This window comes from Rhizobium bangladeshense, from assembly GCF_001662075.1.
Lineage (GTDB): Bacteria > Pseudomonadota > Alphaproteobacteria > Rhizobiales > Rhizobiaceae > Rhizobium > Rhizobium bangladeshense_B.
Window position 1 is genome coordinate 166,825 of sequence record NZ_LYPL01000003.1, and the last position, 54,961, is coordinate 221,785.

58 protein-coding genes and 6 pseudogenes (2 of these 64 running past the window's edge) are annotated in these 54,961 nt (G+C 62.0%); 32 read left to right on the forward strand and 32 right to left on the reverse strand.

Translation table 11 applies throughout. The annotated features are described in order from the left end of the window. Positions 1–112, forward strand: a pseudogene (locus tag A7X77_RS08375) (dihydrofolate reductase family protein); it begins 529 nt to the left of the window's first position. A 58-nt stretch (positions 113–170) separates the two neighbouring features. Here A7X77_RS08375 and A7X77_RS08380 read toward each other — a convergent pair. Next, positions 171–1,616: an adenylate/guanylate cyclase domain-containing protein gene (locus A7X77_RS08380; protein ID WP_064682494.1), complete on the reverse strand. Its 1,446-nt coding sequence runs from the start codon at positions 1,614–1,616 to the stop codon at positions 171–173. A 262-nt stretch (positions 1,617–1,878) separates the two neighbouring features. Here A7X77_RS08380 and A7X77_RS08390 point away from each other — a divergent pair, with 262 nt between their 5' ends. Beyond that, positions 1,879–2,088: a hypothetical protein gene (locus tag A7X77_RS08390; protein WP_064682496.1), complete on the forward strand. Its 210-nt coding sequence runs from the start codon at positions 1,879–1,881 to the stop codon at positions 2,086–2,088. Between the two features lie 151 nt (positions 2,089–2,239). On the opposite strand, the gene A7X77_RS08395 is transcribed toward A7X77_RS08390, so the two are convergent. Then, entirely contained in the window at positions 2,240–2,866 is a 627-nt protein-coding gene (locus tag A7X77_RS08395) for a TetR family transcriptional regulator (protein WP_064682497.1), read from the reverse strand. A 96-nt stretch (positions 2,867–2,962) separates the two neighbouring features. Between A7X77_RS08395 and A7X77_RS08400 the strand changes: the two genes are divergently transcribed. From A7X77_RS08400 to A7X77_RS08420, 7 genes and pseudogenes are all read left to right on the forward strand, one after another. Continuing rightward, the gene (locus A7X77_RS08400; protein WP_064682498.1) at positions 2,963–3,616 is read left to right on the forward strand and encodes an O-methyltransferase; all 654 of its coding nucleotides are present in this window, start codon (positions 2,963–2,965) and stop codon (positions 3,614–3,616) included. Between the two features lie 149 nt (positions 3,617–3,765). Beyond that, positions 3,766–4,575, forward strand: a pseudogene (locus A7X77_RS08405) (hypothetical protein). A gap of 118 nt (positions 4,576–4,693) precedes the next feature. Further along, positions 4,694–5,170: a hypothetical protein gene (locus A7X77_RS08410; protein ID WP_156668093.1), complete on the forward strand. Its 477-nt coding sequence runs from the start codon at positions 4,694–4,696 to the stop codon at positions 5,168–5,170. Between the two features lie 162 nt (positions 5,171–5,332). Continuing rightward, entirely contained in the window at positions 5,333–6,331 is a 999-nt protein-coding gene (locus tag A7X77_RS08415; protein WP_064682500.1) for a DUF808 domain-containing protein, read from the forward strand. A 153-nt stretch (positions 6,332–6,484) separates the two neighbouring features. Next, a pseudogene (locus A7X77_RS32080) lies at positions 6,485–6,726 on the forward strand (SDR family NAD(P)-dependent oxidoreductase); the annotation flags it as partial. Between the two features lie 435 nt (positions 6,727–7,161). After that, on the forward strand, positions 7,162–7,335 hold the full coding sequence (locus tag A7X77_RS33425) for a hypothetical protein (protein WP_016733396.1): 174 nt from the start codon (positions 7,162–7,164) through the stop codon (positions 7,333–7,335). 278 nt (positions 7,336–7,613) lie between these two features. Then, positions 7,614–8,387, forward strand: a complete 774-nt coding sequence (locus A7X77_RS08420) for a phosphodiester glycosidase family protein (protein ID WP_064682501.1) — start codon at positions 7,614–7,616, stop codon at positions 8,385–8,387. Between the two features lie 152 nt (positions 8,388–8,539). On the opposite strand, the gene A7X77_RS08425 is transcribed toward A7X77_RS08420, so the two are convergent. Beyond that, entirely contained in the window at positions 8,540–10,393 is a 1,854-nt protein-coding gene (locus A7X77_RS08425; protein ID WP_064682502.1) for an ABC transporter ATP-binding protein, read from the reverse strand. A gap of 218 nt (positions 10,394–10,611) precedes the next feature. Here A7X77_RS08425 and A7X77_RS08430 point away from each other — a divergent pair, with 218 nt between their 5' ends. After that, complete coding sequence (locus tag A7X77_RS08430) at positions 10,612–11,013, forward strand: GFA family protein (protein WP_064682503.1); 402 nt, start codon at positions 10,612–10,614, stop codon at positions 11,011–11,013. Between the two features lie 55 nt (positions 11,014–11,068). Here A7X77_RS08430 and A7X77_RS08435 read toward each other — a convergent pair whose 3' ends face one another. Continuing rightward, positions 11,069–11,542: a VOC family protein gene (locus A7X77_RS08435; RefSeq protein WP_064682504.1), complete on the reverse strand. Its 474-nt coding sequence runs from the start codon at positions 11,540–11,542 to the stop codon at positions 11,069–11,071. A gap of 298 nt (positions 11,543–11,840) precedes the next feature. On the opposite strand from A7X77_RS08435, the gene A7X77_RS08440 reads away from it, so the two are divergent. After that, positions 11,841–12,056: a hypothetical protein gene (locus A7X77_RS08440; RefSeq protein WP_064682505.1), complete on the forward strand. Its 216-nt coding sequence runs from the start codon at positions 11,841–11,843 to the stop codon at positions 12,054–12,056. Positions 12,057–12,080: 24 nt separating this feature from the next. Here A7X77_RS08440 and A7X77_RS32995 read toward each other — a convergent pair whose 3' ends face one another. Then, positions 12,081–12,395 (reverse strand): hypothetical protein, encoded by a 315-nt coding sequence (locus tag A7X77_RS32995; protein ID WP_156668094.1) that lies wholly within the window; start codon positions 12,393–12,395, stop codon positions 12,081–12,083. A gap of 86 nt (positions 12,396–12,481) precedes the next feature. Between A7X77_RS32995 and dapB the strand changes: the two genes are divergently transcribed. Continuing rightward, positions 12,482–13,252, forward strand: a complete 771-nt coding sequence (gene dapB / locus A7X77_RS08450; RefSeq protein ID WP_064682506.1) for a 4-hydroxy-tetrahydrodipicolinate reductase — start codon at positions 12,482–12,484, stop codon at positions 13,250–13,252. Positions 13,253–13,390: 138 nt separating this feature from the next. Here the strand turns inward: dapB and A7X77_RS08455 are convergent, their stop codons facing one another. After that, complete coding sequence (locus tag A7X77_RS08455) at positions 13,391–13,897, reverse strand: GNAT family N-acetyltransferase (protein WP_064682507.1); 507 nt, start codon at positions 13,895–13,897, stop codon at positions 13,391–13,393. 715 nt (positions 13,898–14,612) lie between these two features. On the opposite strand from A7X77_RS08455, the gene A7X77_RS34370 reads away from it, so the two are divergent. From A7X77_RS34370 to A7X77_RS08470, 3 genes are all read left to right on the forward strand, one after another. Beyond that, positions 14,613–14,930 (forward strand): hypothetical protein, encoded by a 318-nt coding sequence (locus A7X77_RS34370; RefSeq protein ID WP_064682508.1) that lies wholly within the window; start codon positions 14,613–14,615, stop codon positions 14,928–14,930. A gap of 161 nt (positions 14,931–15,091) precedes the next feature. Then, positions 15,092–16,495 carry a pyridoxal phosphate-dependent decarboxylase family protein gene (locus A7X77_RS08465; RefSeq protein ID WP_064682509.1) on the forward strand — a complete coding sequence of 468 codons (1,404 nt, stop codon included), beginning with the start codon at positions 15,092–15,094 and terminating at the stop codon, positions 16,493–16,495. 103 nt (positions 16,496–16,598) lie between these two features. Next, positions 16,599–17,384 (forward strand): class I SAM-dependent methyltransferase, encoded by a 786-nt coding sequence (locus A7X77_RS08470; protein ID WP_064682510.1) that lies wholly within the window; start codon positions 16,599–16,601, stop codon positions 17,382–17,384. A gap of 72 nt (positions 17,385–17,456) precedes the next feature. Here A7X77_RS08470 and A7X77_RS08475 read toward each other — a convergent pair whose 3' ends face one another. Further along, the gene (locus A7X77_RS08475) at positions 17,457–17,879 is read right to left on the reverse strand and encodes a TIGR02594 family protein (RefSeq protein WP_064682511.1); all 423 of its coding nucleotides are present in this window, start codon (positions 17,877–17,879) and stop codon (positions 17,457–17,459) included. A gap of 608 nt (positions 17,880–18,487) precedes the next feature. Here A7X77_RS08475 and A7X77_RS08480 point away from each other — a divergent pair. The 3 genes from A7X77_RS08480 to A7X77_RS08490 all read left to right on the forward strand — a co-directional run bounded on the left by A7X77_RS08480 (position 18,488) and on the right by A7X77_RS08490 (position 21,660). Further along, positions 18,488–20,389, forward strand: coding sequence for a potassium transporter Kup (locus A7X77_RS08480; RefSeq protein WP_064682742.1), 1,902 nt, complete (start codon positions 18,488–18,490; stop codon positions 20,387–20,389). A 100-nt stretch (positions 20,390–20,489) separates the two neighbouring features. After that, positions 20,490–21,266, forward strand: a complete 777-nt coding sequence (locus A7X77_RS08485) for a protocatechuate 3,4-dioxygenase (RefSeq protein ID WP_064682512.1) — start codon at positions 20,490–20,492, stop codon at positions 21,264–21,266. 112 nt (positions 21,267–21,378) lie between these two features. Beyond that, on the forward strand, positions 21,379–21,660 hold the full coding sequence (locus A7X77_RS08490) for a hypothetical protein (RefSeq protein ID WP_064682513.1): 282 nt from the start codon (positions 21,379–21,381) through the stop codon (positions 21,658–21,660). Between the two features lie 164 nt (positions 21,661–21,824). On the opposite strand, the gene A7X77_RS08495 is transcribed toward A7X77_RS08490, so the two are convergent. From A7X77_RS08495 to A7X77_RS08570, 16 genes are all read right to left on the reverse strand, one after another. Continuing rightward, positions 21,825–23,294 carry a right-handed parallel beta-helix repeat-containing protein gene (locus A7X77_RS08495; protein ID WP_197486812.1) on the reverse strand — a complete coding sequence of 490 codons (1,470 nt, stop codon included), beginning with the start codon at positions 23,292–23,294 and terminating at the stop codon, positions 21,825–21,827. A gap of 391 nt (positions 23,295–23,685) precedes the next feature. Continuing rightward, positions 23,686–25,179, reverse strand: coding sequence for a right-handed parallel beta-helix repeat-containing protein (locus A7X77_RS08500; protein WP_064682515.1), 1,494 nt, complete (start codon positions 25,177–25,179; stop codon positions 23,686–23,688). Between the two features lie 310 nt (positions 25,180–25,489). Continuing rightward, positions 25,490–26,737, reverse strand: coding sequence for an ABC transporter permease (locus A7X77_RS08505; protein ID WP_064682516.1), 1,248 nt, complete (start codon positions 26,735–26,737; stop codon positions 25,490–25,492). A gap of 4 nt (positions 26,738–26,741) precedes the next feature. Continuing rightward, positions 26,742–27,881, reverse strand: coding sequence for an ABC transporter permease (locus tag A7X77_RS08510; protein ID WP_064682517.1), 1,140 nt, complete (start codon positions 27,879–27,881; stop codon positions 26,742–26,744). Beyond that, the gene (locus A7X77_RS08515; RefSeq protein ID WP_064682518.1) at positions 27,878–28,582 is read right to left on the reverse strand and encodes an ABC transporter ATP-binding protein; all 705 of its coding nucleotides are present in this window, start codon (positions 28,580–28,582) and stop codon (positions 27,878–27,880) included. The genes A7X77_RS08510 and A7X77_RS08515 overlap by 4 nt, the downstream gene beginning before the upstream one ends. Before the next feature lie 73 nt (positions 28,583–28,655). Beyond that, positions 28,656–29,825: an efflux RND transporter periplasmic adaptor subunit gene (locus A7X77_RS08520; RefSeq protein WP_064682519.1), complete on the reverse strand. Its 1,170-nt coding sequence runs from the start codon at positions 29,823–29,825 to the stop codon at positions 28,656–28,658. A gap of 228 nt (positions 29,826–30,053) precedes the next feature. Further along, entirely contained in the window at positions 30,054–31,088 is a 1,035-nt protein-coding gene (locus A7X77_RS08525) for a helix-turn-helix domain-containing protein (RefSeq protein WP_064682520.1), read from the reverse strand. 148 nt (positions 31,089–31,236) lie between these two features. Beyond that, complete coding sequence (locus A7X77_RS08530) at positions 31,237–31,818, reverse strand: dienelactone hydrolase family protein (protein WP_064682521.1); 582 nt, start codon at positions 31,816–31,818, stop codon at positions 31,237–31,239. Positions 31,819–31,926: 108 nt separating this feature from the next. Then, positions 31,927–32,292, reverse strand: coding sequence for a cytochrome C oxidase subunit IV family protein (locus A7X77_RS08535; RefSeq protein WP_039620571.1), 366 nt, complete (start codon positions 32,290–32,292; stop codon positions 31,927–31,929). Between the two features lie 7 nt (positions 32,293–32,299). Further along, positions 32,300–33,019 (reverse strand): heme-copper oxidase subunit III family protein, encoded by a 720-nt coding sequence (locus A7X77_RS08540; protein ID WP_064682522.1) that lies wholly within the window; start codon positions 33,017–33,019, stop codon positions 32,300–32,302. A gap of 23 nt (positions 33,020–33,042) precedes the next feature. Beyond that, entirely contained in the window at positions 33,043–33,762 is a 720-nt protein-coding gene (locus tag A7X77_RS08545) for a cytochrome c oxidase subunit 3 (RefSeq protein WP_064682523.1), read from the reverse strand. Beyond that, positions 33,759–35,528: a cytochrome c oxidase subunit I gene (ctaD, locus tag A7X77_RS08550; RefSeq protein WP_064682524.1), complete on the reverse strand. Its 1,770-nt coding sequence runs from the start codon at positions 35,526–35,528 to the stop codon at positions 33,759–33,761. The genes A7X77_RS08545 and ctaD overlap by 4 nt, the downstream gene beginning before the upstream one ends. A 91-nt stretch (positions 35,529–35,619) precedes the next feature. Then, a complete protein-coding gene (locus A7X77_RS08555; protein WP_064682525.1) occupies positions 35,620–36,429 on the reverse strand; it encodes a cytochrome c oxidase subunit II in 810 nt (269 codons plus the stop codon). Positions 36,430–36,591: 162 nt separating this feature from the next. Further along, on the reverse strand, positions 36,592–36,981 hold the full coding sequence (locus A7X77_RS08560) for a c-type cytochrome (RefSeq protein WP_064682526.1): 390 nt from the start codon (positions 36,979–36,981) through the stop codon (positions 36,592–36,594). 179 nt (positions 36,982–37,160) lie between these two features. After that, on the reverse strand, positions 37,161–38,084 hold the full coding sequence (locus tag A7X77_RS08565) for an MYG1 family protein (RefSeq protein WP_064682743.1): 924 nt from the start codon (positions 38,082–38,084) through the stop codon (positions 37,161–37,163). Positions 38,085–38,252: 168 nt separating this feature from the next. Next, entirely contained in the window at positions 38,253–38,816 is a 564-nt protein-coding gene (locus A7X77_RS08570) for a hypothetical protein (protein ID WP_064682527.1), read from the reverse strand. 406 nt (positions 38,817–39,222) lie between these two features. Between A7X77_RS08570 and A7X77_RS08575 the strand changes: the two genes are divergently transcribed. Further along, positions 39,223–40,992, forward strand: coding sequence for a hypothetical protein (locus A7X77_RS08575; RefSeq protein WP_064682528.1), 1,770 nt, complete (start codon positions 39,223–39,225; stop codon positions 40,990–40,992). Then, a complete protein-coding gene (locus A7X77_RS08580; protein ID WP_156668095.1) occupies positions 40,907–41,506 on the forward strand; it encodes a hypothetical protein in 600 nt (199 codons plus the stop codon). The genes A7X77_RS08575 and A7X77_RS08580 overlap by 86 nt, the downstream gene beginning before the upstream one ends. A 147-nt stretch (positions 41,507–41,653) precedes the next feature. On the opposite strand, the gene blh is transcribed toward A7X77_RS08580, so the two are convergent. Both blh and A7X77_RS08590 read right to left on the reverse strand, forming a co-directional pair. Further along, the gene (blh, locus tag A7X77_RS08585; protein ID WP_064682530.1) at positions 41,654–42,934 is read right to left on the reverse strand and encodes a bifunctional sulfur transferase/dioxygenase Blh; all 1,281 of its coding nucleotides are present in this window, start codon (positions 42,932–42,934) and stop codon (positions 41,654–41,656) included. 117 nt (positions 42,935–43,051) lie between these two features. Continuing rightward, positions 43,052–43,420 carry a DsrE family protein gene (locus tag A7X77_RS08590; protein WP_064682531.1) on the reverse strand — a complete coding sequence of 123 codons (369 nt, stop codon included), beginning with the start codon at positions 43,418–43,420 and terminating at the stop codon, positions 43,052–43,054. 82 nt (positions 43,421–43,502) lie between these two features. On the opposite strand from A7X77_RS08590, the gene A7X77_RS08595 reads away from it, so the two are divergent. Continuing rightward, positions 43,503–44,498 (forward strand): AraC family transcriptional regulator, encoded by a 996-nt coding sequence (locus tag A7X77_RS08595; RefSeq protein ID WP_064682532.1) that lies wholly within the window; start codon positions 43,503–43,505, stop codon positions 44,496–44,498. Positions 44,499–44,676: 178 nt separating this feature from the next. On the opposite strand, the gene A7X77_RS08600 is transcribed toward A7X77_RS08595, so the two are convergent. Beyond that, positions 44,677–45,093 (reverse strand): hypothetical protein, encoded by a 417-nt coding sequence (locus A7X77_RS08600; protein WP_064682533.1) that lies wholly within the window; start codon positions 45,091–45,093, stop codon positions 44,677–44,679. A 68-nt stretch (positions 45,094–45,161) separates the two neighbouring features. After that, positions 45,162–45,359 carry a hypothetical protein gene (locus A7X77_RS33000; RefSeq protein WP_156668096.1) on the reverse strand — a complete coding sequence of 66 codons (198 nt, stop codon included), beginning with the start codon at positions 45,357–45,359 and terminating at the stop codon, positions 45,162–45,164. Between A7X77_RS33000 and ftsZ the strand changes: the two genes are divergently transcribed. The 3 genes and pseudogenes from ftsZ to A7X77_RS33835 form a co-directional block, all read left to right on the forward strand. After that, positions 45,346–46,368 (forward strand): cell division protein FtsZ, encoded by a 1,023-nt coding sequence (gene ftsZ, locus A7X77_RS08605; protein WP_064682534.1) that lies wholly within the window; start codon positions 45,346–45,348, stop codon positions 46,366–46,368. The two genes, A7X77_RS33000 and ftsZ, sit on opposite strands and share 14 nt — an antisense overlap. Positions 46,369–46,607: 239 nt before the next feature. Next, positions 46,608–46,982 (forward strand): hypothetical protein, encoded by a 375-nt coding sequence (locus A7X77_RS08610; RefSeq protein WP_082928787.1) that lies wholly within the window; start codon positions 46,608–46,610, stop codon positions 46,980–46,982. An 88-nt stretch (positions 46,983–47,070) separates the two neighbouring features. Continuing rightward, positions 47,071–47,210, forward strand: a pseudogene (locus tag A7X77_RS33835) (3-beta hydroxysteroid dehydrogenase); the annotation flags it as partial. A gap of 123 nt (positions 47,211–47,333) precedes the next feature. On the opposite strand, the gene A7X77_RS08615 reads toward A7X77_RS33835, so the two are convergent. After that, positions 47,334–47,543: a hypothetical protein gene (locus A7X77_RS08615; protein WP_064682536.1), complete on the reverse strand. Its 210-nt coding sequence runs from the start codon at positions 47,541–47,543 to the stop codon at positions 47,334–47,336. Between the two features lies 1 nt (position 47,544). Further along, entirely contained in the window at positions 47,545–47,745 is a 201-nt protein-coding gene (locus A7X77_RS08620) for a hypothetical protein (RefSeq protein WP_064682537.1), read from the reverse strand. Positions 47,746–47,902: 157 nt separating this feature from the next. Between A7X77_RS08620 and A7X77_RS33430 the strand changes: the two genes are divergently transcribed. Together A7X77_RS33430 and A7X77_RS33840 are read left to right on the forward strand one after the other, a co-directional pair. Continuing rightward, entirely contained in the window at positions 47,903–48,076 is a 174-nt protein-coding gene (locus tag A7X77_RS33430) for a hypothetical protein (RefSeq protein ID WP_097584329.1), read from the forward strand. A gap of 101 nt (positions 48,077–48,177) precedes the next feature. Further along, positions 48,178–48,386, forward strand: a pseudogene (locus A7X77_RS33840) (hypothetical protein); the annotation flags it as partial. Between the two features lie 6 nt (positions 48,387–48,392). Here the strand turns inward: A7X77_RS33840 and A7X77_RS08630 are convergent. From A7X77_RS08630 to A7X77_RS08640, 3 genes are all read right to left on the reverse strand, one after another. After that, on the reverse strand, positions 48,393–48,902 hold the full coding sequence (locus tag A7X77_RS08630; protein WP_064682538.1) for a cytochrome P460 family protein: 510 nt from the start codon (positions 48,900–48,902) through the stop codon (positions 48,393–48,395). A 245-nt stretch (positions 48,903–49,147) separates the two neighbouring features. Continuing rightward, on the reverse strand, positions 49,148–49,591 hold the full coding sequence (locus A7X77_RS08635; protein ID WP_064682539.1) for an SRPBCC family protein: 444 nt from the start codon (positions 49,589–49,591) through the stop codon (positions 49,148–49,150). 140 nt (positions 49,592–49,731) lie between these two features. After that, positions 49,732–50,424 (reverse strand): type 1 glutamine amidotransferase domain-containing protein, encoded by a 693-nt coding sequence (locus A7X77_RS08640; protein ID WP_064682744.1) that lies wholly within the window; start codon positions 50,422–50,424, stop codon positions 49,732–49,734. A 241-nt stretch (positions 50,425–50,665) separates the two neighbouring features. Between A7X77_RS08640 and A7X77_RS08645 the strand changes: the two genes are divergently transcribed. The 6 genes and pseudogenes from A7X77_RS08645 to A7X77_RS08665 form a co-directional block, all read left to right on the forward strand. After that, on the forward strand, positions 50,666–51,667 hold the full coding sequence (locus A7X77_RS08645) for a LacI family DNA-binding transcriptional regulator (protein WP_064682540.1): 1,002 nt from the start codon (positions 50,666–50,668) through the stop codon (positions 51,665–51,667). A 169-nt stretch (positions 51,668–51,836) separates the two neighbouring features. Next, the gene (locus A7X77_RS08650) at positions 51,837–52,871 is read left to right on the forward strand and encodes a sterol desaturase family protein (RefSeq protein WP_064682541.1); all 1,035 of its coding nucleotides are present in this window, start codon (positions 51,837–51,839) and stop codon (positions 52,869–52,871) included. Beyond that, complete coding sequence (locus A7X77_RS08655; protein ID WP_064682542.1) at positions 52,868–53,179, forward strand: MocE family 2Fe-2S type ferredoxin; 312 nt, start codon at positions 52,868–52,870, stop codon at positions 53,177–53,179. The genes A7X77_RS08650 and A7X77_RS08655 overlap by 4 nt, the downstream gene beginning before the upstream one ends. A gap of 151 nt (positions 53,180–53,330) precedes the next feature. Continuing rightward, positions 53,331–54,536, forward strand: a complete 1,206-nt coding sequence (locus A7X77_RS08660) for an NAD(P)/FAD-dependent oxidoreductase (RefSeq protein WP_064682543.1) — start codon at positions 53,331–53,333, stop codon at positions 54,534–54,536. Further along, positions 54,533–54,625 (forward strand): annotated as a pseudogene (locus A7X77_RS33005) (sugar phosphate isomerase/epimerase); the annotation flags it as partial. The gene A7X77_RS08660 and the pseudogene A7X77_RS33005, both read left to right, overlap by 4 nt. Before the next feature lie 288 nt (positions 54,626–54,913). After that, positions 54,914–54,961, forward strand: partial view of a putative bifunctional diguanylate cyclase/phosphodiesterase gene (locus A7X77_RS08665; protein ID WP_064682544.1) — the 5' portion only. Its footprint extends 1,602 nt past the window's final position; only the first 48 of its 1,650 coding nucleotides appear in the window; it begins with the start codon at positions 54,914–54,916; the stop codon falls past the right edge of the window.

Consider the following 54,961-nt stretch of genomic DNA (forward strand, 5'->3'; position numbering starts at 1 on the left):
GCTCGGCAAAGGCGAAGCAATGTTTTCAGGCATCGACCTGCTGGATCTCGGCTTCCGCGTCACCGAACATGTCGCCAGCGAACACGCCACCCATATCGTGCTCGCGAAATAATTGCCGGCTCAGGCGATCCGGGCAAGGCGGTCGCAAGTGTTGCCTCCTCGCGTCAGATCTAACCCGGCATCACCCGGTATACGCATGCCGTTCCCTCGACGCCCCGCAGCGGGGCGTCGAAGGCGGCCAGCCTGTGGCCGGAAAGCAACTGGGCGACACCAGGTGCCGAAAACAGCGCTTCGGAAATGCAAATCTCGCCGGCATCGGCCAGCGACTGCACCCGGGCAGCGACATTGACGGTCTGTCCGAAATAATCGAGGTTGTCGTTCAAGGTCACGGCAATGGACGGGCCGCAATGGGCGCCGATCTTCAGGATGATGCTGGGATCGCCATGTTCGCTGTTGAAACGCTCGATTTCCCCAAGCATATGCAGCGCCGCCGAAACCGCATCGGCCGGGCGGGAGAAGGCAGCCATCACGGCATCGCCGATCGTCTTGACAATTGCGCCCGAATGCTCCTGCACCGTGGCGCCGAGCAAGGCGAAATGTTCGCGCACGAGCGCATAGGCGTTGAGATCGCCGAGCCGTTCGTACATCGCGGTCGAACCCTTGAGATCGGTGAAGAGCAACGTCACCTGGCGGATGCCGAGCCCTTCCCTCTCGTCGACGCGCTCGGAGCGGAACAGGCGCCGGAAGGTCTGGCGTGCCAGCAGCATGCCGCCCGACATGTAGGGATCGAAGTCGAGAACCGGCTTGGTCGTCTGCGCCAGGATCTCCGGCGGCCAGTTGATCAGCAGCAGCGAGCCGCGCATGGCCGCCGAGCTCTCGATTTCAATGATGACAGGGCCGGGCCGCACCGCTGGCAGCGAAGCGGAGAACCGCTGCCCGTCATATCGGACGCGCAGGAGCGTCGGCACCGTCACGGGCTCGCCTGCCACCGGCAGCGCGAAGCTCGCCTGGGTCTGCACATTTATGCCGGCGAGCGCCCCGGGCCCGAGCTCCGCCCTCACCGTCGTGACCGACCCCGGCGCCAGAAAGGTCAGGCCGCGCACCATTCCCTTGAGGACATCGAGAAAGCGGGCCTGCTGGCCGGGCAGCCGCGCATCACTGAGAAACCGCGCCTTCCAGTGAAAATCCTCGACCGAAAGCGAGCCCGGATCGTGAAACGGCAGCCGGCGCAACTTCGGCGACACGGTGAAGGTCACCTCGATAAAATCGTCGAGGTCGGTTTCGCCGGAGACGTCACAAAGGCCGCAGACATAGTGGGTCTTCAACGTCCGCAGCGCGCCGAAACTGTCGAGCACCATGCCGGATTGGGGACAGACGACGTCCCAGCTCATCTCGAACAGGCCGCTGCGTGTCGCATGGAGAAAGAGATCGATGCTTTCGGCCTCGGAGATCGCGTGGTCGCGCGCGAAAGCCAGAGGGTTGATGCGGTAGAGCGAGAAATCGTCGCCGCTGCGGATCAGGCTTTCGAATTTGGAGATGACGCGGGGGCTCCAGGATCGGGCAAGTTCCATCTCGGTCATCTTGCTGTCGAGGAGTCGTTCCTGAACATCGCTCATCTCACACCTGCGCCTCGATTGGCCAGGCCATGGGATCCACGGCGGCTCCCGCAATTATAGCAAAAAAACAGGCCGTGCGTCCGCCTTCTGCAGCCTTGAACCCGGCAAAGGCAAGGTCCGCCCGGCGGCCGCCGGACCGCGCCAAAATAGCTGTAGCTTTGCTTCGGAATAAGCGTAGACTTGCTACGTCGGCCCACTGGATCATCGGCGAGACCGCTTGAGAGACCATAAATGCTCTCGCCGCTTCATGGGGGGAACCACTGTGCTCCTTTGCCAAATCCCGCTCGACGATTGCGAGATAGCCACTGTCACCGACGCCGTCCGGCAATGGTGCGAAGAGAGGAAGCTCGACATCGACGGCATCGAAGGCCGCCGTGCCATCACGCTTGCCGTCGATCTCATCCAGACCAACCCCGGCCACGACCACGACCAGCTTCTTGCCGAACTGTCGAAACGGATGGCCCCCCAATAGCGGCGGCCATCGACGCGAGACACGCCGCCGCAGGAAGCGACAGGTGAACTGTTCAAGCCGCACCGATAACGCGCTGATGTGGAAACATGCCGTGGCCTCTCTGGAAAACGGCCGCTTCCTTCGCTGAACCCCTGCCGTCCCCGGCTCTGCCTCATCCGAGCCTTTCCAGATAGGCGCAGAACATATCCGCCATCGCGTCGGCATAGGCCTCGATCTCCGCCGAGCTGCGTGGAACCTCCGAAAACCGCTTCCCCACCGTGGCAAGCGTCGTGCCGACCAGGTCGCCGGCCAGCGCCCGGGTCGCCTCCGGCGCCGATGGCAGCGCCTCGCACATGAACAATTCGATGATGCGGTCGCCCGATGCCCTTGCCGCCTGCGCCTCCGGCGCATCGCGATAGAGCGGGGCCGCGTCATGCAGCGCCACCCGCATTGCCGCCTCCTCGCACTCGGAGCGGAGAAAGGCGTGGACAAGGCGGCGCAGCCGGTCGAGCGGCGGCCTTTGCCCATCCTCCAGGATCGTCGCGAGCAGGTCGGTCGTCTCGCGCCACTCGTCGCTCTGCAGCCGGAAGAGGATCGCCGCCTTGTTGGGAAAATACTGATAGAGCGAACCGATGCTTACGCCTGCCCTTTCGGCCACTCGCGCCGTGGTGAAACGCTGGGCGCCTTCCCGGGCCAAAACCTGAGCAGCGGCATCGAGGATCGCCGCCACGAGCTCGTTAGAGCGAACCTGCTTCGGCTGCTTTCGTGAGGAAATCCGGGCACTTGGCCGGTCGGTCATGGCGGCGTCCTGCAATGCGATTAGCAAATGCGACGAATTATTCGTATTTATTCACCCGAGGCAACATCCTCCCAAATCCAAACCGGAGATTCACCCATGACCACACTGACGACCGCGCCGCTGGCGCCCCTGCTCGATGCCCTGTTTGCGGAAGCCGCCGCGGCGACGAGCCCTGCAATGTCGGGGCTTACAGGCGAAGAACGCATGCGCCTCATTGAGAGCAAGACCGAATATCTTAATCTCTACGGCCGCTTGAAGGACCTCTGGCTTCCCGTCTCGCGCGAAACCGGCGCCCTGCTCTATATGCTGGCCCGCAGCAGCCGCGCCTGCACCATCGTCGAGTTCGGCACCTCCTTCGGCATCTCGACCCTTCATCTCGCCGCAGCCCTGCGTGACAATGGCGGCGGCCGGCTGATCACCAGCGAGTTCGAGCCCTCGAAGCTCACGCGGGCGCGCGAAAACCTGACGGCCGGCGGCCTGATCGACCTCGTCGACATAAGGGAGGGCGACGCCCTGCAAACGCTGAGCGTCGACATGCCCGAAACGATCGACCTCGTCTTCCTCGACGGCGCCAAAGCGCTCTACCGCGATATCCTGGAACTGGTGGAAGATCGCCTGAGACCGGGCGCCCTCATCATCGCCGACGACGCCGATGTCAGCCCGGACTATCTCGCCCGCGTGCGCACCCAGGCCGCCGGCTACCTCTCGACGCCGTTCGCCGACGATATCGAACTGTCGATGCGGGTTTGATATCAGCAATTGGAGCCGCGTGCTTCCAATACGAAATCTGCCCTTCGCTTGCGCTCAAGCACCAGCGAGGGCAAACACGCAACAGTCCACCGCCCTCACCCCACTTCCTCGCCTAAGGCAATACAACCTCCCTTCCGCAAGGCCGCCCGGTGCTCCGCTTCATCCCCCCACGCCCTCGCAGCTCTTATACTGACGCTGCTCACCCAGATTGGCGCACCTATCTCTTCGCCCTTGCCGTCGTGCGCATATGCGGCCTTAGGCGACTTCCCGCCAAGCTTGCGCTCTTCCTTTTGTGCTACGCCCGCGCGACCGTCGCCACACAGTTTGCGGCACCGGCATTCGGCCGCGTTCCACTCTCCTGCCTGTCAAGCGTCGAAGACAGGCTCATGGTCAGCTCGCCGATCTACTGCGCGCCGAACCGCCACTACGTCACGCCCAAGCTTCGCGATCTCGCAGAGTCGCTCGCCGCCCATATGGACGCGCAATTCCCCGGCACCGTCACCTTCGCGCTGGATGCGAATTTCCCCTTCGTCAACGGTTTCCCGCTACTGCCGCATCTCTCGCATGCTGACGGCAAGAAGCTTGATTTCGCTTATTATTACAAGGATGCCGGCGGTGCCTTCCTGAATGGCGCCACCCGCTCGCCGACCGGTTATTTCGCTTTCGAGGAGCCCGGCCCGGGCGATGAACTGCCCTGTGCGGACCGCCATGACTGGCTTACCACCCGCTGGGATTTCGACGCGCTCCAGCCTTGGTTTCCGGCCTATCAGATCGAGGAACAGCGCACCTCGGCCGCCATTGCCTGGCTGACGACGGAAGGGGTTACGCGCTTCGGCTTGCAGAAGATGTTTATCGAACCGCATCTGAAAACCGCCCTCGGCATCACCGATGCCCATGTCCGCTTCCAGGGCTGCCGCGCCGCCCGCCACGACGACCACATCCATATCCAGATCAAGTGAGCGCAGTCGAACCGCCAGCTCGCCTTCCGCTTGCGCGAAACGGGAAATCCGTTAGATCTGTCCAAGCACGAAAGCCTCCGCAGAGAGCTGTGATTCGAGGTGGATTATGGGACATCATATGGTCGGAGTCGTCGGTTCGCCCGCCGCCGTGGCGACAATCGTCCAGGCGGCAGATTGCCCGGAACCCACGGCACTGCCGTTCGGCCTTGAGATCGCTCCCTTGGGCGATCGACAGATCGATCGACTGACGAAACTTCAGCCCGGCGCCCACCGCGACGGCTTCAGAAGCCTCTCGGCCGCGCTCGAGCAGGCTCTGGCGGCCGCCTCTGGACATGGCCGGCTGGCCTATATCGAGACGGAATATTTCGGCGGAACCGGTTCCCAGGCAGCAGCAGCATTTGCGGACGGAGACATGATATTCAGCGCTGCAAAACCGGATAGGCAGGACCCGATCGGCCCCGACGACCCGATCAACGCAGCCTTGCGACGTCTCGACGTCGAGGCCGCCGGCCATGCCGACGAGTTCGAGGTCTTGGGGCTTCGGCGCTTCCGCAGCCTTGAAGACCTCGGCCTTGACGAAGACGAGGATGATTAGAGTCCGGCAAGATCTGTCCCTGGCTGCCGGATCGAACGCCGGGCCAAGTGATCCGCCTGCCATTTTGATCGGGCGCCGCAACCATCCGTGGCAGCGCCTCTTTCCGGCTGCCGCCCGATTGGCTATTTTCGCCATCCATGTCCCTAAACGAGAGGTTCGCTTGTGAGCGTCGGCCTGATTGCCCTGCTTGATGATGTTGCCGCGCTTGCAAAGGCGGCCGCTGCTTCCCTGGACGACGTGGTTGCTCACGCGAGCAGAGCCGGCGCCAAGGCCGCCGGCGTCGTGATCGACGACGCAGCCGTCACGCCGCGTTATGTGACCGGCCTGTCGGCGGCGCGCGAACTGCCGATCATTGCGAAGATCGCCGCCGGTTCCCTCAAGAACAAACTTCTGTTCCTCCTGCCGGCAGCACTCGTCCTCAGCCTTCTCCTGCCGCAGGCGGTGACGCCGCTGCTGATGCTCGGCGGGCTCTACCTCTGCTACGAGGGCGCCGAAAAGGTCTACGAGCTCGTCGTGCCGCATGCCGCCCATGCCCACGAGGCGGGACTCGAGACGATCAGCGTCGATGCCAAAACCTTCGAGGACGAAAAGGTCGCGAGCGCCGTCAGGACCGATTTCATTCTGTCGGCCGAGATCATGGCGATCACGCTCGGCTCCCTGTCCGAGTCGGGGCTGGCGATGCAGGCGCTGGTTCTCGCCGTGGTCGGAACCGTGATCACGGGTACCGTCTACGGCGTCGTCGCTCTGATCGTGAAGGCGGATGATTTCGGCCTCTGGCTTGCCCAGCGCTCCTCCCCTTCTCAAGCCGGCGCGCTCCTGCGCATGCTCGGGCGCGTTCTGGTGAAGGGCATGCCTTATCTTCTCAAGGTGCTCGGCCTGATCGGGACGGCGGCGATGATCTGGGTCGGCGGCGGCATTATCGTGCACGGCGCCGAAACCTTCGGCTTCGCTTGGCTGAGCCATCTCCTCCACGATGCCGGGGAAGGCGTCGCCCATGCAGTGCCGGCTGGCGGCGCCGTGTTTTCCTGGCTGGTTCAAGCGGCCGGTGCGGGTCTCGTTGGCATCCTCATCGGACTGGCGACAATCCCGGCCGTCGGCTACATTGTTGCGCCCACGTGGCAATGGTGCGCGGCCCGGCTGCGCCGGATGAAGACCGTCTGAGCGAGCGGCAGCAGGTTTTGAATACCGCGCCAAGGGTGGCGGAGCAGGCGCCATGATGACTCCAAATCCTTCACCTGCCGGTCGGGCGAGCAACGCAGGCGCGTTGCGGCCCGACCATCACCGGCATCCCTTTCATCGTAAGCACGCTGCGCGCAGGTCGCCGCCATCCTCTTCGAAGCGATCGGCAAGCCTGTCGCCTATAACGCCGTCTCCGACAAGGCCTTCATCGCCATGCTGATCGGCACTTGCGTACCGGCCGATTACGCAAGCTTTCTCGCCTCGGTCTTCCATCCCGTCCGCCAGAACTGGACCGGCGATGTCGAGACTCTGACCGGCAAGGCTCCGCGTTCACTGCCGCTTATGCGGCCGATCACGCCGCAGCGTTGAAGGCGTAGTCAGAACGACGAATGCAGATGGCGGATCGCCGCCGTCTGCCCGCGACACCAGGATAATCGATCGGCCACGCCCCGGCTTGCACGCCTTGCTGCGGGTCTCGAGCAGCAACGGCGCTCCTCTGACACGGCGCCGCGCGTAAGCCGCGCCTATCGCAGCGGCAACTCGTAACTCCGCTTCAGCGTTTCCATCGGCACGTCGGTCTTGGCCGTCCGTAACGGAAGATACCGCGACTGAGCTCGAAGCGGCAACCCTGATTGACCGCTCCCGCCGCCGATCAACCCGATCATCGTCGCGGAGTTTCAAACGATTTTAAAAACCAAGCGTCCAGAGTTAATCGATTTTAATTTTATTATTAAAATTTTCTTGTTGCGACGCAAAAGAATCTCAGCATTAGCTTTTTTGCCGATGCTCAGTTTGTCATTTGGAGAACTCGCATGACTGTGACATTTCCGCTGACCGAGAAGCGCGACGCAGAAGCGTTGCTCAAGCATTTGACGCTGCACAAGCTCACCTATCCCGGAAACTGCGTCGTGTCGCTCAAGGCGCACGTCGCCCAGGTTTCATCCTCGCACACGACAGCCCTCGGCACGGCCCGTACCGCCTGGTAGGAACTGCCCCTGACGATCCACTCTCGCCTGCTTGCCAGGGTGATGTAGCCCCGGCGCCACCCGGCACGGATAGCGCCGAGAACCGCATCGAGGCATTCGACTTGGTCGAATCCATTGCACCGGTAGCTGCGTAGACATTCACACACGATCCAGCAGAAATCATCGGCTGCCAGTTACAGAAGGCGATCATTGCGGGTATCTACGGAGTTCCCACTCCCCGCAGTGCCGCCAGAGCGGAAACCGGATTCCGGCTCGGCGGTGCCAAATCGGAACCCCAAATGACCTATCTAAAATACGGCATGCTCTCTCTGACATTAGTGCTGGCAGCCTTATTGCCCCTGCACCACGCGCAGGCCGAACAATGCGAAAAGGTCACCTTCGATGAGGCGAAATACGTCGTCTGCACTTTGGAAGTGGGAAAAGTCGATCTGCGTCTGTTCTGGAAGGGCGCCGACGGAAAGCCATACCGCGCCTTTTCAAACCTTGCCGAAGCCGCTCGGGCCGAAGGGCGAAGGCTGACTTTCGCCGTCAATGCCGGCATGTATCGAGCCGACTTTTCGCCGATGGGACTGTATGTCGAGAACGGCAGGGAACTGAGACCCGCCAATATGGCGGCTGCCGAACGCGCCGCCGGCCAGGTGCCGAATTTCTACAAGAAGCCGAATGGCGTGTTCTTTCTGGGCGAAGCCGGCGCCGGCATCCTACCGACCGATGCGTTCCTCAAACTCGCCCCTAAGGCACGCTTCGCCACCCAGTCCGGCCCGATGCTCGTCATCGCCAACAGGCTCAATCCAATCTTCATTATCGGTTCGACGGACCGGACCCGCCGAAGCGGCGTCGGTGTCTGCGAGAAGGGGACCGTTCGCTTCGCGATCAGCGAAGACGGTGTGAATTTCCACGATTTCGCGCGGCTCTTCCGCGATCGTCTGCACTGTCCGGACGCCTTGTTTCTCGATGGTGGACGCGGCGTCGGACTTTACAATCCGGAGATGGGACGCAACGACTGGTCCTGGCACGGCGGCTATGGCCCGATATTCGGGCTGCTGGAATAACGCGCGGGAAACTGCATCGAGACCCGCAATCCTCAGCCGGCCTTTGCGTTCGGCCGAACATCGATATCGACCGTGACGGGGAAAACGGATGCCCGACTGACAGGCGATTTTTCATCCCGTCGTGGGCAGATCGCCGGCGAGGTCGGCAAGGATTAGTCGATATCTTCAGGAATAAAACCGCCGGTCTGGCGTTTCCACAGGCGGGCAAACAGACCATCCCGTTCCACCAGTTCGTCCGGCCTGCCCTCTTCCACGATCCGCCCGTGATCGAGCACGACGATCCGGTCCATCCTGGCAATGGTTGAAAGCCGATGTGCGATGGCGATCACCGTCTTTCCCTCCATGACGAGGTTCAGCCTTTCCTGGATGGCGGCTTCGAATTCGCTGTCGAGGGCCGAGGTCGCTTCGTCGAGCACCAGGATCGGCGCGTTCTTCAGAAGAACACGAGCGATGGCGACACGCTGGCGCTGGCCGCCTGACAGTTTGATGCCGCGGTCGCCGACGAAGGCGTCATAACCCTTACGGCCTTCGCCGTCGGCAAGATCGGCGATGAAGGCATCGGCGCTCGCCATCTTCGATACCCTTTCGATCTCTTCCTGCGTCGCCTCCGGCCGGCCGTAGCGGATATTGTCGCCGACCGAACGGTGCAGCAGCGCGACGTCCTGCGCGATCACCCCGATGGCGCGGCGAAGGCTTGACTGCGTGACCGCCCGGATATCCTGTCCATCGATCAGGATCGCGCCCGCCTTGATGTCGTAGAAGCGCAGGAGCAGATTTGCGAGCGTGGTCTTGCCTGCCCCCGAGAGGCCGACCAACCCCACCTTCTCGCCCGGCCGCACCGTCAGCGACAAGGCGTCGATCACGGGCTTGCCCGATTTATAGGCGAAGCGGACGTTCTCAAACCGGATCTCGCCCTGTTGCACGGCAAGTTCGCTCGCATCCGGCCGGTCGCTGATCGTCGGCGGCGTCGTCATGACGGGCATGGCGTCCTTGATCGTGCCGATCGCCTGGAAGATCTGCTGGCCCATCTGCAGGAAGACGAAGATCTGCGACGACAGGCGGTGGAGGATGTAGACCGCGCCGACGAACTCGCCGACCGTGAGGAAGCCTTTGACGAGGCCGGAAAATCCGATCGACAGCATGGCCAGCCACAGCAGGGTGTTGAGAACCACGACGGTCACTTCCGACGAGCGATAGATGCGCTGCTCGCTGTGCTGCGTCTGCACGGCCTTCTGAATGATGCGGCGGATTGCGCCTGCCTCACTGTCTTCGGCCGCAAACTGCTTGATCATCTGCATGTTGGTATAGAGATCGGTGATAGCGCCGGCCACCATGCTGCGCTGCTTGGCGGTGCGCCGCGAGCGTTCGACAAAAACAGGCACGATCCTGGCGGTGAAAGCGACGTTGAGCGCGATCCAGACGACGACCGGCACGGCAAGCTGCCAGGCCAGAGCGCTCAGCAGGATGACGGAGCCGACCAGTTGCATCAGGAAACGCGGGACGGACTGGAAACCGGCAAGGATCTGCTGCTGGACGGCGGAAGACACCTGCTGCAGTCGCGAGGAAACCTGGCCGGCAAAGAGATCATGGAAGAAGGCAAGGTCCTGCCGTTCCACCGCCTTGTGGCCCTGCCACTGAATGGCAGCCGGCATGGCGATGCCCAATGTATGCGAGCTAAGGGTGTTGAGCGTAAAGGAAACGATCGGCATCACGGGGAAGATCAGGAAGCCGAGGACAGCAAGCAGCAGCCATTCTTTCTCCAGGAAGGCGGCAGCACCCTGTTGCGTCACACCATCGACGATGACCGAAAGCCCCCAGACGATCGTCAGGTTGATCACCTCGAACACCATGGAGCAAAGCGCAAGTGTGATCAGCACGCCGCGAAACATCGAAATGAAGTGCAGAAGGACGGCCACAGGCCCCTTGGACGGCAGTGGCCGATAGGCAATATCGAGCGGCCTGATCCAGGTTTCGAAAGGACGATAGATCGCATCTGAGATCGACATTGGCCACCCGGATCAAATGGGGAAGAGACGTGGACTCAACTACGCCAGGTCGCATGGGATCATCTTCCGGCCTCAACCTCAATTAGAAATTTCAAAATGATCGAATGGGCGGTTATCGCGATGGCTCGGCCCGGGAAGCAACGATGTCCAATTGCCGTCACTATCCGATTGAGGCAGGATGCGGCGTGTGAAGAGGCGCAGAGGTTGAACGCACGCGCATGCTGACGGGCTCATGTCATTGCGGCAAGACGAGTTGGATGCTCGAGGGCGATCCCGGCTCGATTACCGCGTGCAACTGCACTCTCTGCCGACGCTACGGCGTACTGTGGGCCTATGACTATGAGGGGGAGCGTATCGCTCTGAGCGGGCAGACCGCTTCCTATACCCGAGCAGGCAGGGAAAACTCATCTCTCGAAATCCTGTTCTGCCCCTCCTGCGCCTGCGTTTTGAGCTGGCGCGGCCTGCGGCTTCAAAAGGACGGCCGCCGCCGCATGGCCGTCAACATTCGGCTTGCGCCGCCGGATCGCGTGGCTGATTTGCCCATCGATCACTTCGATGGGCTTGAGACATTCGAAGACCTTCCCTCCCAGGGACGCTGCGTGCGCGATCTCTGGTTCTGAAAACCCGCCATGCACCAGCCTCGGCCGGGGCGCCGATCGTCCGCGCCGGACGGGCTCAGCCGCGCCGGGCGGCCTCGATCGCCGCAACGTCGATCTTCCGCATGGTCATCATCGCATCAAAGGCGCGCTTTGCCTCGTCACCACCTGCGGCAAGCGCCTCGGTCAGCACCCGCGGCGTAATCTGCCAGGACACGCCCCATCTGTCTTTACACCAGCCGCATTCGCTTTCCTGGCCGCCATTGCCGACAATGGCGTTCCAATAGCGGTCGGTTTCTTCCTGATCCTCGGTTGCGATCTGAAACGAGAAAGCTTCGCTGTGTTTGAACGTAGGACCGCCGTTCAGTCCAATGCAAGGAATACCCGCAACCGTGAATTCGACAACCAACACGTCTCCCTGCTTGCCCTCGGGATAATCTCCCGGCGCACGAATGACAGCACCGACGGCGCTGTCCGGAAAAGTCGCGGCATAAAAGCGGGCGGCGGCCTCAGCCTCTCTGTCGTACCATACGCAAATCGTATTCTTTGCCATTTCACGGCCCTTTCGCTCCTCGTTTTCTGCTCCTCTCTGAAGTAAGAGCCGAACCGTCTTTCTCCAGCCTATGCAGAATATTTCCTGCAGATCAGGGGCTGCTACATCGGCGGCGCTGGCCATGGCAAAGCATCAAGCCGGGGGGCCCCAATCGACGCTGCAGAAGTTCGCGCCGGCATCAAAAGGGGGGCGGGAAGCCGTCACATGAATCAAATTCCATGCGGCGCAGTTTTTGTGTCCTCAACACAAAACTCGTGTCAGACTGCCATGCCTGCGCGACAATCGAGAGGCCGAAGCCATGCACAAGTTCACCGTATCAATTACCCGCGAGATCGAGGCCGATACAGCCGAGGAGGCCGCTCTACTCCTATATCAGGAATTATCAAAAGGGCCGGTTCCTGACGCCTATTCGGTCACCGACGAGACGCAGGTGGCGACCGAGGTCAAGCTGGACCGGAATAAAGCTGACGAGTTTGCCAGCATCGATCACACCGCCGACCCCGGCAACTGGTAGATGCAGGAAAGCCCCCGGCCTGGCTCACATCCAATAGACCGCAGCCTCTGAGAAACCTGATGGAGCACAATCCACATTACCCGACAATCCTGCCGGAATTCCTTGCGCTTTCGCTTGTGTTTGTTTCGAACGTCTCATACCCGTTTCGGCTATATTCATCGCGCGAATGCTCAAGCGGCATAGATGGCTGCCGCATGCACTGGCATTTTTATGGGTGTTTTTCTCGCCGATCACGCTCGCCATTTTGGCAACGCCGACGATGGCGCCGGGAGAAGAGGCCGGGGCTGGCGACGGCATCATTCTGATTCCCGTCGTGGCGGAAATACCGATCGTACTCATTGTTTACACTATCGCTCTGCTCTATTGGCGTCCAGCGCGACAAGACCCCTCCGCCTCGCATTCACCCTCCTGAATTAGGAAAGAACGTGACCACACCAATCAAAGTAGCCGTCGCCGGCGCGAACGGCCGCATGGGGCGAGCCATCTTGCCGCTGCTGGCGGCCGATCCGGATTTTGCCTTCGTCGGCGGCATCGGCCGTGACGGCGCCGCAGGCGCCGGGTTGATCGATCGTTCGGCCGCGATGGCGGCCTCCGATGTGATCCTGGATTTCTCGACGGGAGCTGCTGCCGCCGAACTTGCCGGCCTGTGCACCGCGGCGGGCGGACCGGCTCTGGTGATCGGCGCCACAGGTTTCGAACCGGATGAGCTTGAGCGGATCGCCGAGGCCGCGCGCACCATTCCGATCCTGCGCTCCGGCAATTTCTCGATCGGCGTCAACATGCTGGTCGGCCTCGTCACCCAGGCCGCGCGCGCCCTTCCTGCCCATGGTTGGGATATCGAAATCCTGGAAGCGCATCACAACAAGAAGATCGACGCGCCATCCGGCACGGCGCTGATGCTCGGCGAAGCGGCCGCCGAAGGACGCGGCGTTTCCCTCGCATCCGTCGAGCGGCACGGCCGCGACGGCATCACCGGTGAGCGGCCGCCCGGCGAGATCGGCTTCGCCGTACTGCGCGCCGGCGGGCTCGTCGGAGAACACAAGGTGCTGTTTGCCGCCGCCGAGGAGGTTGTCACGCTTTCGCATTCGGCTCTCGATCGCGGCATGTTCGCCCGCGGCGCGCTGGCCGCCGCCCGCTGGATCGCAGGGCGCGCGCCCGGCGAATACAATATGCGGGACGTCCTGGGCCTGACGTGAGAAGGCGAACAGACGCTGCGCTCACCACGATCAGAGGCCTCGAAGGATCATCCTGAGGCCCCCGAAGGACGACGGCGAGTGATTGGGATATCGCCGAGGCGACGACAAACCGCTACGCGAAGAAAATCCGCGTAATGTCTACTCGACGATACGGCGCGCCATCATCACGTCGTCAATCTCCCTGCCCTCCTCCAGCACCCCGCCGGGAATCCTGCCGATCTCAGAGAAACCCTGACGTTGGTAGAACCGAATTGCCGCGGGGTTCTCCGCGCTGACGAACAGTTCCAGCTGCCGGACGCCGATATCACGCGCGTGATCCGAGATCGTCTCCAGCAGCGTCCCGGCAAGGCCCGTTCCACGCAGCTCTGCGCGGACATAGACCATGATGATGGTGGCGCGATGGATCATCTTGCTCGACCGCTGCCGAAGCAGGCCCATAATGCCGACCGGTTCGCCGTTCTGAAACGCGACAAAAACCGGGTCGCTCAGTCGATTGCGCCACTCCTCGATGGAAAGAGCCTCCCAGTCTTCGTAGCGGCTGGCAAAGAGGGACGGTTCGGCGCGCAACGCTTCCAGACGGACACGCCGGAAAGACTCCACCTCGTCTGCCTGGATAAGCCTGATCGTCACAAAGCTCGCATCCATCGAAACCTCCTGCAATCAACGCGATACTGTCAATACTGACAGTTCGGGGCAATGCAATCGAGGTCGGTACCGACAAGGGGGATTGTTTCCGCGCAGTGGCGCGGCGTCTTCGAAGATGCGCAAAGGGACGCCGAAACAGTGACAAACGCCTATCGGCCCTATTTTCCGGCTGATGCGTATTGGGTCCAACAGGCGTTGCGCCTGCGGTACTCCGCCGGTCACTGCATCGGCGTTCCTACCCGACCGCCTTTTCGTGCGACCGATGAATCGAATGGCTCCCCCGCCGGCGAATTCGTTGGCCGGAGGTCCCATTGATCAGATTGCCGGACGGGTGGTTCATAGGGCGCAGGCGCGGGAGTTGACCCTACAACTAGGTCATCTGGCCGGATCGGCGCACTGCCGACCGTCCCGGTCGCGGTGTCATCGATCATTCGGGCGGCGATGGAATGGTTTGGCCCGTCCACGTCGAACGGTGCGATCTGATGGATGACGACGAGAAGGACTACCCCAACCGCCGAGCACACGAGCGCGTAGAGAACAAAATATTTCAGCGCATATCCCTCGCTGTTGGCAGAACGACATTGACAGAACTGCGAATGATATTTCCACATCTTTGATGGATACTTACAAAAAAGGCAATGAATTTTAAAGTTACCCGGAGTGATTAGAAATCACCGCACGAAATCGCTAACAATATTAAAAATTACCTCACGTAATGATCGATTTCACCGTGCGCATCGCGGCTAAGATGAAAGATCCTCATATAACGGCTGTCGCCCCGCGCCCCTCACATTCTCCGGTACCGCGCTCGAAATTGGCTTGGGCTGCAGCTTTCATGCTCGTGAAAGAGGCGCGAGAAATAAAACGGATCGTCGATGCCGATCCCGGCGAGCCGCGCCACCTCCTCGACATGGCGCAGCGCTATAACGGGGAGCCGCTCGGCGATCAGGCGCAGGCGTACATCACTGGAGCCTCGCGGATATGCTGTAGCGTCGATGGCCGCGCAGGAGGCGAGGCCGCCACCGTTTCCTGATGTCCGGCTGAATGCCTCACGAAGCCATGCCGCGTAGGGTCGTGGCCGCGCGTTCACAGGAGCGGCAAGACAGCGTCGGCAATATCGGCTAGACTGCCTGCGTCAACAGCTTGCTTTGAGGAGGTTCTGTCAGGGCCGGAGCCGTTGGCGCGGGAGATCCGATGTCGGCAATCGCAACTCTGTTTCAGGAGGCAGCCCGGCTTGCGGCCGGGTTTCGGGAAACGGCCTTTGCCCGCCATGTGCCAAGCAACGACTACGCCGCCTGCCTTGCAGTCTTCAACGAGCCGCTTTCGGCGGCCGGCTCCGATATGCTCGATGTCATCCGGCAGCTCTCCGACGGCGCCGAACCCGGGCTGCATGCAACCACCGGCCCGCGCTTTTTCGGCTGGGTCATCGGCGGCTCTCATCCGGTCGGCGTCGCAGCCGATTTTCTCACCAGCGCCTGGGGCCAGAACGCCGGAAACCATTTCGCCGCTCCGGCAGCGGCTGCCGTTGAAGCCATAGCGGCACGATGGCTTCTCGATCTCCTGAAATTGCCGGCTGAAAGCTCGGTCGGCTTCGTGACCGGCGCCACGGTGGCCAATTTCACTTGCCTTGCAGCCGCCCGCGGCGAGGTGCTGCGAAAGGTCGGCTGGGATGCCGATGCCGACGGCCTGTTCGGCGCGCCGGCAATCACCGTGTTGATCGGCGACGATGCCCATACAACCGTCTTCTCCGCGCTTCAGTTCCTCGGTCTCGGGCATGACCGTGTGCTGCGCCTGCCCACCGACGCGATGGGCCGGATCGACCCGACGGCACTTCCCGGCGCGCTTGACGCGGTCGCCGGCCCCTTGATCGCCGTTCTTCAGGCCGGCCAGATCAATACCGGCGCTTTCGACGATTTTGACAGGCTCATCCCACCGCTGAAGGCGAAAGGCGCCTGGGTGCATGTCGACGGCGCCTTCGGCCTGTGGGCGCAGGCATCGGAGAAGGTGAGCCATCTCAGCCGCGGCGTCGAAGCGGCCGACAGCTGGGCGACCGACGGCCATAAATGGCTGCAGACGCCCTATGATTGCGGCTATGCGATCGTCCGCGACGAACTCGCCCATCGCCGCGCCATGACGATCGCCGCAAGCTACCTGCCGCTCGCCGGCGAAGGCGAGCGTGACCCCTCCCATTACGTGCCGGAGCTTTCGCGACGGGCACGCGGTTTCGCCACCTGGGCGATGCTGAAACATTTCGGCCGCAACGGCATCGAAGCCCTCATCGACCAATGCTGCGCCTCGGCCCGTCTGATGGCCGACCGGCTCGCGCGCGAACCCGGCATCGCCATTCTGAACGAGGTGGCGCTGAACCAGCTCGTCCTCCGCTTCGCAGCCGATCGCCCGGACGACGAAAGCGACGTGCTGACGCGAAAGGCGATCGAAAGGATCCAGGCTGACGGCATCCTCTTCGCCGGTGGCGCCAAATGGCGCGGCCGCGACGTCATGCGCCTCTCTGTCACCAACTTCCAGACGACATCGGATCAGGCGGAACTGGCGGCGGAGAGCATCATCGCTGCGTTCAGGAGCGTCAGCCGAGGGTGATGCCACGAGGCGTCGTAGCCGCTATCCTTTTCCGTTCGTCTTCCCTTTGCCATAGACTGCAACTATAGCTTGCTGCTCGTTCGAACCGGGCAAGGAGAGAGTCATGAACGCCAATGACGTTGCCGCCCATTGGGAGAGCAATGCCGAGACCTGGACGATCTACTCCAGGGCAGGTTACGACAAATATCGCGACGCGCTGAACACACCGGCTTTTCTGAATATGCTGCCGCCTGTCGCGGGTCTTGCTGGACTCGATCTCGGCTGCGGCGAAGGCTCCAATACCCGCGCCGTCGCTCGTCTCGGCGCCCGCATGACGGGCCTCGATATTGCCCCAACCTTTATTCGCTATGCCCGCGAGAGCGAGACCCAGGCGCCGCTGGGCATCGACTACGTGCTCGGCGACGGCCAGAGCATCGATTTTCCCGAGGCGAGTTTCGACTTCGTCACCGCCTTCATGTCGATGATGGACATGGCTGACCAGCGTGGCGTACTGAGGGGCGTCCACCGCATCCTAAAATCCGGCGGCTTTCTGCAGTTTTCTATCCTGCATCCCTGTTTCGTGCCGCCCAAGCGCCGCAATGTCCGCAACGAGGCGGGCGAGCCAATCGCGGTAGAAATCGCCGATTATTTCGACGAGAGCGACGGCCGGATCGAGCGCTGGATCTTTTCATCCATACCTCAAGGCGAACGGGCGACGCTGACACCGTTCTCCATTCCGCGCTTTCACCGCACGCTTACGAGTTGGGTGTCGATGATCGTCGAAGCCGGGCTTGTCATCGAGTCCTTCGGCGAGCCCATGGCTTCACCCGAAGTGGCGTTGGCCGAGCCCGTCGTTGCCGACACCCGCGTTGCGCCGATCTTCCTTCATGTCAGAGCGCGCAAACCATAGGCCCGCCGCTATCGAGGTTTGGGAACGAACGTCAAGGCACTGGGAATTCCGCTTCGTGACTGGCGGCCTGCCTCATCGTCGGACGGCGACGACGGAGCTTGCGCGGTAACGCGACAGCTGCACCCGGTTGGATTGGTTGCCGCCGAAGAGGTAGACGTACTGACGCCGCTGGTCGAAATGGTCGAACAGGCTGACGTGGAAGCGCTTGCCGCTTCGGATCACCACCACGTCGCCACGCCTGGCCGAGCGGGCGACGACCGGCTTGCCGAACTTCATCCAGGACCGCGCCATGTTGGGATTATCAGGCGGCTGCCGCGAGGATCGTTTGGCAACAAACGCGAGGAACGCGCCGCACCAGGATATTCTGCGAGGATTAACGCCGAGGAAGGAGATGGAGCGTTCATGCATGCGGTCATATCTGGAAGCCGTACCGAGCATGTCGGCTTCACAGGGGGCGGCAAAAAGCGTGAGGGCTATGACGAGAATAATTTTCATTGTTTCTCACCATTGTTTGGATAATTTGGAACATCAGAAATGTGGCGAAGAAAAAATCGCGGCCGGGAACGTATATTTGAATCATGGCGGCAATTAGAAACAATCTGACGGTGAATTTTTCTAGATTACGCAGGCAATCTCCGCAGCATTCAAGGGCTATACTATCTCGGAAAGGTCATCTCGGAACGTTCGGCCTAATTGCAGACAAAACCTGAACTCTGCCGCAGAATTGGCCATCGTCGACAAGCCACATTGGGTGATGTCGCATAGCGCCGCCATTGCCCGCACGAATTATAGTGCAAACGACACAGATAATACTTTCGGCGCAGACGGTAATACGTCGTCGTCTTTGAGACTTGCAAGACCCCGCTCCAGCTCGACAACGTCTCGTCATCGATCTCGTCGGCGCGCCCCGGCTCGGAAACTGACTTCGAATGCCCTACAACAAATTTCCCGGATCAGTTCATCCTGGCCGGTTCAGGGCCATCATTCCAGCCCGCATCTGGCGCCTGGCCGTCACGAAAAGTTTGCATCGGCGCCAATTTACTTGCCGTTCTCCAATGCGGCATATGTTTCTGCGTGTAAGCAAGCGCCATGAGCGGGGAACCATGACTTCAACACATGCAGACAAGACCGGTGATGCCGGCAGCCGGAGCGGCTTTGTCGGGTTGGTCGTCGGCGCAATCGGCGTCGTTTACGGCGATATCGGCACCAGCCCGCTCTATGCCTTTCGCGAGGCGCTGAGGCCCTTTTCCGCCGATGGCATACACGAGCCGGAGGTGATCGGTCTGATTTCGCTGATGGTCTGGACCCTGACCGTCATCGTGACCTTCAAATATGTGCTGTTCCTGCTTAGAGCCGACAATGACGGCGAAGGCGGCACGCTCTCGCTTCTCGCCCTTCTGATGAAGAAGATGGGTCGAAACGTGCCGGTGCTGTTCTTCGCCGGGCTGATCGGGGCGGCCCTGTTCATCGGCGATGCCATGATCACGCCTGCTCTCTCGGTCATGTCGGCGCTGGAAGGCCTGAAACTGGTCACGCCGGCCTTTGCCGACTATGTCCCGCTCGCGTCGGCGGCGATCATGATCGTCCTGTTCGCCGCCCAGTCGAGGGGGACGGCTGCTGTCTCGATGTTTTTCGGGCCGGTTACCGTCTTGTGGTTTTTAGCCATGGCAGTTGGCGGCCTCATCCACATCGGCGACGACTGGAGGATCCTGGCTGCGCTCAATCCGATTAATGCGCTCTCGTTCCTTGCCCATGCCGGCAGTGTCGGCCTTATCGTACTTGGCGCCGTCTTTCTGACCGTGACAGGTGCCGAGGCGCTCTATGCCGATCTTGGGCATTTCGGGCGGCGCCCGATCCAGACGGCATGGTTCGTGCTCGTCTTTCCGGCATTGCTCCTGAACTATCTCGGCCAAGGCGCACTCGTTCTCTCCCATCCCGAGACGGCATCAAACCCGTTCTTCCTGATGTATCCCGATTGGATCTTGCTGCCGGTGGTCATTCTCGCGACGATGGCAACGATCATCGCCAGTCAGGCCGTCATCACAGGCGCGTTTTCGCTGGCCCGTTCGGCGGTTCATCTCGGCTTCCTGCCAAGGCTGCGCATCAAATTCACATCAGAGACCAACACCGGCCAGATTTATGTGCCGAGCGTCAACCTGCTGCTGCTGATCGGCGTGTTGATGCTGATTTTTTCCTTCGGCGATTCGGAGTCACTGGCGACCGCCTACGGCATCTCGGTGACCGGTACCATGGTCATCTCGACGATGCTAGCCTTCCAGTTCCTGCGGGCCGTGTGGGGCTACTCCCTTGTGCTCGCTGTCGCCCTGTTGCTGCCTCTTTTCATCATCGAGGTCCTGTTCCTGGCCGCCAACCTGCTGAAGATCCATGATGGCGGCTGGGTTCCGGTCGCCCTGGCGCTGGCAATCATGATCTTGATGTGGACATGGACCCGCGGGCAGGCCTACCTGAAGAGACTGCGGGCCAACAGTGAGATCCCGCTCGATTCCTTCATCAAATCGATCGAGCGGAAGTCGGAACATTCGCCGGTCACCGTTCCGGGAACGGCGGTCTTTCTGACCAGTGTCCCCGACCGGACGCCGAGTGTTCTGCTCCACAACCTCAAGCACAATCATGTGCTCCACGAACAGAACGTCATCCTGACCGTCTGGACCGAGGACGAGCCTTATGTCCCCGACAGCAGACGCATCAAGATCAGCCAGCTGTCGCCGCGATTTGTCCGCCTGGACATCACCTTCGGCTTCATGGACGATCCTGATGTCACCAGGGCCTTGGCGCTCTGCCGGGAGGCGGGTTTCAAGTTCGAGATCATGAAGACCTCCTTCTATCTCGGCCGCCGCAACCTCGTCAGAACGCCGAACACCGGACTGCCCGGCTGGCAGGAACGGATCTTCATGGCGTTGGAAGGCTTTGCGATCGACCCGTCCGATTATTTCAACCTGCCGTCGAATCGCGTCGTCGAGCTCGGCGAACAGGTCGCCATCTGAGGCGCGAGGATCGTCTCGCCTGCCGTCGATCATTGCCGGGATTTAACTCGAAATCGCGGTCCATTCGCTTTACACGCTCTTCTGCGGCAAAGGAGGACAGATGAAGAGGCGGACTCTTATGCTTGGCGGGGGGACCATTGTCGCATCATCGGTCGCTGCGGCGGCATTCTGGCCGCGGCGACATATCGTCGTGGCCGCCGGGACATTCGACTGGAAGGGCACTGATTTCCTCAGCGGCGGCACACGGTCCGTCGCATTGGCAAAGCTGCCCGCGCCGCTCTTTCGGACGAGCCCGAATTGCGTCGCGACTGTCGCCCAGACCCTTGGCCCCTGCCATGTCAACGATATCCCGGCCCGTCAGGACGTCACTGAAGGAAAGGCTGGGCTGCCCTTGCGCCTGGCCGTCCGCATCGTCCACGCACGTGATTGCCGACCGGTTGAAAACGCCGATATCGAAATCTGGCATACCGATCACCGCGGCATCTACTCCGGCCGGGAAGCGGCTGACATGTGTACACTCGACGATGCCGAGGCGATCAGCGGGCTTGCCTTTCGCGGCCGCCAGTTGACGGATCCGGCCGGGCAGGCAAGCTTTCTGACGGTCTATCCCGGATGGTACAAAGGCCGCACGCCGCATGTTCACTGCCGCATCCTTGTCGAAGACAGGGAACTTCTCGTCAGCCAGATCTATTTCGACGATGCGCTGAGCGACATCGTCTATGGCGGGCATCCCGACTATCGCCAACGCCCTCCCCGCGATACGCGCAACGACGAGGACGGCCTCATCCCTCAGGACGCCGTCGATCACATATTCGATTTCGAAAAGCTCGACGGCGGCGTGCTTTCCGCCACGATTACGATCGGCCTTTCCTCCTGAGCCGACAGGAGTGAGAACTTTCCTGCATGGCCATGAAACCAGATGCAGGATTTCTGCGTACTACCTCTCGACAGCAGCACCTCACTTGATTCAGGCAGCGAGGGATGACGGCATGATCAGAAAGGAAGGCATCGCCCCGATCGCCAGGCATGCCGCCGAACAGGGGCTGGCTCGGCTGATGATGAGATTGCCGGCCACGCGAGCGACGATCAGAGCCGCCGCGGCGAGCCAGTCCCATCTCTACGAATTGTGCGGGGCCTATGGCGAAGCCTGCTCCGTCCTCGACCGCATGCGTAAGGATGGATCGGCCGATCCTGCGATCGTCGCTGAATACGAGATCATTTGCACGGAAATCGAAGCCGACGTCTTGCGAACGCTGCTCGGCGACCGCTGAGTGCCCTGCTGCCACGGCACCTAGAGCATGATGCCGAAAGGTGTGAGCCATTTTCGGACGACATCATGCTCTAACTCTTTAATTGGAGAACAGGATTCAGATTTTACGCCAACCGGGCCTAAAATCATCCTGTTCTAGTCGTAGCGGCGATCGCCCGGCTGCCCTCAGTGCAGCAGGTCGTCTTGGAGGATGGAGACGATCGGCCCGTCCGCTGGTGGATGATGCAATGGCTGAGGTGCGCTCTCATGGTGGGAAATTCCGTTGCCGTTTTCCGGGCCAACGAGATCGGCAGCTTCGATCGTCAGACCGTGATCGCCATTGCCAAGGGTCAGCCCGTGCTTTTCCAAGGCAGCCGTGCCGAAATGACGCAGCAGCAAGGTCCCATCCGACACGCCGTTTTCACCGACAGGAGCGTCGTGATGGGCGCTGGCCTTGTCTGGTGCGGTTTTGTCGAAGCTAAGTTTCAGGCCGTCAGGGGATGTGAGCCCGGTATCCGACACCAGGCTGATGCTGGCATCCGTGGCGACCAGACTGTCGGCGCTTGCTAACGTGACGCCATCTTCTTCGATGGTCGTGTTGTCGCTGACGGGGAAGGTGCCTGCGGCAATGATCGAGGGGGATATGTTGTAAGGCGTGACGTCGCTCGCAATGAAATTATCGTGGAAGGATCCGGATGCCGGTCGGTCGACCTTCAGCGCCGCCTGCGTCAGGTCATCGAAAAGATTGCCGTAAATATCGATGCCCTCACGAACATAGGTCGTCGTGCCGGCTGCGCTGACCGACACACCCCAGACGCCGTCATGGATATAATTGCCGGAAATATCGTAGTTGCGGGTGTCGCCCTGGTCACCCAGGCCGACGGCGTAAGACCAGCTGTAGCCGCCATAGCCGGAGATATCATTGTCATGGATGGCGACATTGGTGCCGGCCTGCGCGCTGATCCCGAAGCCGCCGCCGATAATCGTATTTCCCTCGATCACCGCATCCACGGGCCGCACCAGCGTCAGCACGCCCTTTGGCGTCACCGCCCCCGTCTGATCAAAAGTATTGCCGCTGATGACGATGTTCTTGCTGTCGTTTAGTTGGACGGCATCCGCCGCGGTGCCGTGGGCGTTGGTGACAGTATTGTTGAGGAGAGTGACGCCGTTGATCTTCTCAATCCAGATGCCGTCGCCGTTGACGTCATTGATGGTGCTGTTTTCGATGGTGATGTTCGAGCCGGTCCGGAAGGTGATCGAACCGGATTTGGACAATCCGGTGTGGTCGACCTCGACGTTGCGCACGGTCCAATTTGAGACATAACCGGCATAGATAGCCGCGCCCGATGTGTCGGAGATAGTGATGTTCTCGATGACGATGTTTGACGCATAGAGGCTGTGAATGCCGTCGTTGGGGCTATGGATGACGGGGGCATCGCCGACGCCGTAGCTGCCGATGGTGATCGGGGCATCGACAGTGCCGGAATATTTCAGGTCGAGCTGATCGTTGAACACGCTTCCGGCCGCAAGCAGGACACTGTCGCCAGGCTGTAGCTTCAGGCTTTCCACCGCCGAGAACGACGCAAAGGGCGCGTCCTCACTGGTTCCGGCGTTCGTGTTCGCGCCCGTCACTGAATTCACATAATAAATTGTCATATCGCCTTGTTCTCGCATTGTCGCTCAGTCGTCTCAAACGGCTGCAACGAGTGGATCGGATGCGGTCGGGGGCTGAAGCCATCCAGGATGGCGTTCGATTGCCGTTACGGCGGCGACAGGCCATGGGCCTGCCTCGCTCCCGAGATACGCCTGGCGGTGGCGCATCCTCAAGATACAACTTTTAAGAAAATAATCCAGAAAACAGTGACCAGAAGGTGAACGAACGGTAACGCACCGTCTAAAAATTTACGTTACGCGAGTGGGACAATATATCAACGAGCGCTCAGCGGCCGACCAGCGGCGGCGGCTGGGGACCGTAAATCCTTCGAGGCGCCCTTCCAGGGCGCCCCTGCGTCAGGTCGGAGAGAATTCGGGCTGCATTGCCCGCTCCTCAGCTCAGCAGACCATCCATATGGATGAAGACGGTCAACGTATCCCTGTCGCTATGCTGCGAGGTGCCATCGTTGACCCCGTAGCTGAAGGTTTCGCTCACATGTCCGTCATGATCGGCAGGCAGCTTCGTCTCATCGAGGGCATAGGCATAGCTGCCGTCCCGGTCGACATGAATGGTGCCGTATTCGCCGGTCAGGGTCAGCCCGTGCTTGCCGACGCTTTCGTCACCGAAGCGGCGAAGTGCCAGGGTTCCATTGTCGGAGCTGTCGTTTTCCAGGAGGTTGCCGCGATGCGCCTCGCCCGTATCCGTGAATATCTTCAAATTGTCATGAACCGCGACAACCGCCGGATCAGCCATCGCGTCCGTCGTTGCCGCCGCCCTGGTGGCAGTGGTCGCTAGCGCAGTCTCTACATTGGCGACTGTATGGTTGTTGCTGACGGAAAAGGTACGCGCGTCGGCGACGGCAGGCGATATGCTGTAGACGTCGACGCCGCTTTCGATCGTATTGTTATAAAAAGAGCCGGATGCCGGCCGGTCGACTTTCAGCGCCGACTGCGTGAGGTCGTCGAAGACATTGTCATGGACCTTGATACCGCTGCGGACATAGCTCGTGCCGTCGACGGGAGCGGTGACGACCACGCCCCACGCCCCGTCATGGATATGGTTGCCTGCTATATCGTAATCTCTGCTATTACCCTGATCGCCGAGACCGATGGCGAACGACCAGCTGTAACCGTGAAAGCCCGATATGTCATTGTCGCGGATAGCGACATTCTTGCCCGCAGGGGCGCTAATGCCGAAGCCGCCGCCGGTCAGCGTATTGTCCTCGATCACTGCATTGGTGGCTCGCACCAGCGCTATGACGCCTTTCGAACTATCGGCTTGCGTCTGATCGAGATGATTGCCCTGGATCAGAATATTGCTGCTGTCGTTCACCTGGACGGCATCGGCCCTGGCGCCATGGCTGTTGGTCACCGTATTGTTGAGGAGTTTGACGCCATCGACCTTTTCGATCCAGATGCCGTCGCCTTTGACGCCCGAGATCTTGCTGTCTTCGATCGTGATGTTCTTGCTGCTGCGAAAGGTCACCGAACCTGCTTCGGCCAACGATCCCGCGTTGTCGATCTCGACGTTGCGCACCGTCCAATTCGAGACATTGCCGCCATAGATGGCCGCACCGCCGCTGTTTGATATCTTGAGGTTCTCGATGACGATGTTCGAGGCGTAAAGACTGTGGACGCCGTCATTGCCCCCATGGATGACAGGCGCCTCACCCGCTCCGTAACTGCCGATCTTGATCGGCGCGCTCTCGGTGCCGGAATATTTGATATCGAATTGCTCGTTGAAGACGCTTCCCTTGGCGAGCAGCACGCTATCGCCCGGTTTCAGCGTCAAGGATTCCACTTTGGACAAAGTCGCAAAAGCCGAGTTCTGGCCCGTTCCGCTGTTGCGGTCGGAGCCATTCGCTGAGTTCACATAGTAGATTGTCATATCGCCATGTTGCCCTGTTCATCGGATCGCTATGTCGCCGCAGAGCTCGACCGGGATCGATCGACCGCATGCGGCGGGGGCAACCGGCCACGGCAAGAAGGCGAGAAGATGTTGTCAATGCGGCAGCGGGCAAATTCGCGGACCTTATTCCACGGGCAACCGAGCAGGCTTCGCAAAGCCACAACTTAAGCCGGAAAAACAATAGATTCGAGGCGAGTAAATCGCAGCTGAGCGGATGACATACGGCTTGAGTCGATTAGATTAGCCCCCAGCCGGGATGAAGGTGATTCGGTAGCCGCGTCGGCGTCTTCTACCCCTTCGCCCGCAATACCGAACTCAGCGGTAGCCGCGTGGCGGCGATCGCCGGCAGGGCGCCGCCGAGGATGCCGATCGCAAGGCCCAGCAGGCCGGCGGTGAGGATCACATCGCCGCTGACGTTGAGCTGGAAAGCCATCTTGGTATGGTTGACGCCCATCGTGCTTGCCTGCCAGCCATCGAAAGCCAGCCTGGAGGCGAGGACGCCGAGGCCGGCGCCCGCCAGCGAGAGCAGTACCGCCTCCACCCAGGTGGAGGCGAAGGCCGGCAGGCGGGCAAAACCAAGGAGGCGCAGCGTAGCGATCTCGACGCTGCGGTCGGAGACCGAACTCACCGTCGTATTCAAGGCCCCCGCCGTCGCTCCGATCGCCATCAGCAGTGCGATCGGCCAGCCGAACAAGCGGATGAGGCTCTCGGTCCTCTCGGCCTGGCCGGCATAGAAATCGGTCTCCGACACGGCGGTAAGCGGCGTGCCGGGCAAGGCCGACAGGCGATCGCGCAACGCCGCCAGCGCTGTTGCGGGATCGCCTGCGTCATCGAGCCGCACCCGCAGGCTCTGCACCTGCCCCTGCCGGTCGAAAGCCGACTGCACCGCTTCCAGATCTGCCCAAATCTCGGATTCGAAGGCGCTGCCGCCTGACGTGAAATGCCCGACGATCCTCCAGTCGAGTGCGCCGAGCCGGATCGTGTCGCCGACCGCAAAGCCGGGGAAGGTGTCCGCGATGCGGGCGCCGACGACGATCTCGCGCGCACCCGGCGAAAACAGCCGTCCCTGCGAAAGCCGCCCGCGCTCGCGCAAGGCAGGGCCGGTCACGTCCATGCCCCTCAGCGACAGCGTATGCTCGTCCCCGTCGCCTTGCCTGAGATCGACGGGGACGACGGTCTCGCGCGACAAAGCCGGCTCGCCTGCGCCGTCGCGGGCGATCCCAGGGTTGCGGGCAATCCCAGGGTTGCGAGCAATCCCGCTATCGCCGCCCATGACGGCAAGGCTGCGGATTGCTTCGGCCGGCACCTCTGAGCCGGTTTCCTGCTTGGTGCCGCCGCCGAGAACGATGGCGATATCAGGCGAGCCGGCGCCGGCAAGCGCGGCCTCGAAGCCGCGTGCCATCGCCAGAAAGCCCGCCAGCACCGCCACGACGAGGGCGACCGACAGCACCATCGACAGCGAGATCGCAAGCCGCCGGGGCAGACTGCCGAGATTGACTCTGATCATGAGAAAGATCTGCTTGAGCGCTGATGACATTGGCTTATCTCGTTCTGAAGGCGTTGACGATCGGCAGGCGCATGGCGCTGACCGCAGGCAGCAGCCCGGTCAGCAGGCCGAGTCCCGCGATGATGGCGAAAGATTTGATGAGGAGGGTCGCGCCGAAGACGAGGCCGAATTCCGACCCGATCGAAAGCGTCGCGAGCTTGGCGAGAACGAGCCCGCCTGCGCCGCCGACAACGAAGATGAACAACGTCTCGCCGACGACAAGCGCCATGATCCGCCCACTGGAAAAGCCGAGCACCTTCATGATGCCGATCTCGAAACGACGCTCGCGCACGTCAAACAGCATGGTGTTGATCGCGATCATCAGGATGGTGACGAAGGCCGCACCGACGACGAGGCTGACGATCAGGCCGACATCGGCGAATTGCCTGAGAAACGCCTCGAGGAATTGCTTTTCCGATTGCGTCCGCGTCTGCGCCGCCGAATTGGCGAACAGAGCGTCGATCCGCGCCGCCAGTATGCCTGGCGACACGCCCGGCCGTGGACGCACCACGAAGGCGTCGACCGTATCCCTGTCGCGCGCACGCACGGCATTGAGCGCGTCATAGCGAGCAAGCATGAAATAGGTGTCGGTGCCGGCATCGGCGCCCTCGAAGATGCCGGCGATGGTGAAGCTCCAGTTCCGGCTGCCGTCGGTCCTGGTCAGCTGGCCGGTGAAGCCGATGCGCTGGCCGATCGACCAGCCCTGAGCCTCGGCCAACGCCCTGCCGACCAACACCCGGTCGCCGCGCTCTTCGAGCGCCGCAGTCAGCTCCGGTGTCAGCCCGAGCTCTTCGCCGTTGGCCGCCGCAATGGCCTGCGGCTCGACGGCGCTGACGACAACCACATTCTTCTCGACCTCGACGAAGCCCCGCATGCGCGCGGTATAGGCGACGGCGGCGATATCGGGGTCGGCCGCGATGCGATTGATATAGGCAAGCGGCAGGGGCAGGCCTCGTCCCGCCTTGTTGAAGACGCCGAGTAGATTATCGCTGGCGCCGGCCGCGCCCTGGCTGCCGGCAACGAAGCTCGCCGTCAGCCCGTAGATCAGAAAGGCGACGCCGACCGAAAACATCAGCAGGATGGCGCGCAGCCGCTTGCGCCAGGCATTGCGCCGCATGAGCTCGAAGAAGGTCATCGGCTTGCCCTTTCCTCGTTGACGAATTCGCCTTTGTTGAGATGCAGCGTGCGCCGGGCGAAGGAAGCGGCCTCGGGATCATGCGTCACCATGATGATGGTCTTCTGAAGCTCGCGATTGAGAAAGCGCAGCATCTCGAGGATATCATTGGCCGATTTTCGATCGAGATCGCCGGTCGGCTCGTCGCAGAGAAGAAGATCGGGATCGCCGACGATGGCGCGCGCAATGCCGACACGCTGCTGCTGCCCGCCGGACATGCTGGAGGGAAACTGCCGCTGCCGGCCGGCAAGCCCGACGAGTTCCATGACGCTATCGACGCGGGCCCGCCGCTCCTTGCGCCCGAGCGGCTTCAGAAGCAGCGGCAGCTCGATGTTTTCCGCCGCATTCAGCATCGGCAGCAGGTTGTAGAATTGGAAGACGATGCCCATGCTGTGTGCCCGCCAGGCCGCCCTCGCCCCTTCGCCCATCTGTTCGAGATGGCTGCGCCCGATCCGGATCTCGCCGGCATCGGGGCTGTCGATGCCGCCGAGCATATTCAGCAGCGTTGATTTCCCCGAGCCGGACGGCCCCATGACGGCAACGAAGTCGCCGCGCGGAATGGAAAGATCGAGTCCGGAGAAAATCGGGATCGTCTCTGTCCCGATCCTGAACGCCTTTCTGACGCCGGCGAGCGCGATGAAGGGGTCTTGGCTGTCGGTCATTGCTTTACTCCTTGGTGATGGATTGTCGCTATCGCTGAGGCCGCCCTCGTCCTTCGAGGCCATGCAGGGCACCTCAGGACGGGGGCGGGTGATGAGCGCCCGCGCTCCCCTCACCCACCCCAAGCCGGATGCGCGCCGCCATCGCAGGCCGCATGCCGGAAGGCGGCGACGTGAGCGACAGGCGCAGCGTCACCGTCCCCTTCTCCCGTGATATGACGGGCGCGATCTTCGCCACCTCGACTGCAAAGGGCTGACCCGGAAAGCCGTCGAGCACCGCCTCGCCTGACAGGCCCGGCCGCATCAGCGCGATATTGGCTTCGGCCACATCAGCATCGATGACCATCTTCGCCGTATCGGTAATCGCAAGCAGGCTTTCATTCTCCCGCACGCTGTCCTCGCGCGACAGCACGGTGTCGCCGACATGCGCGTCGAGCCGCGTCACAGTGCCCGAAATCGGCGCTCTCACGGTCAGCGCCTCGACCTGCTCGCGCGCCCTGTCGATGTCGAGCCTTGCCTTGGCTACATCCTGTCGCGCCCGCAGGGCGGCATTCTCGGCCGTGTCGAAAGCCGTCTTCGCCTCCTCCAGGGCTTGCGCCGACATCGCATCCCGCCCGGCCAGCCGCTCGGTACGTGTCAGCGATGACCGCGCCTGCGCGAGTTCAATAATCCTCGCATCAAGCGCCAGCGCCGCCGCTCGCTCCGATATCTCCGCACCCCGGAGCGTAAACCGGGCGCCGGCATCGTCGAGCCGCACCAGCAGCTGCCCCGCCTCGACCTTGTCGCCCGCCTCGACCTCAACGGCGACAACCCGGCCCTCATATTTGGAAAAAACGACAGAGGTGTCGGGCGCCACGACGTAGCCGGAGCCGGCAACCTCACGGGACGGCGCGGCCCTACTCTTCGCCCCATCATCTCCCTCAACAATGGCGCCGCCCCTGGCCGGCGCCTCATGAGCGGATATCGCAGGGTGGTCGCCCGAAATCTCCGCAATCGCGGCATCGATACGCTCCAGCGTCTGAGGTGCAAAGAGAGCAACCGCCGCCAACGATGCCGTCGCCGCAACGACAAGTATTGCGCCAGGGACCATGCGCCGCCGGATACGAGGCTCCGGCAGCTCCGTCTTGAATGCCTCAGGCTCGATCGAAAGCGATCTCAGCTGGGCGGCAAGGGTTCGATCATGTTCTGATGTCGTGTTCATGCCGGCCAACATCGCCGACCCGGCAGAAATCGCGACCTCGAACACGATCCGGGACGTCCTCGATCGCGATTGTGTACTTGGTCGTGGCCGCCCTCGTCCTTCGAGGCCCTTGTGGGGCGCCTCAGCATGAGGGCGGAGAGAGGTTGCGGCTCACCTCAACGGCGAACGCGGGCGCCCTGCCGCCGAGAGCCTGGCCGCAGCGCACAACAACCAGCCCTCATGGTGAGGAGGCCCGCAGGGCCGTCTCGAACCACAAGGGCGGGTGCCTGCGCACTACAGCTTGTCTATCACCGACGAACCGCCGCCCCTCTTCTGCCGCCAGGCCAGCGGCGTCATATCCGTCACCCGGCGGAATTCGCGGTTGAAATTGGACTTCGTCTGGAAGCCGACGTCGAACATCACTTCGGTCACCGATTTCTTGGTGGCCGAAAGCAGGCGGCAGGCCTCGCCGATCCTGTAATCATTGACATATTGCGAGACGTTCTTGTCCATCGCCCGGTTGATCGCCGCCGAGATCTGACGCGCGGGGATGCCGGCCTTGCGGGCGAGCCGGTCGAGATTGAGATTGGCGTCGCGATAGAGCTTCCTTGTTTCCATCAGCGCGTCCACGGTAGCGATCGTCTCCTTGTCTTCGCTCGCCTCCGGCCTCGCCGCCGCCTCCGCCGTTTCGGCCGGCGCCCGGCTTCGGCTGGCGGCGGCCGCCGCAGTGCCGAGAATGACGAGGGCGGCGAGATTGCCGACGCTGATCACGGTCAGCGCGTGCTCGCCGTGCGCCCGGGTGAAGTCGAAGAAGACGAAGGTATCGACCGCAGCCGACAGGCAGAGCGCCGCCGCCGCGAAGATGATGGCCCGATAGGCCGGCACCACTCCCTCGAAAGGCGCGAGCCGAAGCGCATCTGCGCCCGGGCGCATCAGCAGCAGGATCGCCACGGCGTAACCGACGAAGATCAGCACCAGCGCAACGTCGATCGCCTCCCGCCAGAAAACCACCAGCACCAGGATGAGGACGGCGGGTACGGCATGCAGCCCGAGGCGTCCTGCAAGCGGCCGCCAGCTCGTCCTCACCAGCCTGGAAACGCCGGCATAGGCGAGCGGCGGCACCGTCGCCGCGATGACGGGAGCGATCACGCCGACCACCTGCATCTCATAGCCCCAACGCAAGCCGGCGAGGATGGATTGCAGCGCGCTCAGCAGGATGAGCACCAGAAACGGCCGGTTGGGTTGCCCCTCCTCGTCGCGTCTGAGGACGATGACGAAGAGGATGAGCAGAAGGAGGGCGACGACGAAGGGAAGCGGAATGAACAGCATGGCCTGGCGGGATCGGGGTCACGGATAGACGGCCATCATTGCCGACAATCCTCGCGCGAAGCGACCTCCATCGCGTTTTAGAACGCGTTTTCAGGAGAAATTCTTTCGAATTGGCGGCCGCCGGCCGGGCTAGCCATGAACGCCGGCATCAGACGCGTTGCAGGAATGAAAGCACGCGCGCTGTGAGGAGCGCGGTCGCATCCGCGTCATAGGACGGAAGCGAGCTGTCGGCGAAATAGTGCTGGTCGCCGGGGTAGAGAAAAAGCTCCGCGTCCGCGACCTTCGCGACGATCTCGCGGGCGGCATGGATGTCACCCTCGCCGACGAAGATCGGATCGTTGTCCATACCGTGGATCTGCACCGCGACACCATCCGGCCAGGGTCCGAAGGCCCATTCGCCGCTAATCGGCAGGCAGGAATAGAAAAGCAGCGCCCCACGGGCTCCAGGCCGCGTCTGCGCCAGCTTCTGCGCTGGCAGCACGCCGAATGAGAAACCGGCATAGACAAGTTCGGCAGGCAGTTCGTCGGCAACCCGGACGCCGCGCTCCCTGATGGCGTCGAATCCGTTCTCGCCGATATGGGCGAGACCTTCCTCGATGCTTCCGAACGTGCGTCCGTCGAACAGGTCAGGTGTGTGCACGATGTGGCCGGCAGCCCTGATATCGTCGGCGAAGGCCCGCACTCCAGGCGTCAGCCCCTGTGCGTGATGGAACAGCAAGATTTCAGCCATAGGGGCCTCCGGTCGAGAGTCGGCATATTTTGATAAAAGTTCGAAGCAGTCCGGATTGAGCGCGCGGCAGTCGTCTCCGATGTCGCAGCTCTGCCCCGATGACCGGTTCTACGGCGTCGCGCCGAAGAAGGCGAGCCGGGTGAAGATCGTATACTGTGATTCCGATACCATCAGCGCGACGAAGACCAGCACCAGCACCGGCGGCAGCAGGATAGCGTAGACGAGCGCCAGCCGTTCCCAGGCCATGTGCATGAAGACCGCAACGATCAGCCCGGCCTTCAGCATCATGAACACCAGGATGAGAAACCACCGGAGATAGCCCTGGATGCCGAGATAATCGACCATGTAGGAAAAGGCGCTGAGCACGAAGAGCAGGCCCCAGACGAAGAGATAGAGCCGGATCGGATGCTGCTGCCCGCTATGTGCCTGTACATGCACCGTTTGGCTTTGCCCATGCGCCGTTGTCTCGCTCATGACGACCTCACCACAGATAGAAGAAAGCGAAGATGAAAACCCAGACCAGATCGACGAAGTGCCAGTAGAGGCCCATGATCTCGACGGCCTCGTAGCGCCCTTTCCGGCTGGTGAAAAAACCGCGCCGCTCGACGTCGAAATCGCCGCGCCAGACCTTTCGGGCGATAATCAGCAGGAAGATAACGCCGATCGTGACGTGGGTGCCGTGAAAGCCTGTGATCATGAAGAAGGTCGATCCGAATTGTGCCGCCCCCCATGGGTTCTCCCAGGGGCGTACGCCTTCGGTGATCAGCTTGGTCCATTCGAAGGCCTGCATGCCGACGAAACATGCCCCGAGAAGTGCTGTCAGCAGCATCAGGACAGCGGTCCTGCCGCGGTCGCGGCGATAGCCGAAATTGACCGCCATCGCCATGGTGCCGCTGCTTGAGATCAGCACGAAGGTCATGATCGCGATCAGGATCAGCGGCACGTCCTGGCCGCCAATATGCAGCGCGAAGACCTCGCTCGGATTGGGCCAGGCGACGGGCGTCGACATGCGGGCGGTCATATAGGCGAGCAGAAAACAGCCGAAGACGAAAGTGTCGCTGAGCAGAAATATCCACATCATCGCCTTGCCCCACGAGGCGGTCTTGAAGGCGCGCTGGTCCGAGGCGAAATCGGCGGCGACGCCGCGCAGGCCGACCGACCTGATATCTGGCTCGCCGTGTGTCTGGACAGGATGTGCCATCTGCAAATCTCCCGGTTGAGCCCCTAATTCAGCAATGTGCGGCAGAGATCGACGAAATCATTCGCCCACCCGGCAAAGAGCGCAAACAGCAGCAGCCAGACGGCAAGCATGAAATGCGAATAGATCGCCGAAAGGTCGACGCTGAGGCTGAGCCTGTCCGACGCGATGTCGGTCGCGAAAGCGCGCAGGGTCGTGTGACCCAACACCATGAGCCCGCCGAGAATGTGCAGGCCATGCAGACCGGTCAGCATATAGAAGAAACTGTTGGCAGGATTGTCGGCCAGCACATATCCAGCCGTCGTCAGCTCGCGCCATGCCTGGATCTGTCCGGCGAGAAAGAGAACGGCAAGAGCAAATGCGACGGCAAGGGCCGGCCGCAGGCGTTCGACGCGGCCATGCCGCGCTTCGCGTCTGGCCCATTGCAGCGCGGCGCTGCTCAAGGCGAGTGCTGCCGTGTTGACCCAGAGCAGACGCGGAACCGGCATCCCCCACCAGTCCGCTGACGCCATGCGCATGAAGTAGGCGCTGACGGCAAGGCTGAAGAGAGCGCCGACGACGCCGAGAAATACGAAGAGGCCGATCTTCACCGCCGGCACCGGCTGCTGTCGCCGGTCGCCATCGTCGTGGGCCGGCAGTTGCACCGACCCGGTTTCCAGCCAGGGCTTCGAGGTCAACCGCTGTCCGGCCAGCCACCAGATGATGATGGCGCCGACTGCGGCAAGGAAGATCAGCGTGACGTTCATGCCGGAACCTCCCGTGTGACGCCGCCGCTTGCCGGCTCCGTCTGCGGAATGAAATCCTCGGCTGCCCCCGGAACGCTGTAGTCATAGGCCCAGCGGTAGACCACCGGCAGGTCCTTGCCCCAGTTGCCGTGCGCCGGCGGCGTCTGCGGCGTCTGCCATTCGAGCGTCGTCGCCCGCCACGGATTGCCGCCCGCCTCTCTTCCCCGGAAAAGGCTCCAGACCAGATTGAACAGGAAGACCACCTGCCCGGCCCCTACGACGAGCGCCATGACTGATATGAAGATGTTCAGCGTATGCGCCGAAGGTGGAACGAAGGCCGCCTCTCCCATCTCGAAATAGCGGCGCGGCACGCCGAGCAGGCCGAGATAATGCATCGGAAAGAAGATCGCATAGGTGCCGAGAAAGGTGATCCAGAAGTGGATATGGCCGAGCACGTCGTTCAGCATGCGCCCCGTCACTTTCGGGTACCAGTGATAGATCGCCCCGAAGATGACGAGGATCGGCGCGACACCCATAACCATGTGGAAATGCGCGACGACGAACATCGTATCCGACAGCGGCACGTCGACGACGACGTTGCCGAGGAAGAGGCCGGTCAGGCCGCCATTGACGAAGGTAACGATGAAGGCCAGCGCAAACAGCATGGGTAGCGTCAGGTGGATGTCGCCGCGCCAGAGCGTCAGCACCCAGTTATAGACCTTGATCGCCGTCGGAATGGCGATGATCAGCGTCGTGGTGGCGAAGAAGAAGCCGAAGGCTGGGTTCATGCCGCTCACATACATGTGGTGCGCCCAGACGATGAAGCTCAAGGCGCCGATGATGACGATCGCCCAGACCATCATGCGGTAGCCGAAGATGTTCTTGCGGGCATGCGTGCTGATCAGGTCGGAAACGATGCCGAAAGCCGGGAGCGCGACGATATAGACCTCCGGATGCCCGAAAAACCAGAACAGGTGCTGGAACAGGATCGGGCTGCCGCCGCCATGCTGCAGCTGCGTGCCCATTTCGACGATGGCGGGCATGAAGAAGCTGGTGCCGAGCAGGCGGTCGAACAGCATCATGACACAGGCGACGAAGAGGGCCGGAAAGGCCAAGAGCGCCATCACGGTCGCGGTGAAGATGCCCCAGACGGTGAGCGGCATCCGCATCAACGTCATGCCGCGCGCCCGCCCCTGCAGCACTGTCACCACATAGTTCAGCCCGCCCATAGTAAAGCCGATGATGAAGACGATCAGCGAAGTGAGCATCAAGAGGATACCCCAGTCCTTGCCGCCGGGCGTGCCGGACAGAACCGCCTGCGGCGGATAAAGCGTCCAGCCCGCCCCCGTCGGGCCGCCGGGGGCAAAGAAGCCGGCGGCGAGGATCAGCACCGCGAGGAGATAGATCCAGTAGCTCAGCATGTTGGCATAGGGAAACACCATGTCGCGGGCGCCGACCATCAGCGGAATGAGGTAATTGCCGAAGCCGCCGAGGAAGAGCGCGGTCAGGAGATAGATCACCATGATCATGCCGTGCATGGTGATGAACTGGTAATAGTGATCGGCATCGATGAAGGTGAAATAGCCGGGAAAGGCAAGCTGGATCCGCATCAGCCAGGAGAGCACCAGCGCCACAAGACCGATCGCGATCGCCGTCAGCGAATATTGCACGGCGATGATCTTGGCATCCTGGCTGAACACATATTTCGTCCACCAGCTTCTCGGATGATAAAGCTCGACATCCTCGACTTCGGCGGATGGGATGCTGCCGGATGGAATCTCGACCATGATCTCTCTTCCCTTTCCCCGATGCGGCCTTAGGGCCGTCGTCCCGCCGGTTCCCTGAACCGGCTTGCGGCCTCCGGCCGTCCTGGTCGCGTCAGTTCGCCGGCCCAGCCGACGCCGTCAACTGAGTGAATGTCTGCTGTTGCCCGAGCCAGGTCTGATAATCCGCGTCGCTTTCGACGACGACAGTGCCGCGCATTTGCGGATGGCCGACGCCACAGAGTTCGGCGCAGAGGATGTCGAAGGTCCCCGTCCGCGTCGGCGTGAACCAGAAATAGGTGATCATCCCGGGGATCATGTCCATCTTGGCGCGGAATTCCGGCACGTAGAAATCATGGAGCACATCGACGGAGCGCAGCAATATGTGCACCGGTTTGCCGATCGGCAGATGCAGCTCGCCGCCCTCGATGATGACGTCGTCGAGGCCGCTTGCATCGCTCTTGTCGAGGCCGAGCGGGTTTTCCGGGCTGACGTCGCGCGTCTCGGCACGGCCGAGTTTTCCATCCGCTCCCGGCAGGCGGAAGCTCCACAGCCATTGCTGGCTGACGACCTCGACTGATGCGGCATCGGCAGGCACCGATATGAACTGGTTCCACACGATGAGGCCGGGCGCCAGCATCGCCGCGACGCCGACCGCCGTTCCCGATGCCAGCAGCACCTCCAGCCTGCGGTTTTCAGGCTCGTAATGCGCCTTATTGCCCGGCCTGTGCCGGAAGCGGAAGACGCAATAGGCCATGAACGAAACCACCGCCACGAAGACGATGCCGGTGATCCAGAAGGTAATGACGAGGGTAGTGTCGATATAGGTCCAGTTGGACGCGATCGGCGTCCACCACCAAGGGCTCAGCACATGGAACAGCACGGAGCCGACGACAATCAGGACGAGGATCAGCACGACAGCCATTTCCGCTCCTCCTCGAGCAGGTTGACCCGTGAAACCGCATTCCGCAAAAAGTCCGTGTTTATTATCGCACAGATAGAAAATATCGCAATTACGGCGATTTAGCCATCCGTCTCTCGCCGCTAACCCGTCGTTCGGAGTATTGCCATCTGAGAATATTGCCCGTCACTGTGAATATTGTTTGAGATAGGCGATGAGATCGGTGATCTCCTTTTCGTCCTTCACGCCGACAAAGGCCATCTTGGTGCCCTTCACCTTCGCCTTCGGATTGTGCAGATATTCGCGCAGCACCGTCTCGTCCCAGATGAGACCGCCTTCGCCGGCCGCCTTCATTCCGGCCGAATAGGCGAAATTGGGATGCGTCCCGGCCTTCCTGCCGAACAGTTTGTTCAGAGACGGGCCGACCTTGTTCGTATCGGAGTCCACGACATGACAGGTCGCGCACTTCTTGAAAACAACGGCGCCCGCCGCCGCGTCGCCCTCCTGCGCCCCGGCGTTAGCGGGAGCAAAGGCAGTTACAGCTGCACCAATCAGCAGAACGACACGATAATCCATGGCAAACCTCATCCTCCTCAAGGTCGCCAGCCACTCACACCGTCCACTATCTCTCGCGTGTGGGTGGTGGTTGTTATACCAGGAAGATTAGTCCTTCGCGGATGCAAGTCAATCGCTTCCACTGTTGGAACGACCTGAACGAATTTGATATCAGGTAGATCCGACGCGGATAACGGCCGCTACACCCCGATCGAAAGAGCCTCCTTGACCGCCAACTCGGCCATGGCAAGCGCCGCCTCGCGGCTCCCGGCGGCGGCGATGAAGCGGCCGTTATGGCAGAAGCTCGCGCCCTTTATGCCGCAAACCGCCGCCAGCTCTCCATTGGCAAGACCGGCCCAGGCCGCAGGCAGGTCAGCCCTTAGCTCGAACCCCTCCTCGGCGCGGCGGATGCCGGTTACGCACCAATCCTTTTCGCGCGGGTGGACGACGAACAGCAGGTGATCCGCGCCGGCCTTGACGATAGCAGGACGGAAGGGCATCCCCCTCGGCAGTTCCAGAATATGGCCCTGCCCCGCAGCCTTGATGGCCTCGTGCACGATCGCCTCAGCCCGCAATTTTGCAGCGTTCTGAGAGATCTTGGCCTCGACGAAACTGCGGGCAATGGCAAGGGCCGCGTGAAAGGCGCGATCGTCGGCATCCGGCTCCGCTTCGTCGAAAACCGGTTTCAGGGTCTCGAGCAGCGCCGGCAGCGCCAAGCCCGCCAGCGGCCCCGAGGGGCTGAGCGCGCCATTGTCGGTCAGATCGATCGGCAACACGAAGCTCGCATCGAAAGAGCTATGCACGGCTTCGACATGGTCGGCGGGAAGGCCGCGAGCGGCGAGATAATCGCGGCCGTAATGTTTCCAGATCAGGCCGAATGAGCTGTAGGGCTGTCCATCGTCGCGCAGCGGCGCGCCGCGCTGGTGATGATCGAATATGCCGGCATCGGCGTTATAAGCTCCGCCGACATCATAGATGATCCGGTCCTGCCCTGGCGTGATCCACTCCGGCGCCCGGCTGCGGATCAGGCGCGCCTGCGGGAAAAGTCGGGTCAGGATGACGCTCGACAGCAGTTCGTCGGCATGAAAACCACCGGAATGGGTGACGAGGAAATCGGGGATCATGGAAATTATGCGCCTTGTCGTTCGCGGCAGGTCCGCTTGCGGGGTCCGAACCAGATAGCCGTTGCCGACCATGATCTCAACCCATCTTCGCGCATTCAGCAGGGCGCCGGCCCGTTGCCGGAAGGCGCGCTGCAGTTTTGGAGCGACGACAAGTGTAAACGCGCAGACCTAAAGCAGTGCCGGTGCCGGCTGTGCCGCGACAAGCGCGCGGCTAGCCGCCGCCCCGGCATGCAGGCAGATGAGTCCGATCGCGGCCAGAGAATTGATCAAAAGAACCTCAGCCACAACAGCTGCCGAAAACGCCCCGTCGCCGGACGGAAGCACGGCCGTTGCGGCAAAAAGCACGCCCTCGTAAGCAGCGAACCCGGCGATGAACGCGCCGGCCATCGTGACGGCAGGGCCTGCCGTAAGGCGCAGCACCCCGAGCGCCGCCGCAAGCGATGCAAATGCCGCAATCCCGATCGCCAGCCCCCAGGCATAGCTGTCGAAGGTCTGGGGATAGCCGAGGACGAGATAGCCGACCGTCTGGTTGGCAAGCCAGGCAAGCAGCACCGCCATCAGCGCCATCCGCCGGGGAAGCACGACTGCCGAGACCGCCGCCAGCGCCACGAAAGGCGTCACGCAGGCAAAAAGCAGGCTGAGAGCGACGCTGGCACCGGCAATGACGGCGACCCAGGCGACCGCGAAACCGGGGGCGGCAGGGCGCAGGGGAAGCTGATTTCGTTCGAGCATGGTAGAACTCCCTTCAACCACTGGGAATAATAGCCGAACTGCACGAAAAGACTAGCGAGGCCGGGTCGGTACGAGATTATAGATTCCTATGTAAGGCACGGACCATAAGGCACGGACGGTCGCCGGAGGAAGCACGAACCCGCCGCCGGATCTCGGAACAATCCCCGCCTCCAATGCCCGGCGCCGACGGCCGGCAATACCTGAGGGCACCACCTGCGCCATATCAGTACAGCGCCACGCAACCCGGCATCCCTCCTGAGAAGCGCGCAGAACCACGGCAGTGATTTGAGAACCATTCACATCGAAAATGAAACACGTTTTGGTTTTATATTTTTCAGCCACCTGCGATGGATGTAGGCTCGCCTATCGTGAAGAACTGCAAGATCTCACCGTTTCGGAGGCCATCATGACCAGTTGGTATTTCATCCAGACAGCCTCCGGCACGGACGGCGTCAGCTACGGTCTCAACGTCCAGGGCGCCGGCAGCGCACCCGGCACTCCGATCATCACTTGGGGTTGGCAGGGCGGGGCCGATAACGAGCTATGGGCGATCGGCGACGACGGCTCGGTGGTGAGCGCGCTCGGTTCCGGCCTCTATCTCGCTCCGTCGCCGGAGGGAAGCGGCCTCGTCATCTCGGCGACGCCCGCCTACTGGTCATTCACCGCGCAGGGCACCATCGCCGCCGAGGACGGGTCAGTGATAACGGCAGCCTCAGGCGAGCTGCTCCAGGGAGCGCTGGTCCAGCTTTCGCCGGCCGAGGACGGTCCGCCGGCGACGCAATCCTGGTGGACGGCCCCGAACATGCAGGCGATCCCGCAGCAATTCAGCGCCTGGCGCTACATCGTCAGCAATCTTACCGACGGTGACGGCACGACCTTCGTGCTGAATGTCAAAGGCGCCGACGAGAGCCCGGGCACGGATGTTATCGTCTGGCAGCTCGAGGCGGATTCGAGCAATTCGATGTGGCAGATCACCAGCGACGGCCGCATTCTCAGCGCCATGAACCGGTCGCTGCTGCTCGGAGCGGCGGAAAGCGACGGCGGCCCCGTCGTCATTCAGTCGGCGCTCAGCCCTGAGAGCGGCCAGACCTGGAACTTCGGCCCTTCCGGCGTGATCGGCAATCCCGATACCGGCCTTTCCCTCGGCATCGACGGCCAGCCGGATTCGCTGCAGCCGGGAACGGGGCCGTTGGCTGTCATCGGTGCGGTCGGGGGTTCCGATCCGCCGCCGAGTTTTCAATGGCAGCTGGCGCCGGACAATCCGCTGAACACGATAGTGATGCAGAGCCCGCAGCCGTTCCCGGCTTTCTTCGATGAGCAGGCCACAGTCTATATCTATATCATGAACGCCCTTGGCATCGCTGACATCCGCAGCGAATATGCCAACCTCACCATCTCACTTTCGGATTGGCACACGACAATCAGTACTATGCCTCGCCCGCCGGAGATGGACAAGACCGCCTGGAATGCCGTGGTGGCCGAACTGGGAGACGAGATCACCCGGGCCGACAGCGTACGCCTGTTCTTCGACGAATTCCGGGCCTACCAGACGAGCCTCCAGGCGAGCTGCACCGATCGTGGGCTCGACATCGGCACACTTGCCGGGTTGGAGAAGGGCAGCAGCATGAGCATCGGCGGCCTGATTCTGTCGGTTTTCGAAGGCATCCTCTATACCGTGCTCGAAGCGGTTCCGGGCGGCGAAGAGGCCGTGTCAACGGCATCGATCATCGGCAATGTGATGGAGGGATGCATTAACGTCGCCACCAACGCCGCCAACGTCAGCACCACGATTTCGGCGGACCCGTTTCCAGGTGGCCTACGCCAAATTGTGGGACGACATTGGGACGGCCTTCCAATCGACGACGGACGCCGCCGGCCTGATGGAAACCATCATCCTCTCCGACTGGGGCAAGATGCAGGCCTTTTATGCCGCGTCGATGGGGACCGGCCCGAACACGCTGAGCTGGCCCTCAGGACAGACCGCAACGCTGGTGGACAATTCACTTCCCGGTTTCGAGATCTCCGCCCTGCAGATGCTGCTGCCGGCCAAGTTCCAGATCTATTTCTACTACCAGAACGACGACAGCCCCGTGAACGGCGTACCGAGCGAAGCGCAGTGGGTCACGCCGGGCGGCGGCGGTACCTGGGTGAAATACTGGATCGCGGGGCAGGATAGTTGGGAGGCCTATCCCGACAGCGATTTGATGCAACAACATGTATGGGGCAACGGCGTTGCCCGGTCCGACTTCTTCCAGTCCTGCAACGGTTGGGGGTTTGCCACCTCCTATTGGGAAGGCAAGCACAATGTCGTCCTGACGATCTGCAACCAGACGCCCAATGTGCTGACAGTCGGCTATGAAGTCATCGACGGGAGCGGCGCTTTTCTTCGGCCGAGCCTCCTGCCTGGAGTGAGCACGGCGCCCCTGCCGCCCTACGGCTCGAATACGCTGCTCGCCACGTCGGGCATGTATCTGGATGCGCCGATATGGGTCAAGGATCAGTCCGGCAACTTGATCGCGGAACTGGTCGTCAATCGCGATCCGAACGGCTTCGAGGCCGGCGATGTCTGGATATCGAACCAGGCGACCAGCGGCGGCTACAGCCTTTCCTCCCCGATCTGCAATAGCGGCGACATCATCGACAAATGTAGCGGTGCGGCCCAGATCACGATCTTCTGGTCCGGATCGTGAGATAATGCCTGCGCCCGGGGAAGCACAGTCTCTCCTCCTCATTCCCGTGCCCTCAGGCTTCGCCCTAGGGATGTCACAGGAACCTAGCGTGCCCAAGTCCTTGGGCACGGGGAACTCCTTTCTCAGAGTGTCCCTCGACCGTCAGCCCTACAACACATCCAGCGGTATCTTCAGATACCGCCGGCCGTTCCCCTCCGGCTCCGGCAGCCGCCCGCCGCGGAGATTGACCTGCAGCGCATGAAGCATCAGCTTCGGCTTGGGCAGGGTGTGGTCCCGTGCCTGGCGTAGCGCCACGAAGCTGGCCTCGTCCTTGCCTGCTATGTGGGGATTGTCGCGTTTCTGGGCGGCGACGGTGCTCTCCCAGCGCGGGTGGCGCCCGTTCGGCTGGTAGTCGTGGCCGGAAAAGAGGCGGGTCTCGTCGGGCAGCGACAGGATCGCCTGGATCGACCGCCACAGGGCGGCGGCGCTGCCGCCGGGAAAATCCGTGCGCGCCGTGCCGGAATCCGGCGTGAACACCGTGTCGTGCACGAAGGCGGCATCGCCGATCACATAAGTCACCGAGGCGAGCGTATGGCCGGGCGAAAACATAACGCGAGCTTCAAGCTCGCCGATCTCGAACCTGTCGCCATCGGCAAACAGCCGGTCCCATTGCGAGCCGTCTGTTGCGAGAGCCGGCCAGTTATAGATCTCCTTCCAGAGGATCTGCACCTCGCTGACATGCGCGCCGATCGCTATCGGCGCGCCGATCTTTCCCCTGATGTAATGGGCGGCGGAAAAATGGTCGGCATGCGGATGCGTGTCGAGGATCCACGCGACCGTCAGCCCGCGGCCTTCGATATCGGCAAGGATGGCATCGGCGCTTGACGTGCCCGTCTTCCCCGAGGTCTCGTCGAAGTCAAGCACAGGGTCGATGATCGCGCAGCGTCCCGTGACAGGATCGGCAACGATATATTGCACGCTCCATGTAGCGGGATGGAAGTAGGCCTTCACATCGACCGTCTGCGCCGCTCGCGCCTCCAGCCAGCGGCGCGCGCCGGCAAGGTCGAAGCCGAGACTTTGGCCTAGCGGCTCGACATCCGCAGGCTTCATCCGCCCGTCCAACACCTCGCCCAGCACGTAGAGCGTCAATGCCCGCGTACCGCTTCTGCAATGGGCGACAATCGGCCCCTTCGCCGCGGCCATCGCTGCCTGAAAGGCGCGAATGTCTGCCTCGGTGATTTCGCTCCCCTTCACCGGCACGAAGCTATAGGAAAGTCCAGCGGCGGTGGCGGCAGCCTTTTCCGCTGCATTGCCCGGCTGCCCCGGCTCCTCGCCATCCGGCCGGGCATTGATCACTGCGGCGAAACCTTCACCCGCGAAAGCGACAAACCCGGCGGCATCGGGCTGCCCCGCCACCGATATCAGCTCATTGACCCTCACGGACGTCATTGAAGCCTCCGCGCCGCCCTCATCACATGGCATCACATGTATAAGGGTACAATCTCACGAGTATATTGCCGAATGCAACAATAGTGCTGGCATATGCCTCCCACCCGGTATGACTGATCAAAATGACAGCGTCGCGGCACCTTCCCTGATCTCGGCATGCATGGCGCTGGCGCCGACGATAACGACGCCATCGAGCAGGTCCTCCTGCGTATAGCCGCGCGAAGCCACACAGGGTGGGCAGGCCCAGATCGAGCCGCCGCGCTGCTGGAAATTCTCAATCAACGTCGAGAGCGGATCGAGCGGCGGCACATGCGTCATCCGCTGGCCGCTCTTGCGCACCAGGTCGATCCCAGTACTGGTGAGGAATACCGAGACCTTGAGCCCGGCGGTAATGCCGCCATTGGCAATGGTAAAGGCGACGGAGGAAAGTTCGGATTCGATGCCCTTGGTGACGAGCACGACCAGTTTATCGCTTTGACTTTGCATAGTATTCTCCAGTTGAATTCAAGATTACTTGGACTGAACGTGACCATGATAGGAGGGTGCGCGGCGCGCGTATTTGGCCGGAATGCGTGAAACCTTGTCCGAAAATCCAGATGCCGAGAGCGGCGTCACCCGTGATGACGTGCTGTCGGCGCTGCTTTCGACGATCCGTCTTTCGGGATCACTGCAGTTCTGCTTCATGCCGACGGGCGATTGGCAGACCGATGCCGCGCCGTCGCTTGCAGGCCTCTCGGCAAAGGCTACGGGCACAATGCCGTTCCATATCGTCGTGACGGGCAGTTGCTGGTTGAAAGCGGAAGGCGAAGAGACCGATCTGGAAGCCGGCGACGTCTTGGTCTTTCCCTTCGGCACCGGACATCAGCTGGGTGTCGGAAGAAATGGCACGCTGGTGCTGCCGACCCGCGACTTGCCGCAGAAGCCGTGGCGGGAGATTCCGGTGCTTCGCTACGGCGAGGCGGCGCAAAGCGTCCGGCTGCTCTGCGGCTATCTGCAATGGGATGGGCTGAGCTTTGCGCCGCTGCGCCAGGCGTTGCCGAAAATGATCCATGTCAGGACGCGGGCGGCCAATAACGGCGACTGGCTGCGCGCCACTATCCGCCAGATGGTCGAGGAGGTAGACAGGCCGCGCGCCGGCGGCATCTCGATGCTGCCGCGGTTGACCGAAATCATCTTCATCGAGATCCTGCGCCATCAGATCATGATGGCCAAACCCCACGCGATTGGCTTGCTGGCAGCGCTGGCCGACCCTGCGCTCTCGCGCTGCCTCTCCCTCATCCACGACGATCCCCGGCGTGACTGGTCGCTGGAGCTACTGGCGGCGGCATCGGGATCGTCTCGCAGCACGCTGACCGAACGCTTTCAAACGATGCTCGCCACATCGCCGATCCGCTATGTCAGAGACTGGCGACTCTATCTGGCAAGCGTGGCACTTGCCACGACAAGCCAGCCGATTGCAGCGATCGCCTATGACGCCGGCTACGCCACCGAAGCTGCCTTCAACCGCGCCTTCTCCCGCAGCTTCGCTCAGCCACCGGCCGTTTGGCGGGCGGCGCACGGCTGAACACGGTTCCAGTCGACGCATCCCGCATCTCACCCTCGCCCTCTGACAAGAAACCGAATCCGGCGCGAGGCTTGGGCAGTCAATGCTTTTCAGCTGCGCAACGTCGTCCGCTGCATCGAGTTCGAGCAGCAGTGATCAGTTGCCGTTCGGCGGTCGGCAAACGCGACGGCCGAAAAAGCTAGTTCTGGCCCTGCAGGCGGTCGATCACCTCTAGCAGCAGATCAGCGCAGGCCTTCATTGGTTCGTCCTCGGTGCATTTCAGATCGATCCGTGTGTTGCCGTCCTCAACTTGGAAATGGGCGGCCTTCGACGGCCGCGGCATGCGATGGCCCCGGAAATCGCGGAAGCCCATGTCGTCCCTCGAACCGTGCCACCGGTCGTCGGGGCGATCTCCGGATCGTGCGTCCGGGCTGCCCATCATCCGCTCGTCATCATCGGGAGCGGGCTGAGGCGGCGGGGCTGGCGGCGGCGGAGGCGAGCTAGGCTCGGTCGCGGTGGGTGGCGTTGCGGCGGATGGTGGAGGCGGCGGTTGTTGTGCGACGGCGGTGCTAGCGAGTGCGGCAAGGGCAATGCCTGATAGAAGAAGTCTTTGCATGGGTCGGTCCTTTCGGAGAAGTAAGACATGTCTGTAAACACCTCGGCAGGCCTTTGGTTCACACCCTCTCAAAGCGTCTGATCGAAATCCGCAAAGCGCGCATTGGCGATCTTCATCAGGGCAACAATCATCGGAACGTCGCCGCTCCCGACTCCTTTCGCCTCGCCTCCGCCTTGTTGCACGTTTATCCTCACCGTCGATTCGCTGTCCGCGACGAGGGCGCGGCGCAAGATTGCATCAAAGGAGAGTGCGATGACGGACGCCAAGAGCGGCATTTCGGGATTACGGCCGCATATTACGGTTATCGGCGTCGGCGGGGGTGGCGGCAACGCCATCAATAACATGATCGCGGAAAAGCTGGCGGGCGTCGAATTTGTCGCCGCAAATACGGACGCCCAGGTTCTCGCCACCTCAAAGGCGTCGCGCCGCATTCAGCTCGGCGCGAATGTGACGGAGGGCTTGGGCGCCGGTTCGCTGCCTGAGGTTGGTCATGCGGCCGCCGAGGAGTCGCTGGATGAGATCATGGATCACTTGGCCGGCTCGCATATGTGTTTCGTCACCGCCGGCATGGGCGGCGGTACGGGCACCGGTGCAGCCCCCGTCATCGCGCGTGCCGCACGTGCGGCCGGCATCCTGACGGTTGGCGTCGTCACCAAGCCCTTCACGTTTGAGGGCAATCGCCGCATGCGGACGGCGGAAGTCGGCATCGAGGCGCTTCGTCAGGCCGCCGATACCGTCATCGTCATTCCCAATCAGAACCTCTTCCGCATCGCGGATGCAAAGACCACCTTCGCCGATGCCTTCATGACGGCCGACCGCGTGCTCTTTGCCGGCGTCGGCTGCATCACCGATCTCATCGTCAAGGAAGGCCTGATCAACCTCGATTTTGCCGACGTGAAATCGGTCATGCAAGGCATGGGCCGCGCTATGATGGGCACCGGCGAAGCCGCCGGCGAAAGCCGGGCGATGAAGGCGGCGGAAGCGGCAATCGCCAATCCGCTTCTCGACGATATTTCCATGAAGGGCGCCAGGGGCGTGCTGATTTCGATCTCCGGCGGATCTGATATGACGCTGTTCGAAGTCGACGAGGCGGCAAGCCGCATTCGCGACGAAGTGCAGGACGACGCCGATATCGTCGTCGGCGCGATTTTCGACCGCAGCCTGGACGGCAGGTTCCGCGTCTCGGTCGTGGCGACGGGCCTGGAAGCCAGCGCCCCGCCGCTATCCGCGCCCAACCACGCGGCTGAACAAGTCCAGACGCGCACGCTGCAATAGCACGGCCGCAGTATCCTGACTTGCTCACGCCGGCCCCAGCCGGACAAACGTCGCTCCGCCGTATAAACGGGACGGGGCGACGTCAGGCCAAAGGCCGGAGCCTCGAAGGACGATGCGGGGTGCGCCTCGCGTCAGGCCCGCAGTCAATTGACACAATGAAAAAATCAAATATCCCTTCAAGCCGAAGTTGAGGATTTGAAGTGAAAGACGCGTTTGTATATTTGATATTGGCAGCTGCGATGATTCCGCTTTCGAGCTGCACGACGACTTCCGAAAGCTCCCGCCAGCAGTCGCTGTCGATCACGGCGCAAAGCGGCGTCAGAACGCTGGTGGCCAAGAACTGGCACATCGATGACGACTGCCGCCATATCGACTACCCCGCCATCAATATCGTCGAACGGCCCGAACACGGGCGTCTCGAAATCGTCCACGAACCGCTCTTCCCCAAGCTCGACGGAAAAGCGTCCAAATGCGAAACGATCAAGGTCAACGGCGTCGTCGGCTACTACACATCCGATCCCGGCTACACCGGCAGCGACCGACTGGTCATCCGCTCGCCCTATGAAGATGGAAAGACCGAAGAAGGCGTGTTGAGCGTGAAAGTAGTCAAGTAGGAATCCCCGCCGAATAGCCTCGGCGCCAAGCAGAGAGCAATCTTTCTGCACGATTCAGGAGTCAGCGACGCCGTCACTCTGGCCGCTCCGTCGGCTTGACGTGCCGCCGTCTCGCTGTCACGGGAAGAGGCGACGCAGCATCTCGGTTGGTTTGAAATCTTTGCGGGCTTCGATGTGCCCGGCTCAAGCGCGCATACCGAGGCACTTCTCGACTGGGAGCCGACGTAGCCTGGCCTCCTCGCCGATATCGACCACGCTGCCATTCGGCGAGTGATCGATATCGCCGGGGCCGAGGCGACGCCAATGAAAAAAGACTAAGGCAAGTCGCATGACTCAGATTTTATCCGCGTCTCAGCGCATGCGGCCCTCATTCATATCGGCGGGATCATAATTGATGTCCCAATCCTTGTCCGGCTTCTTCTTGCCCGGCGGGTTCCGGTTGACCGTAGCGTCCTCCGAGCCGGTGATGACGGTCGGCTTGGCGCTCGCAACGCCGCTGGCCTTTCGGTCGCCCCGGGATTTGGCGAATTGGCCGGCCGCGTCTTTCTCGGGATTGCCCATCTCATTCGCCTTTCTGCTTCATCGCGTCGCTGAAATCCTTCATTTCAGGGTCGCGGTTGTTTTCGTCGTTGGCGTCGCGGTTCTTGTCCGGATCGTCCTTGGCCTTCAGGTAGCCGCGCGGCTTATTGCCCTTCGGTCCTTCCCAGCGGGGGGATTGATCGGTGGTGCCGGGAGCGCCGTCCCTGGGTGTCGTCATGCCCATCGTCGTTTCTCCTTGGTTGAGTAGGAAGAACCGCAAAAGGCCAGAACAGTTCCAACCCTACGGGATCGCCGCGGAAGCGCTCGGCGCAAAAAATATGGAACAGTGTCGCCGCCCATCGGTTGGTGAGAGGTCGCAACCCTGAAACATGGAGCCGAAAATGAGCAAGACCAACGTTCGTGATCTTCAGAAACGCGCCGAACAGCAGGTGAAAAACACCAGCGCCGGCGGCCACCTCGGCGGCACCTATTTCGGCCAGCAACCCGACGGCAAAACCACCTCGGACAGCAGCAACGACAGCGCCAAGGCTCGGCCGAACGATGGGAGCAATTGAAGCGATAGCTACGTCTGGCCGGTTAATAAGGCCATCCGCTCAATAAATCCTTTGCGCCCGGCGACCTGGGCTCACTCCTACGGGGCTATTCAAGCCGATCGATCGGCGACTGTGGAAACCTTTTGATCAACCTCGGCGATCTCGTCGCCGACGGCTACCGCGTCGCCCGCGATGTCGAAAAACATGGCGCCATCGGCTTACGGAGGATTACCTCCCCCTGACCCGCATCATCCTCAGCCGCGATCCCGACGAGCACTGGGGCGCGACGGCGGCGCGCCAGGCGCTGGCGAACCGCGGCATCGAGCTTTAGACAAGCTCAAGGCGCGTAGCGTGTGAAGACATAGTCATGGTCTTTCACATTGCCGACATGACAGGAAAGACAGGTTTCGTGCTGGGCAACGTCAACCGGCTTGCCGTTGACGAACCTTCCGAAGCCCCAGCCATGGCTGTCGGGATATTTCTTCGAGTCTTTCACCATGACCTGCACCGTGGTCGGAGCCCCCGGCACCGTCGCCGGCGCAAATTCCGTCGATTGTTTGCGTTTGTAGGCAAGTTTCACCAGGATCGACCCGTCGGGAAACGGCAGTGTGCCCTTCTTGTATGCATCGACGGCAATATCGTTGCCGAGGACGGCGCGCAGTTCATCGAGCGGCGGAGCTTCCTGTGCCGGCGCGATGAATTTCCAGTCCCTGTAGCCATCGGGAATGGTGACGCCGTAGATCGGCGAGGCGTTTTCCGGCGGGGCGTCGGGGGCCGCGGAATAAGATACGGCGACACTGAGGGCGAGACTGGAAATGGCCAATAAGCCAAGGAGAGCAAGCTTCATTGAAAACTCCTGCCGGACCGATGTTCTGCGGCAAGATCGTTTCGGATTGTATCTGACGAATGTCAGTCTGCGGCCGAAATGTACCGAAGTGTAGCCGTATTCGCCCCGGCTGGGTATTCCTGTCCCTCGGCCTCTCCCGACGGATACCGCAGGAATGGCGGAAGGGAGAGGCAGAGCGCCAAGCTACGAGGAGACGCAGCGATCCGCCGCGTGTGCCATCTCTCGCAAACCTGGCGCAGCCGCCTTTATTCGTTGATGTCCGGCTCGACGACCTTGGCGAGATTGCGCAGCGATTCCTGCCAACCGAGATAACAGGCCTCGGGCGGAATGACGTCGGGCACGCCGGCCTGGGTGATATTCACCTCGGTGCCGACCGAAACTTTCTTCAGCGTGACGGTGACGTCCATTTCGCCCGGCAGGTTCGGGTCTTCGAACTTGTCGGTGTAGCGGACGCGCTCACCCGGGACGAGCTCGAGGAACTCGCCGCCGAAGGCGTGGCTGTTGCCGGTCGTGAAGTTGCGGAAGGACATTCTGAAGGTGCCGCCGACGGCCGGTTCCAGGTGATGCACGGTGCAGAGAAAACCGTTCGGCGGAAGCCATTTGGCAAGGGCGTCTGCCTCGATGAAGGCGCGATAGACCTTTTCCGGGCTGGTCGCGAAAACGCGGTGCAGGCGTATGGTGCTTGGCATGATGGTGATCCTTTTGTGGACGGAATGAACGAGCTAAGGACGGATAAACAGTCGCCGACCCGACAGGGAACTGATCTTTTCTTCAAGAAAAATCACGCGAAGCTGATTGCGCCGCGCCGCAGACACGTTTTTCCTGCGCGTCAGGCCGCGGCCTGATTGCCCAGCGCGTTGAGCAGCAGGCGTGCGGCCTGCTTCGACGATGCGGGGTTCTGTCCGGTGATCAGCTGATCGTCCTGGACGACGTGCACGGCCCAGTCCTTAGTCGCTGAGAACTTGGCCCCCTGCTCCTTCAGCACGTCTTCGAGCAGATAGGGCACGACCTCGACGAGTTGCACGGCAGCCTCTTCGGAATTGGTGAAACCGGTCACCGTCCGCCCCTTGGCGATCGGCCCGCCATCCGGCGCCTTGACCTTGGTCAGGATCCCCGGCGCGTGGCAGACGAGCGCCAGCGGCTTTCCTGCCGCGAGCGTTTCCTCGATCAGCGCATGGGCGTTGCGGTCGTTTGTCAGATCCCAGAGTGGGCCATGGCCGCCGGGGAAGAACACGGTGTCATAATCGGCCTGATCGATGTCAGACAGCCGCAGCGTATTGGCGAGCGCGGCTGTGGCGGCTGGATCCTGTTCGAAGCGCCGCGTGTCTTCCGTCTGAAACGCCGGCTCGTTGCTCTTCGGATCGAGTGGCGGCTGGCCTCCTTTTGGCGATGCCAGCGCGACCTCCGCCCCGGCATCACGGAAGACGAAATAGGGAGCAGCAAGTTCCTCGAGCCAGAAGCCCGTTTTCTTGCCGGTATTTCCCAGCTGATCATGCGATGTGAGAACCATGAGAATTTTCATTGCCAGCTCCTTCGGCCCGGCCGGCGGACAAAGCCTTCCGCGTCCGTTCAACGGTGAAATACTGCCTGCAATCTCATGCTGAATGCCGAAATCATAGATCGGCCGCCTCCGCGACACAAGCCTCCTGGCCTCGACCGGTTCCGCCCGAATACCGCTGTCAGTTTTGAGGCTGAGGTGTATGAAGAACGACAGCTTGCGCATACGATCGCCGACGTCGCGCAAGCGTCCGGGGACGTTGGAAATGAGCAAGCCGAATTATCGGGATATCGCCCGCCACGCCGGCGTTGGAACCGCCACGGTCGAGCGGGTCCTGAACGGGCGCGGCGGTGTGCGCCCGGAGCTGGTCGAGAAGGTCATATCCGCCGCGCGCAGCGTGGATTACCCGCGCAAACTTCCCGACGCCCATCGCGGCCTCCTCCGGATAGAAGTGCTGATGGTGCGTCCGGAAACGAGCTTCTATCGCCGCCTTTCCCTCGCCTTCGAAAGAATTGCGGCGACCCTCGATCCATTGGTCGTCGTGCACCGCAGTTTCACCGACGAGATGAATGCCGAGGCGATCGCACGGCGTATCCTGTCCGCCGACCTTCCCCGCGCCGGCCTGATCCTGGCCGTGCCGAGCAGCCCCTTGATCAGCGCCGCGGTGGAGAAGGTAAATTCGCAAGGCCTGCCCGTCGTCCACGTCGTCACCCGCGCTTCCGAGCGCGTCGGCGACTTCATCGGCATCGACAATGCTGCCGCCGGCCGGACGGCCGCGCTCTATATCAGCCGAATGGCGCCGCGGACGGGACCGGTCGTGGCGATCTGCCATCCGATCTACCAGGTGCATCGCGATCGGATCCGCGGCTTTTCGGATTATTTTGGCGATCATCCCGGCGCCTCCAGCTTCGAGTGGCTGGGGTTCGGCGGCGACGAGGAGCGCGCCAGCGCCGATCGGCTGTGGTCGGCGCTGGAGATGTATCCCGACCTTGCCGGTCTCTACAACGCCGGCGGCGCCAATTCCGCCCTGATCGAGGTGCTGCGCCGGCATCCTGGCGGCCGCGAGGTGTTTTTCGTCGGGCACGAACTGACCGACTATACGCGTCAGGCCTTGCTGGACGGCGTCATGGACGTGGTGCTCGACCAGGCGCCGGAGGCGCAGGCGCGGCGCGCGCTCGATCTCGTTCTGCACCGCATCGGCCTGACCGATATCAAACCGGACCAGGCACCGATCCGTTTCATCACCATCACCAAGGAAGGGCTTTGATCTAATTAGATCAAGGAAGGCTTCGCCGTTCGCAACGCCCGCTGCTAGTTTCGCATCAGGGAGGCGATCCGGCGCGGGCCAGAACCCGGTGGATCAAGGCGCAAGTGGCGCTCTCCTTTAGCAAAACATGTGCAGGCCCGGAGACGTCCGGCACCCGGAGGAGATGCGAATGGATGATCTGAAATTCGGCAAGCGCAACAAGCGCGGCGATTGGGCGCCGGACCGGCCGGTCGAGACCGCGCCGCTTTTCGCCTTCCCGCCGCAGCTGACGGCGGTCCTGAAATGGCTGCCGCACTATTTCCTGCCGTGGAACCTGATTTTTGCCGCCTCCGCGCTCGCCTACTGGGCCTGGATCATCCCCCCTGTTGAAACGATACGGACGCTGAGCCTCGGCTGGATCGCCTGGCTTTACGCCGTCAACGCAATCGCGGTCCTGCTGTTCTACGGCGCCTTCGAACTGCATCTCTATGTGCTGAAGCGGCAGGAAAACCGGTTCAAGTACAATGGCAAATTCCCGGCCGAGCAGAAAAGCAGCGCCTTCTGGTTCCAGAGCCAGAACTTCGACAACATGCTACGCACCTTCCTGTCGGGCGTGGTGATCTGGACCGCCGTCGAGGCCGGCATGCTCTGGGCCTATGCCAACGGTTATGCGCCCTGGCTCGGCTTTGCGGAAAATCCCTGGACGCTGGCACTCGTCGCGCTCGTTGTTCCGGTCATCCATGAATTCCACTTCTTCTGCATCCATCGGCTCATCCACACGCCCTTCCTCTACAAATGGGTGCACTCGGTCCACCACAATTCGGTTAACCCCTCGCCCTGGTCGTCGCTGTCGATGCATCCGATCGAGCACATGCTCTATTTCGGCACGGCCTTCTACCATCTGCTCCTGCCGTCCAACCCGATCATCATGCTCTACCAGCTGCATTATGCCGGTTTCGGGGCAATTCCCGGCCATGTCGGCTTCGACAAGGTCGAGATCGGCAAGGACGGGCTGGTCGATAGCCACGCCTATGCGCATTACCTCCACCACAAATATTTCGAGGTGAATTACGGCGACGCGCTCATCCCGCTCGATAAGTGGTTTGGCACCTGGCACGACGGCTCCCCGGAAGGCGAGGCGCAGATGCAGGAGCGCTACCGCCGGCGCAAGGAAATACTCGCCGCACGCAAGGCGCGCCTGGAAGTCGAAGGAGCCGCCGAATGACCTGGGTCACAGCTGGCAAACTCGACGACATCGAACAGGAAGGCGCCATCCGCTTCGACCATGGCGGACGCACCTACGCGATCTACCGCGGCCCCGACGACAGCGTCTACTGCACCGCCGGTCTCTGCACCCACGAGGCGATCCATCTCGCCGACGGACTGGTCATGGATTTTGAGGTGGAATGTCCAAAACATTCCGGCGCCTTCGACTACCGCACCGGCGAGGCATTGCGGCTGCCGGCCTGCGAAAACCTGAAAACCTATCCGGCAGAGGTGATCGATGGAAAGGTTCGCGTGGCTGTCGGTTAGCGCACGCGCATCGGACAGGCCGATGGGGCTTCCGGGAGGAGAAGCGGGCGGCCCGGCGCCCCAAGGGAGGACGACATGAAATCGATCTGTATGGCGGCCGCTCTGGCTCTCCTCCTCACCAGCGCCGGCCACTCTCTTTCAGGAGCATAACATGGACGGTATCGTCATCATCGGCGCGGGCGAGTCCGGGACCCGGGCGGCCTTTGCACTGCGCGAAGCAGGCTATCGCGGATCCATCACGCTGGTCGGAACCGAACCCCATCTGCCCTATGAACGGCCGCCCCTGTCGAAAACCGTCGACGGTGCGGTGCAGCTGAAGCTGATCTGCGCGGCGGATGCGCTTGATGCAGTCGGCATCACCTATCTCAAGGGATTGTCCGCCACCAGGCTGGATGCCGACGCCGCGACCGTGACGATAAGCGACGGTCGGATATTGCATTACGAAAAGCTGCTTCTGACCACCGGCGCACGGCCGAGACGGCTTGCCTGCCCTGGCGCCGAGCGCGCACTCGACTTCCGCACCCATGCCGACGCCGAGGCCATCTTCTCCAATGTCGCCCCCGGCCGGAGCGTCGCGATTATCGGCGCCGGCCTGATCGGCATGGAGCTCGCAGCGGTCCTTCGCGGCAGAAACGTTGCGGTCAGCGCGATCGAAGCCGCGCCGAAACCTTTGGGCCGCGCCGTCCCCGCCCGATTTGCCGAGAAGCTGCATGCCCGACATGTCGCCGAAGGGGTGCGTTTCCATCTCGATCGGGGTGTGGCGGCAATCGGCGAGGATGGAGTCACCCTGACCGACGGCAGCGTGGTGCCTGCCGATCTCGTCGTCAGCGCCATTGGGGTCCTGCCTGACATCGCCCTGGCGGAGGCGGCGGGACTGGCCACCGGCAATGGCATTCTGACGGATGCCTATCTTCGCACCAGCGTGCCGAACATCTATGCGGCAGGCGATTGCGCAGCGGTGGCTGAGCCCGGCGGAGGACATATCCGCTATGAAAGCTGGCGCAACGCCAGAACGCAGGCCGAGACCGCGGCGCGCAACATGGCCGGCAACGCCGAAGCTTTTGCCGCCATTCCCTGGTTCTGGTCCGACCAGTACGATCTGGGCCTGCAGGTGGCGGGACAGCCGCAGCCCGCTCATCAGCCTGTCCGGCGTTTGATGCCGGCAGGCGAGCTCGAATTCTATCTCGACGATGGCCGCCTCGTGGCGGCCGCCGGCCTTGGCATCGGCAACAGCCTGGCCAAGGATATCAAGCTTGCCGAGCTGCTGATTGCCGCAGGCGTCAGTCCCTCACCCGCGGCGCTGGCCGATCCGAACGTCAACCTCAAGATGCTGCTGAAAAGCGCGCGGGCCGCATGACCCAGAAGCCGCTGATCTTCCAGTCGCTCTGGGCCATGGAGCGCCGGCACACGGACGGGTTCGAGCGCACACTCGACGAGAACATCGCAACCGACAGATGGGCCGAGGCACTGGCGCTGCGCCAGATGGTGCGTGAGCTGTGGGATGCCCAGGAACGGCTCTAACTCCTTCTCTCGCCCGCCGCTTGCGGCAGCTTCTCAATGCCGGCGATCGCTCCGTCTCATCGGTGCGGGCGTCCACAGCGGCGAACAGGCCGGGGTTGAGGTTTGGGGATTGTTAATCAGAAATGCCTAATGTAAATCTTAACGAGCACAAGTTGTGCGGGAGTAGAGTTGCTATAATATCTGGTAGGATATTCGATAAGGAGAGCCTCCTACATGCGGAAACCTGCTGCCCGTTTAGCCCTCGGAAAGCCGGAGGCAGAA

Excerpts from the sequence above, each read along its gene's own strand:
- A7X77_RS08380 (WP_064682494.1), bottom strand. The coding sequence starts at position 1,616 with ATGAGCGATGTTCAGGAACGACTCCTCGACAGCAAGATGACCGAGATG.
- A7X77_RS08395 (WP_064682497.1), bottom strand. The coding sequence starts at position 2,866 with ATGACCGACCGGCCAAGTGCCCGGATTTCCTCACGAAAGCAGCCGAAG.
- A7X77_RS08400 (WP_064682498.1), top strand. The coding sequence starts at position 2,963 with ATGACCACACTGACGACCGCGCCGCTGGCGCCCCTGCTCGATGCCCTG.
- A7X77_RS08410 (WP_156668093.1), top strand. The coding sequence starts at position 4,694 with ATGGTCGGAGTCGTCGGTTCGCCCGCCGCCGTGGCGACAATCGTCCAG.
- A7X77_RS33425 (WP_016733396.1), top strand. The coding sequence starts at position 7,162 with ATGACTGTGACATTTCCGCTGACCGAGAAGCGCGACGCAGAAGCGTTG.
- A7X77_RS08420 (WP_064682501.1), top strand. The coding sequence starts at position 7,614 with ATGACCTATCTAAAATACGGCATGCTCTCTCTGACATTAGTGCTGGCA.
- A7X77_RS08425 (WP_064682502.1), bottom strand. The coding sequence starts at position 10,393 with ATGTCGATCTCAGATGCGATCTATCGTCCTTTCGAAACCTGGATCAGG.
- A7X77_RS08430 (WP_064682503.1), top strand. The coding sequence starts at position 10,612 with ATGCTGACGGGCTCATGTCATTGCGGCAAGACGAGTTGGATGCTCGAG.
- A7X77_RS08435 (WP_064682504.1), bottom strand. The coding sequence starts at position 11,542 with ATGGCAAAGAATACGATTTGCGTATGGTACGACAGAGAGGCTGAGGCC.
- A7X77_RS08440 (WP_064682505.1), top strand. The coding sequence starts at position 11,841 with ATGCACAAGTTCACCGTATCAATTACCCGCGAGATCGAGGCCGATACA.
- A7X77_RS32995 (WP_156668094.1), bottom strand. The coding sequence starts at position 12,395 with ATGAGTACGATCGGTATTTCCGCCACGACGGGAATCAGAATGATGCCG.
- A7X77_RS08455 (WP_064682507.1), bottom strand. The coding sequence starts at position 13,897 with ATGGATGCGAGCTTTGTGACGATCAGGCTTATCCAGGCAGACGAGGTG.
- A7X77_RS34370 (WP_064682508.1), top strand. The coding sequence starts at position 14,613 with ATGATCGATTTCACCGTGCGCATCGCGGCTAAGATGAAAGATCCTCAT.
- A7X77_RS08465 (WP_064682509.1), top strand. The coding sequence starts at position 15,092 with ATGTCGGCAATCGCAACTCTGTTTCAGGAGGCAGCCCGGCTTGCGGCC.
- A7X77_RS08470 (WP_064682510.1), top strand. The coding sequence starts at position 16,599 with ATGAACGCCAATGACGTTGCCGCCCATTGGGAGAGCAATGCCGAGACC.
- A7X77_RS08475 (WP_064682511.1), bottom strand. The coding sequence starts at position 17,879 with ATGAAAATTATTCTCGTCATAGCCCTCACGCTTTTTGCCGCCCCCTGT.
- A7X77_RS08480 (WP_064682742.1), top strand. The coding sequence starts at position 18,488 with ATGACTTCAACACATGCAGACAAGACCGGTGATGCCGGCAGCCGGAGC.
- A7X77_RS08485 (WP_064682512.1), top strand. The coding sequence starts at position 20,490 with ATGAAGAGGCGGACTCTTATGCTTGGCGGGGGGACCATTGTCGCATCA.
- A7X77_RS08490 (WP_064682513.1), top strand. The coding sequence starts at position 21,379 with ATGATCAGAAAGGAAGGCATCGCCCCGATCGCCAGGCATGCCGCCGAA.
- A7X77_RS08495 (WP_197486812.1), bottom strand. The coding sequence starts at position 23,294 with ATGACAATTTATTATGTGAATTCAGTGACGGGCGCGAACACGAACGCC.
- A7X77_RS08500 (WP_064682515.1), bottom strand. The coding sequence starts at position 25,179 with ATGACAATCTACTATGTGAACTCAGCGAATGGCTCCGACCGCAACAGC.
- A7X77_RS08505 (WP_064682516.1), bottom strand. The coding sequence starts at position 26,737 with ATGTCATCAGCGCTCAAGCAGATCTTTCTCATGATCAGAGTCAATCTC.
- A7X77_RS08510 (WP_064682517.1), bottom strand. The coding sequence starts at position 27,881 with ATGACCTTCTTCGAGCTCATGCGGCGCAATGCCTGGCGCAAGCGGCTG.
- A7X77_RS08515 (WP_064682518.1), bottom strand. The coding sequence starts at position 28,582 with ATGACCGACAGCCAAGACCCCTTCATCGCGCTCGCCGGCGTCAGAAAG.
- A7X77_RS08525 (WP_064682520.1), bottom strand. The coding sequence starts at position 31,088 with ATGCTGTTCATTCCGCTTCCCTTCGTCGTCGCCCTCCTTCTGCTCATC.
- A7X77_RS08530 (WP_064682521.1), bottom strand. The coding sequence starts at position 31,818 with ATGGCTGAAATCTTGCTGTTCCATCACGCACAGGGGCTGACGCCTGGA.
- A7X77_RS08535 (WP_039620571.1), bottom strand. The coding sequence starts at position 32,292 with ATGAGCGAGACAACGGCGCATGGGCAAAGCCAAACGGTGCATGTACAG.
- A7X77_RS08540 (WP_064682522.1), bottom strand. The coding sequence starts at position 33,019 with ATGGCACATCCTGTCCAGACACACGGCGAGCCAGATATCAGGTCGGTC.
- A7X77_RS08545 (WP_064682523.1), bottom strand. The coding sequence starts at position 33,762 with ATGAACGTCACGCTGATCTTCCTTGCCGCAGTCGGCGCCATCATCATC.
- ctaD (WP_064682524.1), bottom strand. The coding sequence starts at position 35,528 with ATGGTCGAGATTCCATCCGGCAGCATCCCATCCGCCGAAGTCGAGGAT.
- A7X77_RS08555 (WP_064682525.1), bottom strand. The coding sequence starts at position 36,429 with ATGGCTGTCGTGCTGATCCTCGTCCTGATTGTCGTCGGCTCCGTGCTG.
- A7X77_RS08560 (WP_064682526.1), bottom strand. The coding sequence starts at position 36,981 with ATGGATTATCGTGTCGTTCTGCTGATTGGTGCAGCTGTAACTGCCTTT.
- A7X77_RS08565 (WP_064682743.1), bottom strand. The coding sequence starts at position 38,084 with ATGATCCCCGATTTCCTCGTCACCCATTCCGGTGGTTTTCATGCCGAC.
- A7X77_RS08570 (WP_064682527.1), bottom strand. The coding sequence starts at position 38,816 with ATGCTCGAACGAAATCAGCTTCCCCTGCGCCCTGCCGCCCCCGGTTTC.
- A7X77_RS08575 (WP_064682528.1), top strand. The coding sequence starts at position 39,223 with ATGACCAGTTGGTATTTCATCCAGACAGCCTCCGGCACGGACGGCGTC.
- blh (WP_064682530.1), bottom strand. The coding sequence starts at position 42,934 with ATGACGTCCGTGAGGGTCAATGAGCTGATATCGGTGGCGGGGCAGCCC.
- A7X77_RS08590 (WP_064682531.1), bottom strand. The coding sequence starts at position 43,420 with ATGCAAAGTCAAAGCGATAAACTGGTCGTGCTCGTCACCAAGGGCATC.
- A7X77_RS08595 (WP_064682532.1), top strand. The coding sequence starts at position 43,503 with ATGCGTGAAACCTTGTCCGAAAATCCAGATGCCGAGAGCGGCGTCACC.
- A7X77_RS08600 (WP_064682533.1), bottom strand. The coding sequence starts at position 45,093 with ATGCAAAGACTTCTTCTATCAGGCATTGCCCTTGCCGCACTCGCTAGC.
- ftsZ (WP_064682534.1), top strand. The coding sequence starts at position 45,346 with ATGACGGACGCCAAGAGCGGCATTTCGGGATTACGGCCGCATATTACG.
- A7X77_RS08610 (WP_082928787.1), top strand. The coding sequence starts at position 46,608 with ATGATTCCGCTTTCGAGCTGCACGACGACTTCCGAAAGCTCCCGCCAG.
- A7X77_RS08615 (WP_064682536.1), bottom strand. The coding sequence starts at position 47,543 with ATGGGCAATCCCGAGAAAGACGCGGCCGGCCAATTCGCCAAATCCCGG.
- A7X77_RS08620 (WP_064682537.1), bottom strand. The coding sequence starts at position 47,745 with ATGGGCATGACGACACCCAGGGACGGCGCTCCCGGCACCACCGATCAA.
- A7X77_RS33430 (WP_097584329.1), top strand. The coding sequence starts at position 47,903 with ATGAGCAAGACCAACGTTCGTGATCTTCAGAAACGCGCCGAACAGCAG.
- A7X77_RS08630 (WP_064682538.1), bottom strand. The coding sequence starts at position 48,902 with ATGAAGCTTGCTCTCCTTGGCTTATTGGCCATTTCCAGTCTCGCCCTC.
- A7X77_RS08635 (WP_064682539.1), bottom strand. The coding sequence starts at position 49,591 with ATGCCAAGCACCATACGCCTGCACCGCGTTTTCGCGACCAGCCCGGAA.
- A7X77_RS08640 (WP_064682744.1), bottom strand. The coding sequence starts at position 50,424 with ATGAAAATTCTCATGGTTCTCACATCGCATGATCAGCTGGGAAATACC.
- A7X77_RS08645 (WP_064682540.1), top strand. The coding sequence starts at position 50,666 with ATGAGCAAGCCGAATTATCGGGATATCGCCCGCCACGCCGGCGTTGGA.
- A7X77_RS08650 (WP_064682541.1), top strand. The coding sequence starts at position 51,837 with ATGGATGATCTGAAATTCGGCAAGCGCAACAAGCGCGGCGATTGGGCG.
- A7X77_RS08655 (WP_064682542.1), top strand. The coding sequence starts at position 52,868 with ATGACCTGGGTCACAGCTGGCAAACTCGACGACATCGAACAGGAAGGC.
- A7X77_RS08660 (WP_064682543.1), top strand. The coding sequence starts at position 53,331 with ATGGACGGTATCGTCATCATCGGCGCGGGCGAGTCCGGGACCCGGGCG.